This is a genomic window from Paraferrimonas sp. SM1919 (assembly GCF_010993985.1).
GTDB lineage: Bacteria > Pseudomonadota > Gammaproteobacteria > Enterobacterales > Shewanellaceae > SM1919.
The window spans coordinates 1-57,671 of record NZ_WINH01000011.1 but is presented as its reverse complement, the minus strand read 5'-3'; the positions used below and the strand labels follow the sequence as shown (position 1 = coordinate 57,671).

Sequence of the window (57,671 nt, the reverse complement as noted above, 5' to 3'; positions counted from 1 at the left end):
GGCAAGATAAGAAAAAATCTAACACCCTTTTATGGCGCTTACTTTGTTTAGTGGCAATAAAAAATTCGGCTGTTACTTGTAATTGCTCGGGTAAAAGTGCTCTCATTTCACCTTGTTGTACCCATCTCTTAGCATAATGTTCAGGTAAGAACCCAATATATTCATTGGTTAAAATTAAAAACGCAATACCATCACGGTTATTAGAAGTGGCACAGGCATTGAGTTGATTGAAGCAGCTTGGCAGGCTGATTCGATCAGAATAGGCAGGCAGAACCACACTGTGCTCAGTAATACATTGTAAACTTTCCTGCTGGTTAAATAGCGGGTGATCTTTAGCGCAATAAAGTTTAGATGTTTCATGATATAAAGGCATCAGTTTGAGGCCATCAATCGAGGCTAAACTTGGCATGACGCCGACATCGATTTCACCTTCAAGCAATCCCAAAGTGATCTCAGAGGGGTTACTCATCTTAATATTCACCTTAACCTCATCACTGCTGCGTTTTAATTGGGCTAGCGCATTGGTGATATCTTGGTTTGGGAGTGACACTAAGTTATCAATAATCCCAATATTCAAATCCCCTTTCAGCACAGAGTAGGTATTATTGACTTCATCTTGAAAAAGTTCAGTAGCAGCCATTAATCTTAATGCTGCATCATAAACCGTTTGCCCTTCAAGGGTTAGGCTAAAGCCACCACGGCCCCGGCTACAAAGAATCATACCCAGACGTTTTTCTAGATCAGAGACATATATAGAAATAGCGGAACGACTGAGATTGAGGACACCCTCTGCACCAGTAATGCTGCCAGCTTGTACCACGGCAATGAAGGTTTTTAATAGTTTTAAATCTAGGTTACTGACTTGTCTTAGCTTACGCTGGTTTAGCATACTGCTTCACTAAATAGTTAACATAATTACAAACTAAACTGTATCAGTTTCCTATTTAATGGCCAATTTATTTCGCATAACTTGAATACTAATTTAGTGAGTAGTAGTAGGTCAGATTATGGAAAATAAAACGATGTGCCATCATTGGCATGCCTTTACCAGCAATAGACGCTTTCATGAGAAGCCCAAAATGGTAACCGCAGCCGATGGTATTTTTTATGAAACGGATGACAATCGCAAAATTTACGACAGCTTATCTGGATTGTGGTGTACTCCGCTGGGACATAACAATGCTAAGATTAATCACGCGATAAGCCAACAGTTAAACCAATTAGATTATGCCCCTGCATTTAATGTTAGTCATGATTCTGCATTTGAGTTATCAACTAAGCTTGCCCAGTTAGCCCCTGGTGATTTGAATCATGTCTTGTATTGTGGTTCTGGTTCAGAAGCAGCAGACACTTCATTAAAGCTGGCTAGAGCCTATTGGCGTCTGAAAGGTAAGCCAGAAAAAACCAAATTGATCGGACGCACCAAGGGCTATCATGGTGTTAATTTTGGCGGTATTTCAGTGGGGGGAATTGCCCCTAATCGTAAAATGTTCGGTCAAACCCTAGACAGTTATCACCTAAGTCACACTTGTTTACCTGAAAATGCTTTTACTAAGGGCTTACCTGATTATGGGGATCATCTAGCGGATGATTTACTCAAAATATTGGAAGTACAAGATGCCAGCAATATTGCTGCAGTGATTGTAGAGCCGATGGCGGGCTCTGGTGGCGTTATTGTGCCTTCTAAAGGTTATTTGAAGCGTTTGCGAGCGCTGTGTGATCAGCATGAAATTCTATTGATTTTCGATGAGGTTATTACCGGTTTTGGCCGTCTAGGGACCATGTTTGCGGCAGAATATTTTGATGTCGAACCAGATATGCTTAATTGTGCCAAAGCCTTAACCAACGGCATTATTCCTATGGGGGCGGTAATCACAAGCAGTGAGATTTATGACACCCTGATGCAACAGCCGGGTGATGAGTACACTATTGAGTTTCCACATGGTTACACCTATTCGGCACACCCAGTAGCTTGTGCGGCAGCGTTAGCAAGCTTAGAGCAGTTAACTCATCCAGAACTATTGCCCAAAGTCCGTCATTTAAGCGAAGTGTTTGAGGCTGAAATCCATAAGCTTAAAGGGCTACCTTTGATCGAAGACATTCGCAATATCGGTTTAGCGGGTGCCATTCAAATTACCATGGATCCGGCAAAGCCTTTAAAAAGAGCGAGTGATATCAGTCATATATGCTGGCAAAAGGGCATTTATGTACGTTATGCAGGCAACAATTTAAGTTTTGCCCCGCCATTCACTTGTACCCCACAAGATATTGAAAATATGTTTAAACTTGTCGCACAAGCCATTTCAGAATATGCGGCACAACAAGGAGTAGTTTAATGCAACTTTCACACTGGATTGATGGCAAAGCCTATCAAAATAGTCAAACCATTGAAGATGTAAATCCAGCTAATGGTCAAGTTATTGCAACCGTCCCAGTGGCCGATCAGGCCATGGTAGAACAGGCCGTTGCTGCGGCAAAAGTCGCACAAAAACAATGGGCCAAACAAGCCGTTCATAAGCGTGCACAGGTGATGTTTAATTTACGCAACCTTATCGTAGAGCACTTTGATGAGATAGTCGGTATTATCAGTCTAGATAATGGTAAAACGATTGCTGATGCAAAAGGTGAACTGCAACGTGGATTAGAAGTCGTCGAATACGCCTGTGGTGCCCCAGAATTACTAAAAGGTGAGCATAGTCGCCTTGTTGGCAGTGATATTGACTCATGGTCAGAGTTCCATTCTCTTGGTGTGGTGTTAGGGATTACGCCATTTAATTTCCCAGCTATGGTACCTCTGTGGATGATACCTATGGCGCTTATCTGTGGTAATGCATTTATCCTAAAGCCATCTGAAAAAGTGCCGATGGCAGCCAATAAACTTGCACAACTATTACAGGCTGCGGGACTACCAGATGGGCTATTTAGCGTGGTTCATGGAGGTCGTGAAACGGCAGAAATGTTGATTGACCATCAAGACATCAAGGCGGTCAGCTTTGTAGGCTCAACCCCAGCAGCGAAAGCAATTTACCAACGTGCATCTGCAGCCGGTAAGCGAGTACAAGCATTAGGCGGGGCCAAAAACCATGCACTATTGATGCCGGATGCAGATATTGAAAATGCCGCAGATACCCTTATAGGGGCAGCCTTCGGTGGTACCGGACAACGTTGTATGGCGATCAGTGTGGCTGTATGTGTTGGCGATGACACAGCGGATAAGTTGATTGCTAGCATTGTCCCTAAAATGGATAAATTGTTAGTGGCGGAAGGTAACCAAGCTGATGCTGATATGGGGCCTTTAATTGATGGGATTGCTCTGGATAGAGTGGGTAATATTATTTCAGAGGCAACGGCACAAGGTGCCACTGTGGTAAAGGATGGTCGTCAAATTCAAGCCAACAACAGCGGTTATTTTTGCGGCCCAACCCTGATCGATCATGTTAAAGCTGATATGAGCTGTTACCAAACAGAAATATTTGGGCCAGTTTTAGCGGTAGTGCGGGTTGCCGATTTAGAGCAGGCAATTGAGTTAACCAATCAGCATCAATACGGCAATGGAACCTGTATTTTCACCCAAAACGGTGCCGCAGCTCATAAATTTGCCAATGAAATAGAAGTGGGTATGGTTGGTATCAATGTGCCGCTCCCTGTGCCAATGGCATTTCACAGTTTTGGTGGCTGGAAGCAGTCGCTGTTTGGTGATTTGCACGCTTACGGTCCAGACAGTGTACGTTTTTACACTCGTCGTAAGACCATCACTCAGCGTTGGTTAAAGCAGGCGGCGGGCCAAGGTACGGCATTTGGCCAACTATAATTCAGCGCTTAAAGGCTAAGTCTATGATTAGGCTTAGCCTTGTTGGCGTTTGATATTATCTAATATTATCCCAGTAGCCATCGCTACGTTTAACGATTCAGCACCCCCAAAAGCAGGAATAGTGATCTTATCTGTCACGTATTTTGATGCTTCGGGTCTCACCCCGTGGGATTCACTGCCCATTAATAAAATAGCTTGTGATTGAAATTCCGTAGTGTGCACGTTTTCACCCTCTAAATAGGCGCCATACACAGGTATAGTCACATTACTTAAGTAGCTTGCCAGGTCTAACAAAGTCACTTGCACCCTTGCAAAGCTGCCCATAGTGGCACGAATGGTTTTAGGGTTATATGGGTCAGCACAGTCAGTACTGGCAACAATATGTTTAATACCATACCAGTCAGCTATTCGGATAATGGTGCCTAGGTTGCCAGGATCGGAAACCCCATCTAAAGCAATGATTAAGCCTTCTGTTACGGGGGCATCAGTACTTGGCATTTCCACTACCGCAACAGCGGCATTATTACTGACTAAGGTGCTGGCTTTGGTGAGGTCATTTAAGCTGGCCTCAATGCAGGTGTATTGACTTAACGCTTTGCTATGTTCTGCTAAAAATTCAGCGGTACCGAATACCTGCTGCACTTTAAGTTGGGTGCCAGCCAATTCAAGAACGTTTTTTTCGCCTTCAACCAAAAATAAGCCTTCAGCTTTACGTTGCTTTTTTTGGCCCAGAGCCCGCAGTAATTTGATTTGGTTTTTAGTGATCATAGCTAACTCTATCGTTTTGATAGGGCAATTATAAATTATTAGACAGATTTCTACATTAAAAATAAAAATAGTACAAAAAACAGTCATATAGTTTATTATTAGGCAAGGAGTCAGTCCAAACCAAGGAAAGGTAATTGCAAAAAACTGCCATAAAGTATCAGTTAAACCACTTCTTAGTGGATACTGAATCTAATCAAATTAGCGTTCAAAATAAATGCACTCACATCGAACCAAAAATGATGAAGGTGCTTACCTTTTTGTGCCGAAACCACGCTGAAGTGGTCACAGTTGAGCAGCTCCTGATTGAGTTTTGGTCTGGGACTTTTTATGGTGATGCTCCTGTCCATAAATGCATAGCCATGCTCCGCAAAGCTTTAGGTGATAATGCCAAAGCGCCAACATTCATAGAAACTATTCCTCAAAAAGGCTACCGACTCATTGCAGAAGTTAAGTGGCTAACAACCGAACCTATTTGGCAGCAAAGCACTAATCGAAAAATAAAAAAATGGCGACAAGGCAGCCCATTTATTGGCTTAAATGCCTTTACTGAGCAACATGCTGATATCTACTTTGGCAGAGAGCATGCCATTGCTGATATGTTATCCACCATTAAACAAGGGATTGTTGAAAACAAATCAGTACTGTTATTGGGCAAAAGCGGCAGTGGCAAAACTTCCCTATTAAGGGCCGGTGTTTTGCCCTATTTAACAAGGGATGGTGGCTTTAACGATAACCAGATAGCGGGTTATCAATTTATTAGACCAAAGACAGGTAATATTGAAAATTATTTAGTGCAAATATTAGAAGCACTTGAGCAGTTAACGTTACTTTCCCCTGATTTGCATAATGCGCAACGAGCCTGTCAGCTGCTTGCCCAGCCAGATTTAATTAATCAATGGTTGCTTAATATTGAACTGCCGCAATTATTAATTCTTGATCAGTTTGAGCAATTACTGAATGTAGATGCCAGTGAGCAGCTTAGTGCTTTAGGAAAGTTATTAACTTACTTACAAAGCTACCCCAAATTATTGCTCATCGTTTCAATGAGAAATGATTTTTATGCCGCATTAAGTGATCACTCAGACTTTAGAGGCATTAAATATAAATCGATACAGTACGATGTCGCACCTTTAACCATGAGTGAATTGGCGCAAGTCATCAATTACTCTGCCGAGGCAGCAGGCTTAAGTTATGAGGTGGATGAGCAGCGGCAGCTTGATTTGGTGCAGCAATTATTACAAGACGCCATTCATCAGCGGGAACCCCTGCCGTTATTGCAGTTTGCGTTAACTCAGTTGTACCAACATAAGCGTGCAGATGGCGTGATGTTACTTGATGCCTATGAAAAAATGGGTGGGCTTGAAGGGGCAATCGCAAAACAAGCTGAGCAGACCTTTAGCTCACTCAATTCAATGCAGCAACAATGCTTTGCAGCAGTGATGACCAAATTAGTTAGGCATTCGTTATTTGACGACAAACTATTAATCAGTAAGCCAGCAACAGAAACCAGTTTTGAAACCGAAGCGCAGCAACAATTTATTCAAGCATTTGTTGAGGCAAGATTATTTGTTCGCTTAGCCAATGAAACAGTAAATGACAGTGAATATAGCCAAAGCCCAACAATGGTGGCCATTTCCCATGAAGCCCTACTAAGGCAGTGGCAGCGTGTCGTTGATTGGAGTAAATCGCAAAGTCAGTTACTGGACCATATGGCTCAGCTAGAAGCTGATTGTAACCTGTGGCAACAGTCAAATAACAATAAAGACTTACTGATGCACTCTGCAAAAAAAATTAACGATGCTCATTTACTGTTAAAGCAGCCGAATATCAGATTGAGCAAAGCACAATCTGAATTTATTGAGCTCAGTACGATTAAACAGCAACGGCGAACCAATATTAAGCAGGGGGCGGTTGCAGGGTTAATTAGCCTAACGTTAGTGAGTACATCGCTAACCGCCTATTCCTATTATCAACAAAAAAGCCTACAAACTCTGCAAAGTAAAGGCGATCAACTTATTAGTTATATGCTGGGGGACTTAAAGAGTCAGCTAGAACCCATAGGCAAGTTAGACTTATTACAAGGGGTTGGTCACAGAGCCATGGATTATTACCAAGGTCAACAGGGGCAAGGGCGATTTTTGCAAGTACAGTCGTTAATGTTGTTGGCCGAAATTGCTATCTCTAAAAGTGAATATGAACAGGCAAATCGTTGGCTTAATCAGAGTTCAAGTTTGTTGGAACAAGAGACGGAGCAATCATTCCGAGCTACTTTTTGGCAGGCACAACTTGCTTATTGGCAAGGAACGGTTCACTACTATTCAGGGGATAAAACGCAAACTCAGGATTACTGGCTACAGTACGCACAATACGCAAAATTACTGGAGTCCTTCGAGGGTGAACAAACAACAGCATTAAAAGAACAGAGCTATGCATTCCATAATTTAGGGGCGTTGGCAGTAGGGCAGGCAAAGCCCAATCAAGCGGTTGAGTATTTGGAGCAATCTTTAGCACTTAAACGTCAGCTTTTACAAAACCACCCAAATGATCAAGAGTTAACTCTTTCTGTTATTAACTCTTCAATTGCATTGGCTAGGCTCGCGATCCGCTACCAGCATCTTGATAAAGCTTACGCATTGGCAAAAGACACAGTGCAACAAGCGGTAACATATGCCAATCAGAGAATAACTGACAATACCGCACAAAAATTGCAATTAATGGCCATAAATCAATGGCTCAATATTATGGTGATGGTTAATCAGTTTCAGGATGCCAGCTTACCCCTGAAATTAGGTACAGAGGTGACCGAGCAACTGTTGCAAAAAGAAGGTTCCAACGCAAGTTGGAATGCGACATTTTTGCGCAATCTATTGGCCACTCTAGATGTTATGGGAGCGAACCCTCATGCCGATTTACAGAGCTTAGCCAATCAACCACTGCTTAAGCGAGAGCAGATCAACAAGATCGTAAAAGAAGCAAAGCCAGGCAAAGTAAATTGGTATATAGGCAGAATGTTAATCTTAGTCTTATCGCGCTTACAAGGGCTACCAGCTGAAGTCGTCCCGTTAGACATCAATGCACTGACGTTTAATAAAGAGTTTACCCCCAGGCTATTAGTCGAAGAAGTGCTGGCAAACAACATGACTCGTCAGCAGGCACTGCAATATTTAAATAATCAAAATTTAGAGGATGCCCATAGCATCAGAAATCTTGAACATCAGGCTTTTGTTGCGTTGTTAGCGGCTAACCAACAACAGTTTTCTGCAGTAGAAACCAAGCTTATGTTTCGGGGATATCAATCAAACTTACTCAAAACATACCAAGCTTTATTAAATTAATTGCCATAACGACGATAAAAAGGAAACACTATGAAAAGTAGAACAATGATACTTGCTGTTTGGGGGCCTATCTTAGATGAATGTGGAAGGCTAATCGTTAATCCCGCAGCGCCTAAGGTGACCACACCAGGTGTACCTGACCAACCGCAACTAGCCAAACAATATGACGCCCCACAATCCCTGGCCGCAGCAGAAGGTGTCGCCGTGTTTAATGGTTTGTATGTGTACCAGTACCTTAATCAGGTGGTGAATTTAAGTAAGCATGATGGCAAAGCCAGTGATACCATTTGGCTTGAACTTGATCATGATGACAATGACAACTACATCACTGCTAATCATTTCAATCTCGTATGGATAAATGAGACCCCATGCAAGGTACATAAAGATATCCAAGTATCTGAAAACCGTATGGAAATTGTAAAGTGGCAGCAAGATAAGGTTGAGCTGAGAGTAGATAAGTCATTGATTTACATTGATAAGGATAAGCGTGCCAGTGGCCAGCGAAAGTATACTCAAGCGACGATTAAATTAGCGGTATGGGTCAGTGATACACGCAGAAATATCCCTCAACTCGGCTCGGTGGATCAAATTAATCCTCTTTATGGCTATAAGGTTATGTGTGATCCAGAAATTCACATTAACGAAAAAGAACCCGATTAATTTTACGGCGCTAACTGCCGCTGATATTGAAGTAATACCCAAGATCACACCAAAGTAAATAAGATTAACATTAGTGGTAGCATAAATATTGATATCAGTAATGGAAGTCGAGTGAGTGCGGCATTACTTGACATGAGCGGCTTGAATTAATGAGCAACCGTTAAATAGTGATAACTCACCATTTAACGGTTGCTCTACATAGGCTTCAAGGATTGCGGCGAATGACCCAGACGACTGGTTATTGCTTACTGACGCGGTAGCGGTCAAAATGAGTCGCGACTAAATCGGAGTGATTTAGAGAGTGAAGAGTTAAATAAGCCACTGGAGAAGCAAAGTGAGAGACACTGCGGCCACAGCTTGCTAAATAGAAGCTATGGTTGTTTTTTGATACTAAGCACCTGTTGCTGCTGATATTTTTAATCTTACCATTGCTCAATGCTAACCATTTACTACTATCACTTTGACAATGTAAGCCATAGCTAACTTGAGTTGATTTGGTGCGGCTGATAGGCGCTAAGCACTGGTCGTTATGCTGGCTCACAATTTTAAAACTACCATCAGTATGATTAACCATAACATTAAGTTTTGCAGCCGAAACGTCAGTGTCAAAGTTTACAGTGCTTTCAGCTTTTGTTGTGAAGAATGACAAGAAACTGATGGTTATCGGTATCACAAAAAACAGTGGCAGGATGATCAATTTATACATTTTTCATTCCCTCGAGTGTGCTGATGTCCGTATTAATGCGGCGCTGGGGCAGCAGCTACGGACATATTCATCAAAGTATATTTACGCAGCAACCAACTTCTGCAAAGAAGCTTACCGCGCCCTTTATGGTTAGTCCTTTGCTTTGGCTACAGCGAGCGCCATTACCGACTCAAGCTGCATGGGTTTCAAGGCGATATATGACGATTCATTACTCAGGTGAGAGGCATTGGTGTTGCAGCTGCCTAAGTAATAGCGATTGATGCCTTTTTCTACTAGACAACGGCCGCTTTGATAGTGCTGGATGCGATCATTACCATATCTTGTCCAATTACTAGAGAGTGACTGGCAGTCGGCCTGTAATGCTACCCTTGAAAATGCACTACCAGAAATGGGTTGTAAGCATTGACTAAAAGTAGAGTTAGATATCAAAAACAGCTGCGAATGATGGCTAATCACCTCTATTTGTAATTGAGTCTCATTAAAGTCTTTTTGGTTTGCGGCACAATCTTGGCTAAATGCTAAAGTGGTCATTGCTAAAGCGATACCCATAGTGCTGGTAATATTTTTGAATGTGTTCATGGTGCAGTCCTTTGTCCTGCTTTTAGGATTTAGAGCAGGACACAGATAAATAGAGTGATGGTTATTTGCTCGCTACCACATCGTTATGGGGAGGCAGAGGAGCAAGGCTAAGCATCAATATTTCCGAGGTTAATTGACTCGCATTACGGCCGCAGCGACTCAATATATATTGATCTTGTTTTTGGGCTAAGCAGTACTGGGAGCCTTGATGCTTAATTAAACCATTCTCTAGTCGAGTCCAGTCGCTGTTGTTGCTACCACAGTTATCACTGACCACCACTTTGCTTCCATTGTGATAGCTGTTAGGGCTTAAACAGCGTTCTGCCTCATTACTATAAATTTTAAATGTGTTATCAGAGCTTTGGGTTAACTTCATGGCAACCGTCTGTGACTTAGCGCTCACCTCATGGGAAGCGGCTTTAGCGTTAAAGCTAGAAATAACTAAGCTACCTAATACAACAGGGATAAGAGCACAGGTGATTTCGATTTTGCTGATACGTTTCATTGTATGTTCCTTAAGTTTTACTATTCCTGTTCACGCTCAAACTGGCTATGAGTGAAGTTTGTAAACAGTGATTAATGTAATGGTTTGCGTTGAATGCTATTGCAGTATGGAAAATTACTTGTAAAACAAACTTACTGATGACTTACGGTATGGTATGAGCACGGAACAATATTCTTACGAAATATAATATTAATAGTGATATCAGTACCTTAGCGTTCGACTTTCTTTTAAAAAACTTTTTCTTCAGGGAAGTTTTTTTATTATTTGGTGATCACAAGCTGGGCTTTTTGGCTGTTGAAAAAGGCTAATTTATAAATTACAACAGCCACTTATGGATAAAAATAACTGAGCTGCTATGACGCTAAGCGTTGAGAATGTGGCTAATCTTGTTAGTCACCAGGATGATTCAAATTAATTTAGCCCATCGTTGCTTGTTTAGATGGCGCGAGTGCATGATGTCATAAGGGACAACGGCATCGTCTTATGCCAGCGTAAATCACTCTCACTGAGTGAATTTGAACACTAGGCCTATGGGGTAACGGCGTAAGCATGATGCGCTAGTGTGATCGTTAGGCGATTAACACGGGTGATTGTCAGAGCGTATATGGCGGGACTTTTTTAACTAAAATAATAATAATAGCGCCCTTAAAACAGGGTGTTAAGGGCGAATTGACAGTCGTTATTGACGAGGTAATTGGAGCTGTTCAGTGGCAACAACACTATTAATCGCAGGTTCTTGTTGGCTTTCTTTATTATCGCAGCTACCCAGAACATAATGACTATCGTCATTTAGCGTCAGGCAACGGTACTTGGCTAAATTACGTATTTTATTGTTGGAGGTACGATTCCACAAACTTGATTTGCTATGGCAATCTTGAGTAAAGCTTACCTTAACGTTATCTGCTGCAGTTAAGCACAAGCTTCTGCTTTGGTTATAGATCACAAACCCTTTTGGATTATGCTGCTTGGCTAACATTAATGGCTCCATAGCTAAAGTTGTCATAGTTGCAGTTAAAATGAACATATTGACCAAAATAAATAGCAGGCATTTCATGATAAAACCCTCTATTTACCTGTAATGATTTGCATAATCGATATGGCTTGGCTAATAGGCTTTTTGAGAACAACAAAAGCAATATTGGGCTGGATCTTATTATCACCTTTGCAATCAAATAAGAAATAGGAGTAATTCATCTGCACCAGGCATTGACCAGATAACCGATGGGCGATCTTACCATCTGCTAACCGCAGCCAATCACTGCTAAGGTTGCCACACGAATGACTTACGCTGACCTTGGAGGGCTTAGTTAACACAGGGGCTAGACATAAAGTTAGACCTGGGGTTAACAGTTTAAAGTAAGTACTTTCATGAGCGTTCAGGCCTAAGTGAAATGATTGATTTAGCTCTATATAAGGTGTGGTTGCAGCCAAAGTCGCAGCTAAGAACAACATCATGCTAAAAACCACCAGAGCGCATAACCAAAAACGTAATGTTTTGTTTTTTAGGGGTATCATCATTAAGCCCACCTTTTAGTTGAGAGTGAGTTCACCAACATTCAATATTCGTTTCAGTTGGACACTCGAAAGATTTATTTCCAATGCTAGAAGTGTGACAAAAAACCAGAGGAATAAACTTACCAAGCCCTAACCATAAAAATGGACGTCTTGAAGTTATCCTTACGAAACCCTTTAAACCATTGTATGAATGGTATATTTAAAAAGTTTGGGGTTGGCTTTTTGTAAAATTTGGAAGGTAAAATAAAATTAAACAGTTAACAAAACCACAGTAAAATTCAAGCCAATATTGAAGCTCAGTCGATTATCTTATACCGTTAAATCTATGCTGTTGAAGTAATTATTGCAGTATTTTTCATTTATTAAAATAAAAATGCAGAGTATTAGGTGGCTACACAAAAAGTTACAATGACAGAGGTACCCGATTTCAGATGTAGTGGTCAACTAAAATTAGCCACAGTTTATAAGTTTCTTTGTATCGCCTTTTCGATTCATTCGGAGTCAGCCCACCATTATAATGATGCGGCCTCAACTGGCTGTAATAACCAGTAATGTATTCAAGGATATGTTTCCAAGCTTGTGCAAAGTTTTGGTAACCACTAACTGGCATCCACTCCGTTTTTAAGCTTCTAAAAAAGCGTTCCATAGGCGCATTATCCCAGCAGTTACCCCGACGAGATAAGCTTTGCTTTATCTGATAACGCCATAATGTTTGCCTGAACTTACGGCTAGTGTAATGGCTGCCTTAGTCGCTATGGAACATAACACCTTCCGGTTTCCCCCGTGACTCATAAGCCATCTTTAATGCTTTGCATGTTAACACCGTATCTGGTGAATGAGACATCGCCCAGCCAACTGGTTTTCTAGCAAATAAGTCGATAACAACAGCCAAATAAGCCCAACGATTACCCGCCCATATATAGGTAACATCACCAACCCAAACCTGATTAGGAGCGGTTACCGCAAATTGCCTATCTAAATGATTAGGGATTTCAATATGCTCATTCGATGCCTTTTATACTTGTGATTAGGCACCTGGCAGCTTACTAACCCTAAATTTTTCATTAACTTAGAAGCACGATAACGACTTAATGGTGTATCCATACTATTCGTTAAGATATCAGCCACAGTTCGAACGCCTGCGGAACCCTGACTGGCTCTATGTGCTGCTTTGATTTTCGCTCGCAGGTCAACTTCAGCAGCGTCGATCTTTTTCGCTCTCGAGCGCCAATACTTATAACTGCTACGATGCACGCCGAACACTTTACACAGTCGTTTTACGGTATAGCTCTGTTTGAGTTTCTCGATTATTGAGAATTGTTCAGCGAGTCCGACATCAACAGAGCGGTAGCCTTTTTTAATATTTCATTATGCTCTTCTAGGTCTGCAATACGCTTTCTTAGCTTACGAAGCACAATTTGTACTGAAGTTAGAGGTGAGGCTTTCGGTGTATGCTCATTCTTTAATTGTCTAACCCATTTATCCATGGTGGATTTACCCACTCCCATGGCTTCTGCAGCATCTCTAATCGAGTAATCTTGCTCAGTAACAAGCTGAGCTGCTTCAAGCTTAAATTCAGCACTAAATGTACGTCTGGTACGTTCGTTCATAGTGTCACCTGTCATGCTATGAGGTGTATTCTATCACCTCTAATCAAGTGGCCAAATTAACTATGCCACTACAAAATAATAAGTGCGAGATTCATGGACAGATGTAGAAGAGGTAGCCAACTGCTGAAGGTGGAATGCTCTTCTCGCAAAAGAAACAAGCAGTACGACCATGAATTATTTGCAGTTGACCGAGGGCAGAAGATACAAAATTTCTGCTCTTTTGGAACAGGGAATTTCAGTTTCCAATATAGCTAAGACAGTTAAATGCCACCGTTCCACTATTTACTGTAAATTAAAACGTAGCCCTAAGGGAAAACACTATTGCCCTAAAGAAGACCAGGTATTGTCAGTGAGCAAGCGAGCTTCGGCGCATAAATATCGGATCCCTCAAGAGCGAGAGGATTTCATACGCATTATATTGGAAACAGATTGGAGCCCTGAGCAGATTTCCAACGTGTTCACTCAGCTCGATCAAGCTGTCAGTCATGAATGGATATATCGGTTTGTTGCCCAAGATAAACGTTCTGGTGGCAAGTTATACCGCCACTTAACGCAAGGACATAAACGCCACAGGCTTGGTAAAAAAGATAAAGCACCAGCGATTAAGAATGCAGTATCTATAAACGATAGACCAAGCGTTGTCGATGACCGAGAGCGGTTTGGGAAATTGACACTGTGTTAGGGAAACATGGCACAGGTGCAATGGTGACGATTTTAGAGCATAAGACAAGGTTCTACGTGGTGAAGAAAGTGGCGTCTAATTCAGCTGAGGACGTCACCAAAGCAACGATAGAGCTGCTTATGCCTTACAAAGCGCATGTGCATACAATTAGAACGGATAATGGTCGAGAGTTTGCAGGTCATGAGGCCATTGCAGAAGCATTAGAGACTGACGTTTACTTTGAACATCCATACAGTTCTTGGGAACTTGACGCTAATGAAAATGCTAATGGTCTTTTTAGGCAGTATGTAAAGAAGGGAACCGACCTAACAACGGTACCGACAGTGATATAGGATTTGCTCAATCACGGATAAATTATCGATCAAGAAAGTGTTTAGGCTTCAAACAGCCAGTCATTGTATTTAAAGAAATGATGCTGGCTGATTGATTTAGGGGAGTGTCACACTTCGGACTTGAATTCGGGTGCTTTTTAAATGGTTTCATGAATACCCAGAGAATACCAAAATCCATTGCTACAACTATGTGAGCGAATTACTCGGTTGGTCAGCGGTGGATTGCATTACCTGCTTATCCAAATTGCGAAAAAATTTAAGGATACGCAAACTCAGCAACGCCAATTTATGGGATGCCTGCAGCACCATTAATAATCTTCCCCGAAAAGTCCCCGATGAAAATGATGTGGTTAAACCCTTTAATGCCATTATTCGCTGGCGAGAAGAAAGCCTTTACCGTTTCGGCCATATTCTATGGCTCGGCCGCAACCAGCCCGGCAAAGGGTTTGAATGCCCGTATCCACAGCCGAGGCTTAAGGGGGTGGAATGAAGATTCAATTACCGAATACAGAGTACCGAGAGACGAGGGCGGACTTCGTCCTGCGAGATTTGAGACTCAATGCCCGCTTAGCTGAAAGAGGGATAAAATATTTTTTATAATGATAATGGCGTTAGCTTGTTGTTTATTAAGCAAATTACTTGAAGTCTGACTAAGCATTGATATATAAATTATTGTACATAATTGATATATCAATATAAGGAAATATATTAGTGTTTAGTGTGGAATCAATGATGGAACAATGTGCTTTTGAGCTTAGTGAAATGGAACCATCGTTTTTGTTCGATAATCAGGGCTCTAAATTTGAGAGAGTCTTGTACGATACAGCGATTAAGGTTAGGGATAAGTTTTATCAAGGTTTTTCTATTCAAATAGAGTTGGTATCTGGTCAAAAGTTTCCAGATATAGTAATTAACTGTCAAGATCAGAAAATAGGTATTGAGGTAAAAACATCTAAAAGTGGCTGGAAAACTTTAGGAGGAAGTATTTTTGAATCAACACGAGTAGACGGTGTCGAAGATGTGTATGTATTTTTCGCAAACTTCGAGGACAAGAAAAATCCACAGTTTAAATATTTAAATATGGAAGAGTGTATTTCCGATGTAGTCATCACACATAAGCCAAGATATGCAATAGATATGGAAGTCGAAAATACCTTATTTGACAAAGCATCTATTAAATATGACGCTATGAGAAAATCTGAAGCCCCGTTTAAGTTGGTTCGGCAGTACTTACTTGATAAACATGAAGGTTCTGTTGATCTGTGGTGGACTGATAATGACCCTAATGATAAAGATTATGGTCAAGGCCCACAGGTGATTAAGCTATTAAATAACCTGCCTAAGAAAACTCAAGAGCTTGTGAAAATTGAAGCTTATGCGCTTTTCCCAGAGTTACTTTCTAATAAAACCACCAAGTATCAAAACTTAGTAGTATATTTGGCCAAACAAAAAGGTATTGTGGATGCATCTTTGAGAGATAGATTCTCAGCTGGTGGAAGAGTATTGATTGGGGGTATTAAATCTCCGAAGTACCTAGAGTTTATTTTTAGCAAAGATAATTTAGAAGCGATAAGAAGCTTTGTAGAATTATCTGACACAAGTTTCTTGCAAAAGATTTGGGGGGTTAGCTTTCCAGAAGGTAAAAAATTTGAGACTTGGAAAAAGTTAGCGCTTGCTGAACTATTTGGAAACAATCAGGTAGACGATAATATAGTTCGAGAAATGGAAAAAGAATATAACATTTCGTAAAAGCACGCGACATTAATGTAAAAAGTTGTTAGTATGCACTGAATATTTATTTGGGATTGTAGCTGTATGAAAAAAGTGCTGTCATTGTTTAGTGGGTGTGGTGGGATGGATCTTGGTTTTGAAGGGGGATTTGATATACCTACTTCGAGCACTAATCCAGCTATGCATCCTTCTGGCTGGTATTCTGATTCTGTACGCGAAGGTTGGACATACTTATTACCAACCTCATTCAAAACTGTTTTTGCTAATGATATTCTTGATTATGCTGAGTCTGCATGGAAAAATTACTTTAATACTCGTGATGTGGATGTTGAATCAACTTTCCATAAAGGAAGCATAGTTGATTTGGTAAAGCTATCTCGAAACGGGCAATATGTCTTTCCAGCTAATATCGATGTCGTAACAGGGGGGTTTCCTTGCCAAGATTTTAGTGTGGCAGGTAACAGAGGTGGATTTAGTTCCCATAAAAATCATCAAAATAAATATGTAGAAAATAACCCTACAGAAGAAACTAGAGGAAAACTTTATCTTTGGATGCGTGAAGTAATAGAAATTACACAACCTAAAGTTTTTATTGCTGAAAATGTGAAGGGTTTAATTTCCTTGGGGAGTGCAAAGGAAATCATTGAAAATGACTTCAGAAATATTGGTGATGGATATGTCGTTGTTCCAGCAAGAATTTTAATGGCTGGTAATTATGGAGTTGCACAAAGGCGGGAAAGGGTAATTTTTATAGGGCTGTCCAAAAAAGCACTTAATCCTAGTGTTTTACCAAATATTCTTGAAGGGACTTTAGATATCTACCCTCCTTCTACTCATGCTGAAGTACCTGTAGGTATGCAGAAACCATTTGTAACTGTTAAGGATGTCTTTACCGGGCTTGATGAGCCGGAATTTAGTTCCGATAAATCACAGCAGACCTATTCAAAGGCTAAGCACTTAAAGAAAGGGCAAGGGCAGACAGAAGTGAACTTAAATGGACTCGGTCCGACAATACGCTCTGAGCATCATGGTAATATCGAGTTTAGAAGACTCTCACAAGAAAACAAAGGGCGATGGCATTCTGAATTATTAAGTGGAAAGCTACAAAGAAGATTAACCGTTAGGGAGTGCGCAAGGATACAAAGCTTCCCAGATGATTATCCGTTTGTGTTTACTTCCAAAGAAAGTAGTGGGTATAAGTTATCCGGTTCGGGTGGCTATAAAGTTATAGGTAACGCTGTACCACCTCTTATGGCCTACAATATTGCTAAGCACCTCGAGAGCTTATGGGATACGCTGTTTTCTTAATCATCTGAGATTAAGTTCTTATTATGCAATAAGGTGCTTTAGGTATCTTGATAACATTTTTTTCATTGTATAAAAATCACTAGTTTAAACTACAGGGTGCTGCAAGCGCCCTTGTTATCACAGTTTATTAGTATAAAGCTTGAATGCTTCATCCTATCTGCAATGAATTCCTGAAACAAGCTCCTTAGATTTTGTAGTGCAGTAAGTTCAAAATACTTGCTGTAGATACTATGCATCGTGAGCTAATTAGCTCATAGCTAATTCTTTTTTCAGCAAGCGTTATTTGCGAGCCTGACACCTTCCTTTTTTAACCTTGCCCCACACCTTAAAAACTCTCCGCCAACGCTACCCTTGCTTGGGCGAGGGTGCATTCGGTTTGTTGCATCAGTTTTGCGACAGTAATGGCGCAATCCTTGGCAATCAGTTTGGCCAGCTTGGTTTCTATCGGTTCAAGCTCTGCGGCGTGTTTGCTTAATACTGCTTCACACTTTCCAATTAGGTATTGCCAGTGATCATCTTGGCTTTTTAGGTGCTGGCTAAAAGCATCAAGTTGACCGAGTTCACCGATAAGTTGCCAATTGCGGGAGCGGCGTACGCGTTTTAGCTGACAGCTAAAATTAGCGGCAGTGCTACGGGCAGTCTCCACCTTGGCTTTGCCAATACGGTGAATAAGTGAAGGGAGTGGGACGCTGAGCATATTAAAAAATAGTCAATTGAGCTTGTTGTGTGCAATGGGCATAGTGGAATGACCGATACTTATTGTCAAGGATACCCAATGTTAGATCTTACCCCAGACTTATGTGATTTATATGCGGATAAACTGCAACTACTGCCACTTCCGTTTAATAGCTATGGTGGAAAAAGAGTGTTCTATGGCGAAGTGGTGACCGTGCAGTGCTTCCATGATAATTCAATGGTGCGCCAAGTATTAGCGCAAGACGGTACCGGCAAAGTGCTGTTTATTGATGGCCACGGTTTATGTGATAAAGCCTTATTAGGTGATCAGCTGGCCATACTGGCGATGCAGAATAATTGGCAGGGGATTATCGTACACGGGGCAATACGTGATGCGGGTGCCATTAGTAACATGGATATTGGCGTGCAGGCGTTGGGGACATGCCCCTTTAAAACTGAGAAAAAAGGGTTAGGTCAGATAAATGCGACAGTGAATATAGGTCAAAATCAAATAAAGCCCGGACAAAGCATTTATGCCGATGTTAATGCCGTGCTGACAAGTGAAACCCCCTTAGATGTCGACAAATTGACCGCTAACTGAGGGCTAGAGAACGGAATTAGCCTTAGTGGCTTGTTTACTTGGGCTGCCGAGTTTACTGACAAACTCACCATTAAAACTGAGCTCAACTTTATCGGCTACTGGTCCAAGGTAAGCATCAATACCAAAGTCAGAACGGCTTATTTCTGCAACTAAGCTAAATCCCATGGTATGTTTAAAAGTTAATGGGTTGATTCCTGCGCCAACCATAATGCCATTAAAGGTAATGGTACGGCTAACGCCTTTTAGTGTTAATTGGCCCCTCACCGATAATTGTTGACCACTAAAAGTGACTTTGTCGCTGACAAAGGTAGCGAAGGCGAATTGGTTAGCATCAAACCAGCCGGGACCAAGTAATTTCTTTTGAAATTCAGGATGGTTTACATCCAATGACGCCATGTTAACTTTTGCTTGTAACTTTGAAAGTTGGGGCTGCTTTGGGTTGAACGTTAAGCTGGCTTGTAAATCTTTAAAGCGTCCCTGATACCAACTAAAACCAAGGTGATTTACTGAAAAGTTGAGTGAAGCATGGCTGTTGTCTAGAGTATAGTTGCCCTGTTCTAACTCGATGATGTTAGTGGTGACATTAGGGGTAAATAAGGCCGCACATGCAGTGAGTGTCATACTCATTATTATTATTAGGTATTGATTAGCTTTCATCATGCACCTTTATTTGTAGTTGATGTTAATCAATGTACGTCAAATCTAGATAAATTGCTTAGATTTGGTGGAGATAACTTCAACACTAAGGTAAATTTGCAATGAACATAAGCGAATTCTGGAGCAACCATGCTAACTTTATCGGATGCAGAATTAAGAGTATTAGGGGTGTTACTTGAGAAAGAAATGACGACCCCAGATCAATACCCCCTTACATTAAACGCAATTATGTTGGGGTGTAATCAAAAAAGCAGTCGCGAACCTGTTGTCAATTATACCGCCTCCCAAGTTGAAACCATTGTTGAATCATTAGTCGGTAAAAACTTGTTGATGGAAGCTGGTGGTGGTGGCCGTGTCGCCAAGTATAAACAGCGCTTTTGTGGCACTGCCATGAGCCAGTTTGATATGAATTCGGCCCAGCGTGCCTGCCTAACCATTATGTTCCTGCGTGGTGCCCAAGCCCCAGGTGAAATAAAAACCCGAGCTAATCGACTCCATCAATTCGCAAGCTTTGATGAGGCCGAGCAAGCCCTAGAAAGTCTAGTCGCCAAAGCGCCAAGCCCATGGGCGGTTAAGTTAGATAAACAGCCAGGTCAGCGTGACCACAGATACCAGCATCTGTTTCAAGCTGGCGGCGCTGATGCGGCCATGAGCATTGAACTATCCGCCGAAGATAAGCATAAAAAGATTCAATCCCTAAAGGCTCAAATTGCCACTTTGCAGGCAGAAGTTGAAGAACTCGAAGCGGATTTAGCCAAGCAACTTGCCGGTTAATTCGCGACGTTAAGGCATATAAATAGCCCCGCGTTACACAGGTAGCGCGGGGCTTAATTTATTCAGCTAGCCAAACTCTTAGGGATTATTCTAAGTTTTGGATCTGAATGTAGAGTGCTTGAATTAAGGTGTTTAAAATCAATTTCTTGCAACTGATTTTGCGCTTTATGTTTGGATTTAGTAACCCATTTAGTAACCATTTTTCTTGGTAATGGGAACAATTTACATGTTAAGTGAATCATACATCTTGACACTTTTTTATACAGTTTTTCTTGATTGGTGTATAGTTTAGTGTATGGTTGAACTGTATGAAAAAGGAATTGATACAAAAAAATGAATAAAGCAATTGAATTTAAGTACGCCCCTCTGATCATGACGCTAACTAAAATTAGCTTTTCTAATATTCCCGATTTTAAGAATGAGTCATTGTTAGCAGAGTTGGAGAAAGTGCTTCGTGAACTTGGATATGTAGAGAAAATCACAGAGACGGAGCAGGAAATTGGATTTGAATTTAATAGTAATGAATCTGATTTTTCTCAGCCAATTCCCAAGATAAACAAACCTGAAAAGGTTAGGTATATTTTCAGGAACCTAGAGCGAAACACTTCTATATACCTATCTTCTGGTGAGATTTTCTTCAAGACGACAGCTTATACTACCCATGTTGATTTTGTTAAGCTTATTGGGAAAGCAATCAAAGCTTTAATAAATGTTTATCCATCTGTACAGGACGGTGCGTTTACTGCAATAGGTACAAGGTATGTTAACCTCATTGTGCCTAAAGGAGATTCAGATTTAAGTGAGTATGTTAAACCTGAATGGTATCCAAGTATTCTTCTAGATGTACCTACTCTGGAGGATGAAGGTGCACATACTCAGATTATGATGAATTATATTACTGGAGAAGGTGGTTTAACCATCCAGTCGCTTAAATTTTCACCCAAAATGACAGATAAGAATTTACCGATTATTCTTCCGGAGTTAGCTGACTCGAAAGAAACATCCTTGATAATTCGCTCACAAGCTTGGTGGGATGAGAAACTAAACGCAAAATCAGATTATCTTATTTTAGATTTTGACTTGGTAAAAAAGGAACGAAAACTGTTTAATCTGGATGATATTATTGAGTCTCTTAACAATATGAGAAAAGTGACTAAGGCAGCGTTTGTTAACTGTATTACTGAGAAAGCACAGATAGACTGGGAGGTAGTAAAATGACATTTTTTACAACTATACTCGATACTGAGGCTGTACCTTGTGATGCGGAATTTACTTCTACTGGCATTGATTTAAGCAGCGAAGACGAACTTTTTCTTTTGTTACCTAGAGTATATAAGCAACCATATAAAGGCATCAAAATTGCTCAGGGCTTAGAAAAATCTATTCCTGAAATGGTGGAGCACATAATCTCTAGCTTTGGGATCCCAGTGAAAGATTTCGAAGTGATTTTAGGGGTGAAAAGAGCCTCCATCTATAGCTGGAAGAATGGTGTTCATGAGCCACAGGGTAATGTTTATTATAAGCTATATAAGCTATATAACTTATCCAAAAGCCATGGATTTGATGGCACTAGGCTCGGCCGTGCTGCAAAAACTATAAAGATGGATGGAACTACATTTATTGAAAAATTGAGCAAAGAGATGTTGAATTTCCATTCGATTGATAGGCATTATCAGAGCTTGAGAGAGCTGGCGATAAAAAGAGCAAAATTTATAAATGGTGCATCTGAGTACCCTGAAGATAATACAATAGTATTGGGTAGTGCTGGTTAATTATGGCGCAAAATGAAAGGAAGCAGATTTTAAACAATGGCTGGCGACAGGGTGCAACTTGCGAATATCATGATTTTGATGAGAACGACTTCCAGCTAAACCACTCATCTAAAGAAAGAGGAAGTGATGCGAAGTTAATGCTAATCACACAGGGATGTGACTTACTTAACTCGAATGAGCCGTTTGTAGAGTGTTTACTGCTTAGATCAAGGAAGGGCAAAAATAAGAATTTAAGGCAAAGACATGGCTTCAATCCCAGAGAAATTGAATTTCAAGACACTAATGGCAAACTATGGGTTGCTCGAGCGTACGATCACCATCTAGTAAAGCGTTCAGCAATAATCAAAAAGAGCTATAATGAAGCTATAGCGGTATCTTCTGATACTCTAGCGGCGATAAAACATTGGAAAGCAAACCGATATATAAGAGAGGGGCTTCCAGAAGAATTCGATAGTGCTACAAAGAGTGTATTTAGTTCTGTTGGTGAAAAGGGCTTACTGAATACATTTGGCCATGTAATTCACTCCATTAGAATATATGTCAAAAAAGACTCAGATAAGTATCAATGTGCGGTGATCATCTTACATAGACCTAATATTGACCAGCAATCATTTTTAGACCTAGAACATGATTTTGAGACTGAATTCTTAAGTGCTTTAGATAAGCTGACTGAAATTGAACTACTAAACCGTACTGATTTCCTTGATGTTTATGGACTCTCAGACGTGATGGATGTAAATGATTTTCCTTTAGGTTTCACTACTAAGTTTCCTAAATACTTTTATGATCCGAAATCTGCTGAACAAGGTGAGACTGAAGAGCTCAATGAGACATGATGAAAAGCCCGATTGGGCTTTTTTATTATCGTGATATTAATTAGCAATTAGATGCTCGACTAATATATAACCCGTCGCTTACTGCTTTACGGCCCAATTCCTTACTGCGGATAAAAGCTTTTATTTGTTTGTCGTTCATCGTATGGATTCAAGTGGTTACTAAATATTTTTGTTTATGATTGCTCTCGATGGTAGTAACCACTTTAGTAACCAAACAATAGCAAACAAATAGATACCTGTGAAAAAAAAAGCCGTAATAACTTGTGTTATAAAGACTTTCTTATCAATCTGAAACAGTCTTAAACACTATTCTAGATTTTGGATCTGTTCTCTCATTTGCTCAATCAGGACCTTCAGCTCTACCGCGGCTTGGGTCACTTCAGCGTTGATTGACTTAGAGGCGAGGGTGTTCGATTCGCGGTTGAACTCTTGCATCATAAAGTCTAAACGACGGCCACAGGCGCCCCCTTTTTTAAGGATACGCTTGGTTTCAACAATATGAGCATCTAAACGGTCTAGTTCTTCGGCCACGTCCATCTTTTGCGCCATTAGCACCATTTCTTGTTCGATACGGGCTGGGTCTAGCTCGCCGTTGATTTCATCAAACTTGGCTTGTAGCTTGTCACGCTGCCATTGAATGACTTCTGGCATGTGCTTACGTACGATAGCGGCTTGTTCGCTAATGGCATCTAGGCGGCTATCAATCATGGTGTAAATGGCTTCACCTTCACGACCGCGGGCAGCAACAAATTGATCTACAGCAGCATCAAACTGGGCCAAGATTTCCGCTTTTACGGTGTCTAGGTCTTGCTCTTCGCTACTCATTACCCCTGGCCAACGCATCAGGTCTACCAGGTTGAGTTGAGCGTTGTCACCGGCTTGTTGTTGTAGCCATTTTGCTGACTCAATTAACTGGCCTGCTAATTTTTGGTTGAGTTGCAGTTCGGTATTTTCTTGCTGGTTTAAATCAAATCTAAGGTTTACTTCCACTTTACCGCGGCTTAAACGTTTTCTTAGGCGTTCACGCAAAATGGGCTCTAGCGAACGGAATTGCTCAGGCAAACGTAGGTAGGTTTCTAAGTAACGTTGGTTAACACTGCGGATCTCCCACGACGCATTGCCCCAATCTGCTTTGTGTTCAATGCGCGCAAAGGCGGTCATACTGTGGATCATTTAAAAGCCCTTATTTAATGTTGAGGCTAAATTATACGCTCTAGTTATACCTTGGCAATGGTTTATTAATCCTTGTTTGATATCGATAACGTGGCATAGATGGCGCATCAGACGTATAATGCAGCCAAATATTTCAAATTTAGGAATCCTTGCCATGCGTCCAAGCGGAAGAACGGCTTCACAAACTCGCCCTGTTACTATTACCCGTGGTTTTACCGAACATGCTGAAGGCTCAGTATTAGTCGAGTTTGGTAATACTAAAGTATTGTGTACCGCAAGTTTTGACTCTTCAGTTCCACGTTTTTTAAAAGGCCAAGGTAAGGGCTGGATTACCGCAGAATATGGTATGTTGCCACGCTCAACCCATTCGCGTATGCAACGTGAAGCGGCTAAGGGCAAGCAAAGCGGTCGCACTCAAGAAATTCAACGCTTGATTGGTCGTTCATTGCGTGCTGCGGTAGATTTAACGTTACTGGGTGAAAACACTATTACTATCGATTGTGATGTGATTCAGGCTGACGGTGGCACCCGAACGGCTTCAATTACTGGTGCCTGCGTGGCATTGGTGGATGCCCTAAACTGGGCCCGGGAACAAGGGATCATTAAAACTAACCCACTGAAACACTTAATTGCTGCGGTCTCTGTGGGTATTTATAACGGTGAGCCTGTATGCGATCTTGATTACCCTGAAGACAGTGCAGCTGAAACCGATATGAATGTTGTTATGAGTGAAAATGGTACATTTATCGAAGTACAAGGTACTGCAGAAGAGGCGCCGTTCACTCATGAAGAACTGTTAGCAATGCTGGAGCAAGCCAAGCATGGTATTCGTGAAATTATTGCTGTGCAGAAAGCGGCATTAAGCTAATTTTTAATAGCGCCCAGCTGGGGCGCTATTTTTATGTGTAAAGTAAAATAGAAGAACCATAGATTAGAGATCAATATGAAAGCGTATCAAAAAGAGTTTATTGAATTTGCCATCAGTAAGGGTGTACTAAAGTTTGGCGAATTTACCCTGAAATCAGGCCGAACTAGTCCTTACTTTTTCAATGCTGGTCTGTTTAATTCTGGTGGTGATTTAGCTAAGCTGGGACGTTTCTATGCTGCAGCATTAGCTGAGTCGGCAATTGATTATGATGTCCTGTTTGGTCCAGCTTATAAAGGCATTCCGATTGCAACAACCACGGCAGTGGCTCTGTATGATCACCACAACCAAGATGTACCATACTGCTTTAACCGTAAAGAAGCGAAAACCCATGGTGAGGGCGGCAACCTAGTGGGTAGTGCGCTAGAAGGCAAAATCATGCTGGTGGACGACGTGATCACTGCGGGTACCGCAATCCGCGAATCTATGACGCTCATTCAAGCCAACGGTGCTGAACTTGCGGGGGTACTGATTGCCCTAGACCGTCAAGAGAAAGGTCAAGGAGAGTTGTCAGCTATTCAAGAAGTTGAGCGGGACTTTGGTTGCCAAGTCGTAGCGATTGTGACGCTAAATGACGTGATTAACTACCTATCTGAGACAGATGCCTTAGCCCAACACTTAGATGCTGTTAAGGCCTATCGTGCCCAATACGGGATTGCATAAGAGATTAGAGACCGCTTCGCAATGACAATGTCGCTTGGCGGTTGCAAGACAATACTGAAGACGGATGAGCAATTTTTTGATCTGTTTTCAGTAATTAATATTCCCACTAAAAAGGGTTGCTTGTTGTCAGCAACCCTTTTTACTATCTGATCATAAGCCTGTGCTTTAACGAGTGTGATTTTTTATAATAATTGGCTTTGAATTAATTGCCATTGTTGTGCAAGGTTCTGACTGGGTTTGACTTTAAATTCGCTGCGTACAAATTGACTGATTTTACCTTCAGCAAAAGCGACCAGTAAGTTGGCAATAATGCCTTCATCAACACTGAAACTTTTATCTTCACGCAGGCTGCGTTCCCGCAGAATCTGTTTTAGTGTGGTTTCAATTTTGGCGAACAGATGATTAATTTGAGTACGCAAACGTTCGTTTTCACCTAGTAATGCATCGCCACTTAAAATTCGGGAAATGCCAGGGTTTCGTTCCGCAAAGATCAACACCAGTTGTAAAACCGCATGAATACGCGGCAGGGTTTCTTTTTCTTCCTGCATAATTAGGTTTAAGCGAGAAAGAATCGATTCTTCAATAAAATCAATAAGTCCTTCAAACATACGCGCTTTGCTTGGGAAGTGTCGGTATAGCGCGGCCTCGGAAACACCTACTTCCGATGCTAACTTTGCCGTGGTTATTTTCTGACCAGGGTTAACTTCAAGCATATGAGCTAATGCCTGTAGGATATGTTCGCGACGATTAATTTTATTATTGTTAGCCATAGCTCGACTTCTTCCCAGCTTAGAGTGGTATCTTGGGCCTCAACCCATTTGTGCTTAATATTTATATTTTTTGTGCAATAAAACTGATCATTTGTTTAGCTAAATCAGTTTTACTACCGTGCTTTAGTTCAAGTTTGCCATCAGCCCAATATAGAGTGATTTCATTATCATTGCTATTAAATCCTTGACCCGCCTTAGCAACATCATTGGCAGCGATCAGATCTAAGTTTTTACGTTCAAGTTTTCCACGAGCATAATGTTCGACATCTTGAGTCTCAGCGGCAAAACCCACAGTAAACGGCCGTAGACTATGGCTCGCAACATCTGCCAAAATATCCGGATTTTTGGTTAACTGCAGCACCATTTCGTGGTTATCTTTCTTGATTTTTTGCAATGCTATATCTGCAGGGCGGTAATCTGCTACTGCAGCACAACCTATAAAAGCGTCCATTTCTGCAATTAAATTAAGAGTTTGTTGATGCATTTGTGCTGCGCTAACCACATTAATTCGCTTAACTCCGATTGGCGTCGCTAAATTCACTGGGCCAGCAATCAGAGTCACGTCGGCGCCCGCTTGCTGTGCTGCCGCAGCCAGCGCAAACCCCATCTTGCCGGAACTATGGTTACTAATGTAGCGCACAGGATCGATGGCTTCTTGAGTTGGACCCGCAGTGATAACTACAGACTTACCGCGTAATGGCTTAGGGCCCTGTAACTCTAAAATTTTTGTGACAATGTCATGGGGCTCAAGCATTCTTCCTGAGCCAATATCACCGCATGCTTGCTCTCCAGTAGCGGGTCCCCATATGTGGATGCCACGTTGTGCTAAGCTTGATAAATTAACTTGGGTGGTGGCATTGGCGTACATCTGCTGATTCATTGCTGGGCAAACAATCATGGTTGCTGGAGTGGCTAGAGCAATAGTAGTGATAAGCTCATCAGCCATGCCAGCATTAAAACGGGCTAGGATATTGGCTGAGGCGGGCGCAACAATAAAGTAATCGGCCCATTTAGCTAATTCAATATGGCCCATGCCTGCTTCTGCTGATTCGTCCAGTAATTCAGTTGCAACAGGATTACCTGAGAGTGCCTGCAAAGTGAGTGGCGTAATGAAGGCCTGAGCGCCTTTAGACATGACGATACGTACATTAGCGCCATATTCTTTCAGACGACGAGTTAGTTCGGCACATTTATATGCAGCAATGCCGCCTGAGATACCTAATAAGATGTTTTTATTAGCTAATGTCATTTAATACACCCTCGAATTTAATGGTCGTTACCTTACCATAAAGCGGTAACAAAAATCACAGCTTTGCTGATTTACATCAATAGAAATATTGAAAGGAGGTTAAATGAGCATCAAGGATTGGCCAAATGGTGAAGGCCCAAGGGAAAAATGCTTAAAAACAGGTGCGCATGTTTTATCCGATGCTGAGTTACTGGCTATCATTTTAAGGCAAGGCAACAGCAAGTTGTCAGCGGTGGATTTAGGTAGAGCATTATTGGATTATTTTGGTTCGTTATCGGCCGTATTTAATGCCTCAAAAAAGCAGTTAGCAAGATTCGATGGTATTGGTCCAGTTAAAATCGCGGAACTTTATAGTGTCTTACAGTTATCAGTTCGCCTTAGCGCGGAAAAAGTAATAGATAAACATCCATTAAATAACCCTGAACAAACTCGTGATTACCTAAAAAAGTTACTTGGAGGTAAGCAAAGGGAAACTTTTGGGTTACTTTTGTTGGATTCTCAGCATCAAGTGATAGAATTTTGTGAGCTATTCCACGGAACGATTAATAGTGCAGCAGTATATCCGCGAGAAGTTGTTAAAATAGTGCTGGAAAAAGGTGCAGCGGCAGTGATTCTAGTGCATAATCACCCCTCTGGCGTAGCTGAGCCAAGCCAAGCGGATAGAAATATTACCGAAAAGTTAGTGCAAGCACTTAATTTTATTGATGTTTCCGTACTTGATCACATGATTGTTGGTCAAAATTTGGTAACCTCTTTTGCACAAAGAGGATGGCTTTAAACAAACTATGCTTGACCTTTGTGGCGCATTCCTGTATAAAATGCGCCCTCTTTGTGTGCCTCGGGCGACGGCCACACGAGGCACATTAATGCTCGAGCGTTAGATAGATTTTTTGGAGAGACAGATATGTCTAAAGTATGCCAAGTAACTGGCAAGCGTCCTGTGACTGGAAACAACCGTTCACACGCGCGTAATGCAACTAAGCGTCGCTTTTTGCCTAACCTTCACACACACCGTTTTTGGGTTGAAGCCGAGAAGCGTTTTGTGAAACTACGTGTATCTACTAAAGGTATGCGTATTATTGATAAAAACGGTATTGATGCAGTTCTTGCTGACATCCGTAACCGTGGCGAAAAGGTTTAAGGAGATAGTCGATGGCTAAGTCTGGAGTTCGTGAGAAGATCAAATTAGTATCAACTGCTAAAACTGGTCACTTCTACACCACTACTAAAAACAAGCGCACTATGCCTGAAAAAATGGAGATCAAAAAGTTTGATCCTGTTGTTCGTCAGCACGTAGTGTACAAAGAAGCAAAAATTAAGTAATTAGTTTTTCATTCTTTAGAAAGCTCCCTTTTGGGAGCTTTTTTTTTGCCCTCTGTGAAAGGATTGATGCCCAAATTTTGGCGGTAAAAGGGGGGAACAATAAGGTCGGCGATTAGCCGCAAACCTTATTAATTAATGGGGGAGTTACGAGCGTATTCTTTTTTTATAAATATCAAATGAAAATACCCCTAGGGCTAACCACAACAGAGCAAAGGTTATTCCTTGTTCTTCTTTGAAGGGTTCACCAAATACAAATACCGCCAGTAACAGCATTAAGCTGGGCCCAACATATTGGAAAAAGCCTAAAATGAAAAGTGGGATGCGAACAGCGGCGGCGGCAAAAGCCAATAGCGGTAATGTCGTCACAATGCCAGCACTTAATAGTAATAGATTTAGATCCCAGTGGTTTTTCATTAGATTGCTGCTACTTGAACCATCAAGCGTAATCCAATAAACAATGGCAAAGGGCAGCAATAAACAGGTCTCAATAAACAAACCGCTGCTTGAATCTACGTTGACTTTTTTTCGAAGTAAGCCATAAGCGCCAAAAGTGCTGGCTAGGGCTATCGAAACCCAAGGGATTGCGCCATACATCAATAACGGAATACTCACTGCGAGTACAGCAATCATAACAGCAACTAATTGCAGCCGAGATAACCGTTCTCCTAAAAATACGACCCCCAGTAAAACATTTAAAATAGGATTGATGTAATAGCCTAGGCTCGCTTCGAGTAATTTTTCCTGAGCAATTGCCCAAATGAAAATAAGCCAATTAGCGGCTATGATCACTGAAGTAGATAATAAAATGATGATACTTTTAGGCTGGCTGATAATCGCTTTTACTTTGTCCAGCTTGCCTGAAGCAGCAATAATGATGCTGACGACGACAAATGACCAAATAATGCGGTGCATTAAAATTTCATCACTATTAACACCATCAAGGGCTTTAAAATAGAGTGGCGCTAACCCCCACATAAAGTAAGCCGCAAGGGCGAAGATCATCCCCTGTTTGAATGTATTTTGCTCCATCAGTTCTCTTATGCTTGAAATGGTTTCGAGTTATTTTAACCGATACCTGACAGGATAACCCAAGACAAATTCCCTCGTTTTCGATTAAAATGATGGGCCTTATCAATTTAGGATGATTTTCTTTTGTCACCACAACAAGTATTACAGCAAATCTTTGGCTATCGAGATTTTAGACCAGGACAGCAGCAGGTCATTGAAACTGCCATAGCTGGTTATGATTCGTTAGTGATTATGCCAACGGGTGGCGGTAAAAGTTTGTGCTATCAAGTTCCTGCGCTGGCTACACAGGGCTTAACCGTTGTGGTGTCACCTCTATTGAGTCTGATGAAAGACCAGGTCGATTCCTTGGTACAACTCGGGGTGAATGCGGCTTATTTAAATTCAAGCGTAGCAAACGATGAACAAGCGGCCATTATGGAACAGGTAAATAACGGTCAACTAAAGTTGTTGTATGTTTCTCCTGAGCGGTTAGGGCGAGGGCATCTAATGCAAAGGCTTAGCTACTGTAATGTGGCTTTGTTTGCCATTGATGAAGCCCATTGTATTTCCCAGTGGGGACATGAATTTAGACCAGACTATCAAGCTTTGGGCCGAATTAAGGTTAATTTTCCAAGAACGCCAATCATGGCACTTACCGCCACCGCTGATCAGGCCACCCGTGATGATATTTTAAGGTGTTTAGGGTTAACTAATCCTAATGTGCACCTATCAAGCTTTGACCGACCCAATATTCGTTATGAAGTGGTAGAGAAACTTAATGCCTTTGAACAATTAAAAAGCTTTTTAATTAGCCAGAAGGGTAACAGCGGGATTATTTATTGTGGCTCTCGTCGCAAAGTGGATGATTTAACAGAGCGCTTACTCAGAGCGGGCTATAAGGTTGCAGGCTATCACGCTGGGCTGGATTCGCAGCAGCGTGCTTGGGCCCATGAGAGTTTCATCAAAGACCGAGTCGAAATTGTGGTCGCAACGGTTGCTTTTGGGATGGGTATTGATAAACCCAACGTGCGCTTTGTGGTGCATTATGATATTCCCAAAAGTATCGAGTCTTATTATCAAGAAACCGGCAGGGCTGGACGTGATGGTAGTGCTTCTGAAGCGTTAATGCTGTATGACCCGAGTGATATTGCTAGGGTGCGCCAGTTTATTTCTGAAAATGACAGCGCACAAGCAAGGGTTGAGCTGCATAAGCTTAATTCCATGCAGGCCTTTGCAGAGGCGCAAACTTGCCGTCGCCAGGTGTTATTGAATTATTTTGATGAGCCAAGCCATAAGCCCTGTGGTAACTGTGATGTGTGTTTAGACCCTCCACAAAAATTTGATGGCACCGAAGTCGCACAAAAGGCTTTGTCTTGCATTTATCGTCTGCAGCAAAGCTTCGGTATTGGTTATGTGATTGAAGTGCTCATGGGTTCTAAAAACCAACGCATTATTGAACGTGGCCATGAAAAGCTTTCTACTTGGGGCTTAGGTAAAGATAAGTCGAATGAATTTTGGCTAAGTATTATTAGACAATTAATTCATCATGGCTTGGTGACGCAAAATATTACCCGTTCGTCAGTACTGACACTGAATGTGGCGGCCCGTGCGGTGCTAAAAGGGGATATGCCATTAGAGTTGGCTAAACCAAGATTACAGTTTACTAAAAAAGCATTTAAATCGAGTGTAGGTAATCTTAATTACGATAAGAAGCTTTACAGTACGTTGAAACATTTGCGTCGTGAGCTGGCGGCCGAAAAGAACTTGGCACCCTATTTAATATTTAATGATGCCACATTAATGGAAATGGCAGCGATAATCCCGACGACACCAGATCAAATGTTAACCGTAAACGGAGTTGGCCAGACTAAGTTGCAACGATATGGGCATCATTTTTTGCAAGAAATTGAAACCTATCTAAGTAAGAATTAAAGAAGTTCATTTTTTATCTGGCGATTAATTTTACGACTCAGTCTATCTTTATTGGCTTTTTTAACCAATTCAATCAGACTATCTATGGAGGCTAATCTTGCCGCCCCAAACTCAATCAAGTCATCGCTGAAGTGCTCACCTAGCTTGGCTTGAAAAAGGGTTATCAATTCGTCACATTGTTGCAAAGTGATATCTGGCAAAATAATAAAAGCATGGTGTTTATCTAACCTATGGTGAATAGCATTAGAGGGGGCGTTAAAAGCAAATAAGTGGTTTAATTGTGCTTCTAGCTTTCTCTCGATGTGATTTGCTTTAATAAATATTAAGCACAATGGTGACTGCTGTGCTTTGGCAATTTCAATTGCACTCTCTGCACCACTGACTAAGTCAAAGTTAGAAATAATTCCCTGCTTACGCTTAAAAAGGGACCAAATTAATAACAGCAACAGCGTCACACACACCAACAGCAAAGCTAATGTCACCAGTGCATAGTGTCGTTCGATTTGTGATTGTTGACCAGTTAAGGCGGTAAGGTTTTGTTGATGTATCGATTGCATCACAGCAAACCGTGTTTGAAATTGTTCGCCAAGTTTGCCCCTTGTGTTGGTAAGTTGTTGTTTATGATATTGGTGGTGCAGCTCCATTGCCGCCATAGCAGATTTAAAGTCCTGTTGTTTTATCAATAATTGACTTTTAAGCAGTTGTACTTGGCTAAGATGCGCCTCTTCTGATGACAATTGCTCGATAGTCGTTAAACGATTTAACGCTGATTCATATTCCGTTAATTGAATATCAGCCTCGGCAAACAAAAGATAAAGCGGTATTTGTGTGTCGGCCAAATCTTGGCGCGCCATTAATCTTGTTAATAACGCCTTTGCCTTATGAGGTTGAGCCAATTGCAAATAAGTAGCACTTAGATTAATTAGAGTCTCAGGAGGTAACTCATTGCCATGGAGTAAATCAGGCTCGGATTCTAATTGTGTTAATAGGTTTTGAGTGGAATCGCTTAAGCCTAACTGGATATACATGTAACTAAAATTGGCTAACAGTAACGCTTTTAATCTTGAGTCTTGTGGTAAGGGGTAAAGTGCCTGTGGGGCGAACTCTTTAAATTTAACCACATCACCTAACTGACTATAGATGTCGCTTAAAAACATGTAAATATAGCGTTTAGGGATAAGATACCAGTTGTTCTGAGGAGGGGATTGATTATAGATGTCTAAGGCAATAAATAAATCTTGGGTAGCGCCTAGGTGATGTTCTAAAGAGGATTCGAACAACCCTCGGGATACAAGCGCATAAACACTTAATTCTACATTTTGCAGCTTCATTGCAATATCGACGGCTTTATCTAAGTTTAGATAGGCTTGTTGGTAATTATTTAAAAAAGAATAAGCAGTACCTTGGCAGGCGGTTAAAAAGCCCTCTACTACCGCTGGGGTCGAGTCATCGATTTGGGCGATAACCGCTTTGGCATGATTTAATGCAGGTTGTGGTAAGAAATTCTCAAGTAAAGCCTCACAATACAAAATTTGGCTGCGCCAATAGTTATGGTCAATGTCTTTGTTAGGACGACTGATGATTTGGCTAAGTCGTTGTTGAGCTTGTTTGGGGTGGTGCTTAAGTTGTTGTGCAATTTCATCAAGTTGAGAAGCCGCTGCTGGCAATGTAAACCCCAGTAACATACAAAACAGTAGCAATCTGATGTTTACTGCTCTTTTGTGCAAACGCGCCATCGCCTATCCTTGCAAATATATGTATTTATTAAGGTTATAAAGGTTTATTGATTAAATATAGTCACAATCCAAATAGATATAGGGTTAATATTAAAAAAACTCAACATTTCTTTGGTTGTGAACCTTGACAGCAATGGGTTGTTGCAACCAATATAAGGGCACAAACTTAGAGCGTTTAACCAGTTAATGAATATGAATAATGTTGCACTATCACTACGCCTCCTTATCCTGACATAATGTCGCGGGAGAGCAAATGGTGCATAAAATCATATAAAAACCCGCGAACTTAATATCGCGGGTTTTTTTATAAATTAAGCAAGGCAAGCAAGGAGAACCTTATGTCAGATAGAGTCTTTATTTTTGATACCACATTACGCGATGGCGAACAGGCGCTATCGGCATCTCTGTCTGTACATAAAAAGCTGCAAATCGCCAAACAACTAGAGCGTTTAGGTGTGGATATTATGGAAGTGGGCTTTCCCATTTCTTCACCGGGTGATTTTGAATCGGTGCAAACCATTGCCCGAGAAATCAAAGACTCTCGTGTTTGTGCGTTAGCTCGAGCGGTAAAAAAAGACATTGATGCCGCTGCTCAGTCGTTATCTGTGGCCGACCAGTTCCGTATCCATACGTTTATTTCTACCTCGACCATTCACGTTGAAAACAAGCTAAAACGCAGTTTTGAAGACGTGTTAGAAATGGCTGTGTCGTCAGTCAAGCACGCGCGTAATTACACCGATGATGTGGAATTTTCCTGTGAAGATGCGGGCCGTACGCCAATTGATAATCTTTGCCGTACCGTAGAAGCGGCGATTAACGCCGGTGCAACTACGATTAATATTCCAGATACTGTAGGCTACACCATTCCTAATGAATACGGCGGCATTATCCAAACCCTATTTAACCGTGTACCAAACATTGATAAGGCGATTATCTCGGTCCACTGTCATGATGATTTAGGTTTATCAGTAGCGAATTCGATAGCGGCTGTGCAAAATGGGGCTCGCCAGATTGAATGTACTATCAACGGGATTGGTGAACGTGCGGGTAATTGTTCGTTAGAAGAAATCGCCATGATTATGGCCACCCGTGCGGAATTCTTAGGGGTACATACCAATATTAATGCCAAAGAAATTCATCGCACTTCTCAGCTTGTTAGTAACCTATGCAACAGCCCAATCCAAGCCAACAAAGCTATAGTTGGCTCTAATGCTTTTACTCACTCATCGGGTATTCATCAAGATGGTATGCTTAAATCTGGCAATACCTATGAAATCATGACCCCTGAAAGTATTGGTTTACCGCGTAATCATTTAAATATGACATCGCGCTCAGGTCGCCATGTGATCAAGCACCGTATGGATGAAATGGGCTATAAAGAGCAAGACTTCGATCTAGACGTGCTATACAACAAGTTCCTAGAACTGGCAGATAAAAAAGGTCAGGTATTTGATTATGACCTAGAGGCGTTAGCCTTTATGGAAAAACAAAGCGACGGTGCTGAGCAAGTTAAGATGATTAGCGCGGTATCTCATTCTGATTCTAAGGGCAATGCCAACGCGACCATCTGTCTAGAGATCGGCGGTGAGCAGCATACCCGCACCGCCGAAGGTAACGGTCCGGTTGATGCAGCCTACCATGCGATCATGGATATGACTGAACAAAAAGTCGACATTACCCGTTATGAATTAAGTGCCGCTGGCTCTGGTCAAGATGCTTTGGGGCAGGTGGATATTGTGGCGCATTATAAAGGTCAAAACTTCCATGGTATGGGCTTAGAAACCGATGTTATTGCCGCATCTGCGCAAGCTTTGATAAATGTAATTAACTTAATTATCCGTGCTGATATGGTGGCGGACAAAAAACAACAAATGATAAATAAGCAGGAATTGGGAACAGTATGAGTTATCAAGTAGCCGTTTTAGCTGGGGACGGGATTGGCCCAGAGGTAATGAGCGCGGCTCGTGAGGTTTTAAGCGCAGTAGAAAAACGCTTTAACCTTGCGATCGAATATAAAGAATACGATGTTGGCGGGATTGCCATTGATAATCATGGTTGCCCACTTCCAGCAGCAACGCTTGCGGGCTGTGAAGCGGCAGATGCTATCTTATTTGGTAGCGTAGGTGGCCCAAAATGGGAAGGCCTACCACCAGACTCTCAGCCTGAGCGTGGTGCATTATTACCGTTACGTGGCCACTTTGAGTTATTTTGTAACCTACGCCCAGCAACTGTTCACCATGGGTTAAACCATTTGTCACCACTTCGTGCTGATATCTCCGACAAAGGCTTTGATATTGCGGTCGTTCGCGAGCTGACTGGCGGTATTTACTTTGGCAAACCAAAGGGTCGAGAAGGAGAAGGTGAAGATGAGACAGGTTTTGATACGATGCGCTATTCTCGTCGTGAGATCCGTCGAATTGCACGCATTGCATTTGAAACGGCTCGAGGCCGACGTAAAAAAGTGACTTCGGTAGACAAAGCCAACGTATTAGCAACCTCAGTATTATGGCGTGAAGTGGTTGAAGAAGTCGCTAAAGAATACCCAGATGTAGAGCTTGAGCATATTTATATTGATAACGCGACTATGCAGCTACTAAAACGTCCAAATGAATTTGATGTAATGCTGTGTTCAAACCTATTTGGCGATATTATTTCTGATGAGTGTGCAATGCTGACGGGTTCTATGGGACTACTGCCTTCTGCCAGTGTTAATGAATCTGGTTTTGGTATGTATGAGCCTGCTGGTGGCAGTGCGCCAGATATTGCTGGCAAGGGTATTGCAAACCCTGTGGCACAAATTTTATCGGCAGCAATGATGCTGCGCCATAGCTTGAAGCAACCTGAAGCCGCAGATGCGATAGAGCGTGCAGTAGCAAAGACGCTAGCCCAAGGCAACTTAACCGGAGAGCTGATTTCAGCAGAGCGTCGAAGTGAGGCCAAAAGTACGGCAGAAATGGGTAATATTATTGCCAAGTTTGTGGAACAAGGAGTGTAACCATGGCACAAACATTATATGAAAAGGTGTGGCAACAGCACCAAATTGAAGTGAAGTCAGGGGCGCCATTAATCTACATTGACCGCCACTTAGTTCATGAAGTGACATCACCTCAGGCTTTTTCTGGTTTGCGCACTGCTGGCCGGCCAATGGCGCAAGTTGGCAAAACCTTTGCCACAATGGACCACAATACCTCAACGAAGTCTGCCAGCTATGAGGCTTTGAGCCCTATGGCGTACACTCAGGTGACAACATTAGAAAAAAACTGTAATGAATTTGGCGTTACCTTATTTGATATTCATCATCCTAATCAAGGCATTGTGCATGTCATGGGGCCTGAGCTCGGCTTGACGTTGCCAGGGACCACCATTGTATGTGGTGATTCCCATACCGCAACCCACGGTGCTTTTGGTGCCTTAGCGTTCGGTATTGGTACCTCAGAGGTTGAGCATGTATTGGCGACGCAAACTTTGCGTCAGCAAAAAGCCAAGACCATGAAGATTGAAGTTCGCGGCAAGCTAGCAGACGGTATTACCGCTAAAGACGTTGTCTTAGCTATTATCGGTAAAGTCGGCGCGGCTGGTGGTACCGGTTATGTGGTTGAGTTCTGTGGCGAAGGCATTACTGGCTTAACAATGGAAGGTCGTATGACGGTATGTAACATGGCCATTGAAATGGGCGCTAAAGCCGGCATGATCGCCCCAGATCAAACCACCTTTGATTACATTGAAGGCCGCCGTTATGCCCCTAAAGGGGAGCAGTGGACCCAAGCTATTGCCGACTGGAAAGCATTAAAAACTGACGAAGGTGCAGCGTTTGACCGTGAAGTGGTACTTGAAGCAAAAGATATCGCACCGCAAGTCACTTGGGGAACGAACCCAGGGCAAGTGGTCGCAGTTACTTCTGAAGTACCAAATCCTCGCGATGTTATCGATGAGTCGGTGCGCACTAGCATGAATAAAGCGCTAGCCTATATGAATCTGCAAGCTGGTCAAAAGATCACCGACATTACCATTAATAAGGTCTTTATCGGCTCTTGTACTAACTCGCGTATTGAAGATATGCGCGCTGCGGCTGCTCAGGCAAAAGGTAAAAAAGTTGCCGACGGTGTAACGGCGCTTGTGGTACCGGGCTCTGGTCAGGTTAAGCAACAAGCCGAAGCAGAAGGCCTAGATAAGATCTTTATCGATGCAGGGTTTGAGTGGCGTTTACCTGGCTGTTCTATGTGTCTTGCAATGAACGATGACGTGTTAGAAGAGGGCGATCGTTGTGCTTCAACGTCTAACCGTAACTTTGAAGGTCGCCAAGGTCGTGGTTCTCGTACCCACTTGGTAAGCCCAGCAATGGCCGCCGCTGCCGCGATTGCGGGTCGTTTTGTTGATATTCGTGACACTGAGGAAGCCTAATCATGCAACCATTTATTAAGCATCAAGGCGTGACCGCAACCTTGTTACACGCCAACATTGATACCGACCAAATTATTCCTAAGCAATTTCTATCTAAGGTAGACCGTGAAGGCTTTGGTGTGCACCTGTTCCATGACTGGCGCTACCTAGATGAAGCCGGCGAGCAGCCAAACCCAGAGTTTGCCTTGAATCAACCTGAAGTCAAAGGCGCCAGTATCTTGTTGGCGGGTGAGAATTTCGGTTGTGGTTCAAGCCGTGAGCACGCGCCGTGGGCACTCAATGATTTTGGCTTCAAAGCCATTATTGCCCCTAGCTTTGCTGATATCTTCTACAACAATTCAATCAACATTGGCATGGTGCCAGTGAAGTTGAGCATTGAAGATATCAATGCCATTGCAGCAGAAGTGGCTGCTGACCCACAAGCTCAGCAAGTTATCGTTGATCTAGAAGCGATGACAGTGACCTCGCCATCGGGCAAGCAATACAGCTTCCCATTAGCACAGGAAGCGCGTCATAACTTATTAAACGGTTTAGATGCGATTGGCCTAACCCTAGAAAACCGTGAAGCCATTGACGCCTATGAAGCCAGCATTCCAGCGTGGCGCGGTGCGCCTCAAGGGTAAACTTATCGCTTATTAAAAAAAGGCTGCATGATGCAGTCTTTTTTGTATCTATAATAATATCTATTCATTAACCATTGAATGATCAGGTAAGTTATTGTTTAGCATGGCACCCAGGTGCATTAACTTATGCTGGGTCGCGCAACATGGCTTGCGTGGCAATTAACCGCTGTTTATTAATGCTTGGTAGGTGCACAAATTAAGGCTATCAACATGACCAATTTTTTGGCTATTGGGTTGATCGAGCAATAAGCTTGAACAATGGGGTTCAGATGCAACCGTTAGGAGCAAGGGCAATTGTTATTAATCACCGGATTATACGCGGCAATTACTGCCATTTTTGCAATTTTATTGGGGCTATGGGTAGCGAATATAAGAGGAAAGCAAAAAATTGGGGTAGGTGATAAAGGCACCCTTGATATGATTGTTCCTATGCGAACCCATGCTAATTTAATTGAAAATACTTCTTTGCTTTTTATTTTGTTTGCTTGTGCTGAATTATCTGGTTTGGGAGTAGTTTGGCTACACTTAGTTGGCGTTATTTGGTTAATTGCGAGACCTTTACACGCTTGGGGGATGCTCAAGGGGCGGGGTAGATTCCACATAGGGCGTTTTGCTGGCACTATTTTTAGTTGGGGGTGTATTATTGCCTTAGCCATTGCAAATATTTATTTATTTTTAAAATAGGGGGAAATTATGAATTCGCAATCTTGCATTAGAGTAGCCAATCAAGAGGACTTATGTCGGATTGTGGAAATATATAATGCCTCTATCAATGATGGCATGGCGACAGCAGACACCAGTGCAGTGTCAGTTGAGTCACGTCAAGCTTGGTATGATGCCCATCATTCAAGGCGACCACTGTGGGTGTATCAATGCCCCACCTCATATGATGTCCTTGGCTGGCTATCATTTCGCGATTTTTATGGGCGTCCGGCGTACGCTCAAACTGTCGAGGTGGCTTTATATGTGTGCCCTAATGCTCAAGGTAAAGGTATTGCAGCTGAATTGCTCACTAATGCCATCAGGCAAGCGCCTAAACTTAATATTGAAACCATTTTAGCTTTTATTTTTGCTCATAATAGACCAAGTGTAAGACTGTTTACCAAATACCATTTTCAGCAGTGGGGGCGCTACCCAGAAGTCGCCAACATGCCACAGGGTAAAAGGGACCTATGCGTATACGGTTTAGCAGTGAAAGCGCATTAGCGCTCAAAAAATAACCTTGGTGCTTCCATCTCGCGGTATGGCTGTTATAATCCGCGCTCCAATATGCAGCAGGTACACCTATGACCGTCACCACCAAACTTTTTGATTATCCTAAATACTGGGCCGAATGTTATGGCACTGCGCCATATTTGCCAACCACTCGTAAAGAGATGGATGCCCTAGGTTGGGATAGCTGTGATGTAATTTTAGTAGTTGGTGACGCTTACGTTGATCACCCAAGCTTTGGTATGGCCGTCATTGGTCGTATGCTGGAATCACAAGGCTTCCGTGTAGGTATCATCTCGCAACCGGATTGGTCTTCAAAAGACGGCTTTATGAAGCTAGGCAAACCAAACCTATTCTTTGGTGTGTCTGCCGGCAACATGGATTCGATGATCAACCGCTATACCGCGGATCGCAAACTGCGTCATGATGATGCTTATACCCCAGGTAATGTTGGCGGTAAGCGTCCAGACCGTGCGGTGAACGTGTATACCCAACGTTGTAAAGAAGCCTATAAAGAAGTGCCTGTAGTGATTGGTGGTATTGAGGCGAGTTTACGCCGTATTGCTCATTATGATTACTGGCAAGATAAGGTACGTCGTAGTGTTCTGTTTGATTCTAAAGCTGACATTCTTATTTACGGGAACGCTGAGCGTCCATTAGTGGAAATTGCCCACCGTATTGCGGCTGGCGAACATCCAAAAGAAATGACCGATGTTCGTGGCACTGCCATTTTCCGTAAAGAAGCCGTGCCTGGCTGGAAGGGCGTCGATTCACGCAAAATTGACCAATTACATAAAATTGATCCAATTCCAAATCCTTATGGTGCCGATGACGTGGGTTGTGAAAAGCTGTCAGGCCCACAAGACAAGCCGAAGGAAGTGGAAGCGAAACCAATTAGTGTTCAGCCTGCGCGTCCAAAACCATGGGAAAAAACCTATGTGTTGCTGCCTTCTTTTGAAAAGGTAAAAGACGATAAGTATCTGTATGCCCATGCTTCGCGGGTAATGCACCAAGAAACCAACCCTGGTTGTGCACGAGCCTTAATGCAAGGCCATGGTGACCGTTTTGTGTGGGTCAACCCACCGGCGTACCCGTTATCTACTGAAGAGATTGATGGTGTCTTTGATTTACCCTATCAGCGTTTGCCACACCCAAGCTATAAAGAGAATATTCCAGCGTTTGATATGATCAAAACGTCGGTCAATATCATGCGTGGATGCTTTGGCGGTTGTTCTTTCTGTTCGATTACCGAACACGAAGGCCGTATTATTCAAAGCCGATCCCAAGAGTCAATTGTCCGTGAAGTCGAAGCTATCCGTGATACCGTACCCGGCTTTACTGGCGTGATTTCCGACCTTGGTGGGCCAACAGCCAACATGTACCAGTTAGGCTGTACTAGTGAAAAAGCAGAGAAGACTTGTCGTCGTTTATCCTGTGTGCACCCAACCATTTGTGGTCACTTAGGTACCGACCATGGGCCAACGATTGAGCTATACCGTAAGGCGCGTGACATTCCGGGCATCAAAAAGATTTTGATTGCCTCTGGTGTACGTTACGACTTAGCGATTGAAGATCCCCGTTACATTAAAGAGTTAGCCAAATACCATGTGGGCGGCTACCTAAAAATTGCCCCTGAGCACACTGAAGAAGGCCCACTGTCTATTATGATGAAGCCGGGGATGGGCACTTACCATAAGTTTAAAGAACTGTTTGATAAGTATTCGGCCGAGGCTGGTAAGAAACAATACCTTATCCCGTACTTTATTGCGGCGCACCCAGGAACCACCAACATGGATATGGTTAACCTAGCGTTATGGCTTAAGAAAGAGCGCTTTAAGCTGGATCAGGTGCAGAACTTCTATCCATCACCAATGGCCAATGCGACATCGGTATATCATACCGAGCTAAACTCGCTGCGTAATGTGAAGCATGATAGTGAACAGATCTACGTGCCTAAGGCCGGTCGTCAGCGTCGCTTACATAAAGCATTGCTGCGTTACCATGATGAGGCGGGTTGGCCAATTATTCGTGAAGCGCTAACCGAAATGAAATTGACTCATCTCATTGGTCATGGTGCTGATTGTTTGGTGCCGCCAGAGGGCCGCGGTGGAAGTAAGCAGCATGGCAACTATAAAGGGCCACATAAGAAAGCATTAACTCGGTTTAGCGCTAATCAGCGAGATGACTCTAACAAAAGCCAAGGTACTGGTAACGGCCGTAAACCGCAGGGGGCTAAATCAGGCAGCCGTCAGGGGAATAAAGCAACGGCAAATGGCGCTAATCGTTCTCGTCCAAATAAGGCTGGTGGCAGTAGAAGCCGCAGCCAAGCAAGATAAGTTAAAGGCCAGTTAGAGCCTAATAAAAAGACCGCTTAACTGAGCGGTCTTTTGCGAATTAACCTTTTAAAAGTCCTACATGCTAATAGCAATATTAGCCATGTAGCGGCGATCATCATAATCACCAATATTGGGGCCTAACTGCTCCATGTAGGTGGCGACTCCAACACGGAATATAGATAAACGTAAGTGTATACCACCGGTAATATTGCCTTGGTAATAGCCAGCACCAAGCTCAAGATCGCTGAAGGTATTTTTCCATAAATATGTTTTAATTCCTGCTCTGAACCTCTTACTAACGTTGGTATCACTAACATCGGTGTAATGAATGATGTTAGTCGGTCCTGCCATATGGTAGTAACGTTGATTATTCGCATTTAATAAATCAATATAATCGAGAGCAATTTCGGTGTGACTTAAAATATCTGGATAGAAAGCCGCACCAAGATTAACAGTCATTGGTTGAGTGCCATATCTATTATTGAAGTCCAGTTTACCAATATTCAGTACAGAAGCACCAAAAGTAGGCTTTAACCAATAATTATCAAGGCTATAGCGTGCACCAATATCAAAGCTAAACGCTGAACCATTTTCATTTAATTTATCATCGAGGGTTTTAATTACATCATTACTCTTGATGAGGTCAATAGCAGTAACGGTACCTTCATAGCCCTTTTGCTGGAAAAACTTAGCAGAAGCACCAATAGATAAATTAGAGTTAACAAAGCTAAATTTACGAGCCAGGGTACCAATGGCGCCACCATAAGCGCGAGATTGTGTTTCTAGAAAGCCTTTACTGGCACCATTGGCATGGGGGGTGATATTGCCATCACCAACCGCTAATAAGCCTAATGACCAGGCCCACTTACCATGGTTATAGCTCAATGATGAGAAATTAGATATGTCACCATGGAAGCGTTCGCCAGAGTAGGCAGCAAAAACATCCACTAAAATATCAGTGGCATCATCTAATTCAGAAGCTTCGTTAATGTCATTAACCACATCCTGAACACCTTTAGATGCGATCAGTTGGGCACCAATGAGCTCTAAATGGAGGTCATTTTCCTTCAAACTGGTAATGCCTGCTGGGTTACTAAAAACAGAGGAGCTAAGACCGCCATTAGCAATATTGGCGCCGCCCATGGCCATTACCCGTGAGTCTTTATATAAATAACTTAACTCAGAGGCATGGGTGTGAAAAGCTGAAAATACTATCGCGCCAATAGGCAAAAGAGTTCTAAAATTCATGACTTATTTCCTATTGATTATTCAAGTATGTGATGATGTCTTCAACTGTGATGTCACTACCGTCAGGGCTAATTTCATCCTTAAATTGCTGTAAAGTAGCTAAAATCTCTTGGTTATCACCTGTTAATTCAGTCAATTGCTCGAGGCCATTATTGAGGGCAGTAACAATGACATCAGCAACAGCAAGATTAGTCGGTTGTGGGTTGGCTTCAGTAACCGGAGCTGGGCAAGCAAAACAGGCATCTGAATCTTTACTACATTGTTCAAAAGTTGCAGTGCAGTAACCTTCAGTGAAGAGGCTACTTGGAATGCTTGGGTCAATCAAAAAGCTATCACTGCCAGTTGCACTGCTGATTTTAATTGCCGTGAAGCTGTCTAAATAGCCCTCAAAGTTAACCACACTGCTGTTATCAACGACAGCGCCAGATTGGCAAATATAGCCTGCGCCTTGTGAATTAGCGGTCGTGGCATATTCAAGCGCACATGTTGCTAAATCCATTTGTTGTTGTGCGTCAAACTCTTGGTTAACCCAGGCGTCAACTTGACCAGCGGTCATAGTATCGATTGCAATTGCTGTTTGAAGAACACCAACGAAACCTTGATAGAAGCAAGCTTGATCTTCTGCAGAGGTCTTAAATTTAATTGCTGCACATTGTCGACCTAGAAATTTGCCAAAATAGTTGTTTGCTTTATCCAAAATGGTAAGCGCATTGTCTTTGGCATAAGTATTCAGACTGACGATATAGTCAGTATAATTATTGGTATTTTCAGCAAGTAGGGAATCGATAATATTTTCAAGTGTCAATCCAGCAAAGCCCATATAAGCAACACCTAAATCAAAAAAGTGCTCATTATTGGGGTAGCTATCGGTACATTGTTTATCGTTTTCTAAAGTGTCGATAACCTTGGCAAAGTTACCTTTATCCAGGTCCTGTTGAACGTAGAACTGACAGTGCTGAATTTGCTCATTTTCACAGGCACTAAGGAATAATGCCCCGATAACAATGATGATCTGTGTCATCTTTAAATTTAAAAGTTTCATTTTGGGGTCCTACCGCATATTTGTTATCAAAAATAAACGGCAGAACAGTTTGAAACTTGAGCAAAAAGCCCCTTTTATTAGCAAAATTCATCAAAGGGCATCAGTAACGCTGCAATGAAGTGCTTACTCAATGGCCTCTTTTTCAATACTTTGTAAAAAAGCATTGATGGTGGCTTGGTTCACTTTTTTCTTTGAGGCGCATAAGCCTAATTTAAATGGTTCTATGGTAGCACCAGTTTGATAGCTTTTAACTCGGTCTTTTACAGGGCTGTTTTCAACCACCACGGAAGGCGCAATGCCAACACCACAGCCCAAAGCGACCATGCTAACCAAGGCTTCGTGGCCATTTACTTTGGCATAAATATTAGGTTGGATATTCATTTGTTGGAACCATGCATCAATTCGCGCACGAGCAGCGCCATGTTCTGGCAAAATGAAGGGTAATTCATGCCAAGGAGTAGGACTTTGCTGTAATTTTTCTTGTACAGAGCATGGCATAGCGGGACCGATGATGCTTAGGGGGATGGTATCGATATCAACAAATTCCATTCCTTCTGGTAAAACCCCAGGTCTAGCTGTAATAGCAATATCTGATTGACCACGTTGGATATGCGCTAAAGCGGAATCAGGGTCACCTGTTGTTAGTTGGATTTCAATCTTAGGATGCTGCTGTTTAAAACGCTCTAAAATACCAGGTAGGTGAGAATAAACGGCTGTCACTGAACAAAACAGTTTAATTTCACCGGTCAGTTGGCCACTGGTATCAGCCATGTCTTGGCGAAGACTTTGCCATGCATCTACGGTCTGTCTTGCAAAGCGTAAAAATTGAATACCCGCTTTAGTTAACTTTACACTGCGGTTATCACGCTCAAGGACAGGCTGACCCACTTGATCTTCTAAGCGTTGAATACAACGACTAAGGGTTGATGGGCTGACATGCATTTGTTGCGCAGTACGGGCAAAGTGGAGGGTTTCACTTAGATGTAAAAATAATTTTAAGGAACGGATATCCATGTTTTTACTCAAATTTCACTACTTGAAATGTTATATGGCGAATATATCATTTTTCGCAACCCAGTGACTAGGTTATATTGACCGAAAAGTTTACAAGCGCACTGATTTTTCTTTACAAGCGCATGGATGATAGGGTTAATCATGTCAAATTACTTCAATACTTTAAGTTTACGCGAGCAGCTAGCTCAATTAGGTCAATGTCGTTTTATGGACCGCAGTGAATTCGAAAACGGCTGTGAATTCATCAAGGGCTGGAAAGTGGTTATTCTTGGTTGTGGTGCACAGGGCCTTAACCAAGGTTTGAACATGCGTGACTCTGGTCTTGATGTTTCTTTCGCTTTGCGCCAAGTTGCCATTGACGAGAAGCGTGCTTCTTTCGTTAACGCTTCAGAAAACGGTTTCAACGTTGGTACCATTGAAGAGTTAATTCCTTCTGCGGACCTAGTATTAAACCTAACTCCAGATAAACAGCATACTGCGGCGGTTAGCTCAGTAATGCCACTAATGAAGCAAGATTCTGTTTTAGCTTATTCACACGGCTTCAACATCGTTGAAGAGGGTATGAAAGTTCGTGATGACATCACCGTAATCATGGTGGCTCCTAAGTGTCCTGGTACGGAAGTACGTGAAGAGTACAAGCGTGGCTTTGGTGTACCAACACTTATCGCCGTTCACCCTGAAAACGATCCACGTAACATTGGTTGGGATGTTGCAAAAGCATACGCATCAGCAACCGGTGGTGACCGTGCGGGTGTTCTACAAAGCTCTTTCATCGCAGAAGTTAAGTCTGACCTAATGGGTGAACAAACCATTTTGTGTGGTATGTTACAAACGGGTGCTATTTTAGCGCACGAGAAAATGCTTGCTGATGGTATGGAGTCTGGTTATGCGGCCAAACTAATCCAACAAGGTTTTGAAGTGATCACCGAAGCACTTAAGCACGGTGGCGTAACCAACATGATGGATCGTCTATCAAACCCAGCCAAAATCAAGGCGTTTGAAATTGGTGAGCAGCTTAAAGAAATTCTAAATCCATTATTCTTAAAGCATATGGATGATATTATCTCTGGTGAGTTCTCATCAACGATGATGGCTGATTGGGCAAATGATGACAAAAACCTATTAGCATGGCGTGAAGCAACAAACGAAACCACTTTTGAGCAAGCGCCACAAAGTGATGAGTACATCGACGAGCAAGACTACTTTGACAAGTGTATTTTACTCGTGGCTATGGTGAAAGCTGGTGTTGAAATGGCGTTTGATGCCATGGTTGCAGCGGGAATTATTGAAGAGTCTGCTTACTACGAGTCACTACACGAAACGCCACTCATTGCCAACACTATTGCGCGTAAGCGTCTGTACGAAATGAACGTAGTAATTTCTGATACTGCAGAATACGGTTGTTACTTGTTCTCTCACGCAGCTGTGCCTATGCTTAAAGACTACGTTAACAATATTTCTTCTGAATTTGTTGGCCAAGGTATGAACGTTAGCACTAATTCTGTTGATAACGTGCAGTTAATTGAAGTAAATGAAGCTATCCGTAACCACCCAGTAGAGGCAGTAGGTGCCAAGCTACGTGGTTACATGACAGCGATGAAGAAGATTGTTGAAGCTTAAGGTTTAAAATGAATCCAGTGTTTAGCCGTATCATTATTATTCTACTTACCGTGGTGATTATTTCACCTTGTCGGGGGTAGCGGCTACACGCTATAAGTTTCTATAAAACACCCCCGACCCAAATCGGGGGTGTTTTTTTTTAAACAAATTTAAAGGAATAAAGGTAGATAAATGATTTCAGGTGCTCAGGCTGTTGTACAAACCATTCATCGTCATGGTGTAAATTGTGTTTTTGGCTACCCTGGTGGGGCAATTATGCCTGTATATGATGCTTTGTATGAATCACCTGTTAAGCATGTGTTATGCCGCCATGAGCAAGGAGCAGGGTTCGCAGCATTAGGCTTTGCCAGAGCAAGTGGTAAGGTCGGGGTTTGTATTGCCACCTCAGGTCCGGGGGCAACCAACTTAATTACTGCATTAGCTGATGCCATGATGGATTCGGTGCCTATGGTTGCTGTTACTGGGCAAGTGCCGCAGGTTATGATTGGTACTGATGGCTTCCAAGAAATCGATGTACTGGGATTGTCACTGGCGTGCACCAAGCACAGCTTTTTAGTGCGCTCAATCGACGAGCTTATCCCAACCCTTTATGAAGCTTTTGAACTGGCGCAATCAGGCCGTCCGGGTCCGGTACTGGTTGATATTCCTAAAAACTTACAACAGCAAATGTTTGAGCCACAATGGCTAACCATAGAATGCATGCCCCCAAGCATCCCAACCTTAGGCTGTGAACAACAGGCTATGGCGTTAATGCAAGCCAGCCAAAAGCCCATTTGCTATGTGGGCGGTGGGGTATCCTTAGCTGATGCGGTAACAGAACTGCGCCAGTTTTTAGCCACAACAGGGATGCCTGCGGTGACCACTTTAAAAGGCATTGGCAGCTGTGACCCAGATTCACCACACTTTTTAGGCATGCTAGGCATGCATGGATTAAAAGCGGCGAACCTTGCAGTGCAAGAGTGTGATTTGCTGGTAGTGATTGGCGCCCGCTTTGACGACCGCGTAACGGGTAAGTTAGATGAATTTGCCGTTAACGCGAAAGTCATTCATATCGATATTGACCCAAGTGAAATGAACAAAGTGCGCCCAGCTGACGTATCGATTCTAGGGGATTTAAAGTACATTTTGCCAGCTATGGGCTGTGCGCTTGATATTGCCCCTTGGAAGCAGCAAACCACAGGCATGAAAGCCCTATCAAAATGGGATTACAACGCCCCAATTGAAGGCATTTACGCACCTAAAATGTTGAACCAACTGGCCGATGCTCTGCCAGCAAATTCAGTGGTAACCTGTGATGTTGGCCAGCACCAAATGTGGGTGGCTCAGCACATGTACTTTAATAGTCCAAAAGATCATTTATCGAGTTCGGGGTTAGGCACCATGGGCTTTGGTTTACCTGCAGCCATTGGCGCCCAAGTGGCCCGTCCGCACGATACCGTAGTGGTGGTTAGTGGAGATGGTTCATTTATGATGAACGTGCAAGAGCTCACTACCATTAAGCGTCTGCAAATTCCGGTCAAGATTCTACTGATTGATAATCAGAAGCTGGGCATGGTGAAGCAGTGGCAGCAACTATTCTTTGATGGACGTTATTCTGAAACAGATTTAAGTGACAACCCTGATTTTGTGGCGATGGCAGCAGCTTTTGATATTAAAGGTATGCACATTAATAGACCCGATCAAGTGGCCGATGGAATTGCAAACCTAATCAATAGTAAAGGCCCGTTTATTTTGCATGTGTCAATTAACGAAACCGAAAATGTTTGGCCACTGGTACCACCTGGAGCCAATAATTCACAAATGATGGAGCAAGTATCATGACTTTTGCCTTAGAAATAATTGCCAATAACAAACCAGAAGTCTTAGAGCGCATTTTTCGAACTATCCGTCATCGTGGTTTTAACGTTACAAAAGTAAGTGCTCACTTATTGAGCAGGAGTGAGCTGCAGGTAAATGTCGATTTGTATGGTGAACGTGAAATACATTTGATTACTCAGCAGTTAGAAAAATTATATGATGTTAACCATTGTCAGTTGACACAAGATTTAGCCAAAGCCGCTAACAATTAATTTATAAGGGAATTATTATGCCTAAGTTACGATCAGCAACCTCAACCCAAGGACGCAACATGGCCGGTGCTCGTGCACTTTGGCGTGCCACGGGTGTAAAAGAACAAGATTTTGGTAAGCCAATCATTGCGGTAGTAAACTCGTTTACTCAATTTGTACCAGGCCATGTTCATTTAAAAGATATGGGTCAGTTAGTGGCGGGTGCCATCGAACAAGCAGGCGGGATAGCTAAAGAATTTAATACTATTGCCGTAGATGACGGTATTGCCATGGGTCATGATGGTATGCTTTATAGCTTACCATCCCGTGACATCATCGCTGACTCGGTAGAATACATGGTTAATGCCCACTGTGCGGATGCCATGGTGTGTATTTCTAATTGTGACAAGATTACTCCGGGAATGCTTAACGCTGCAATGCGTTTGAATATCCCTGTGATCTTTGTATCAGGTGGCCCGATGGAAGCGGGTAAAACTAAACTCGCTGATAATATCATTAAGCTAGATTTAGTGGATGCCATGATTGCCGGTGCTGACCCTAAAGTGTCAGACGAAGATTCAAAGCAAATTGAGCGTAGTGCTTGCCCTACTTGTGGCTCATGTTCAGGAATGTTCACTGCCAACTCGATGAACTGCTTAACCGAAGCCCTAGGTTTATCGCTACCGGGTAACGGTTCAATGCTGGCTACCCACAGCGACCGTGAGCAACTGTTCTTAAAAGCAGGCAAGATCATTATGGATCTTTGCGAACAATATTATAAGAATGATGACGATTCAGTCTTACCGCGCAATATCGCGAACTTCCAAGCGTTTGAAAACGCCATGAACCTAGACATAGCCATGGGGGGCTCATCAAACACGGTACTGCATTTACTAGCAGCAGCCCAAGAAGCGGGTATTGATTTTGATATGGCTGATATTGACCGCTTGTCGCGTCAGGTACCACAGCTATGTAAAGTCGCGCCATCTACCCCTAAATATCATATGGAAGACGTTCATCGTGCCGGTGGCGTGATGGGTATCCTTGGTGAGCTTGCCCGTGGTGGGCACTTGCACACTCAAGTAAATCACGTTGCTGGTGGAACATTGGAAGAAGTGCTTGCCAAGTACGACATTAAGCAAACGACTGATGAAGCCGTTAAAGAATTTTATCGCGCTGGCCCTGCAGGCATACCAACCACTAAGGCGTTCAGTCAGTCTACTCGCTGGGATAGCTTAGACGATGATCGTGAAAATGGTTGTATTCGTTCAAAGGACAATGCTTTCTCATTAGAAGGTGGTCTGGCAGTACTAAGCGGTAACATTGCGGTTGATGGCTGTATTGTAAAAACCGCCGGTGTAGATGATGATAACTTAATCTTTAACGGCACTGCGATTGTATTTGAAAGCCAAGACTCAGCGGTAGCTGGCATTCTTGATGGCACTGTAAAAGCTGGTCATGTCGTGGTGATTCGTTACGAAGGCCCTAAAGGTGGCCCAGGCATGCAAGAAATGTTGTACCCAACCAGCTACCTAAAGTCGATGGGCTTAGGTAAAGAGTGTGCGCTTATTACTGATGGTCGTTTCTCTGGTGGCACTTCAGGTCTGTCTATCGGTCATATCTCCCCTGAAGCAGCATCTGGTGGTGAAATTGCATTAATTGAAAATGGTGATGCAATTAGTATTGATATTCCAACCCGGACAATTAATTTGCAAGTATCGATTCCCGAGCTTGAAGCCCGTCGTGCAGCGATGCTAGCCAAGGGTAAAGATGCCTGGAAGCCGGCGGAAAAGCGTGAACGCCGAGTATCTGCAGCCCTTAAGGCATACGCCATGCTAGCGACCAGTGCCGACAAAGGTGCGGTACGTGATCTGTCGAGATTGGAGCAAGAATAATGACCAGCCAAGCACTGCCGACAAGTTCTCTTGCGCAGCAGTATATGCAGCAAACTTTGCTGTGTAATGTGTATGAGGTAGCGGTGAAAACACCGCTATCGAACATGGAAAAACTGTCTAAGCGATTAGGGGTAGAAGTCCTTCTTAAACGTGAAGACAGGCAACCTGTGCATTCATTTAAATTGCGTGGTGCTTACCACCGCATGGCGCAATTAACCGATACCGAAAAACAAAAAGGTGTGGTGACAGCATCGGCAGGTAATCATGCTCAAGGTGTTGCCTTATCATCCCACGCTATGGGCGTGGATGCGGTCATTGTTATGCCGGTCACCACTCCAGATATTAAGGTTGATGCGGTTAAAGCCCGTGGCGGCAATGTTTGTCTGTTTGGGGAAAACTTTAACGTCGCCAATGACTATGCTAAGCAAATGGCGATCGAAGAAGGTCGAGTATTTATTCCACCGTTTGATGATAGTGATGTCATTGCCGGTCAAGGTACTGTCGCCATGGAAATGCTGCAGCAAGACAGAAATATCCAAGCGGTATTTATTCCGGTAGGTGGCGGTGGCTTGGCGGCAGGAATGGCAGCTTATTACAAAGCAGTTTTACCCCAAGTAAAAATTATCGCGGTCGAGCCCGATGATGCCGCCTGCTTGAAGGCTGCAATGGAAGCGGGTGAGCCGGTTAACTTAGATTCAGTTGGAATTTTTGCCGAAGGTGTGGCGGTTAAACGTATTGGTGATGAAACCTTTAGGGTATGTCAGCAGTATGTGGATGAAGTTATTACGGTAACCAGTGACGAAATCTGCGCTGCCGTTAAAGATGTATTTGAAGATACCCGCGCCATTGCTGAGCCTGCCGGTGCATTGTCGTTAGCCGGCCTTAAAAAGTATATGGTTAACTCGAATGAAGGCTTTAGTAAAGTAGCTGCGGTATTAAGCGGTGCTAATGTTAACTTTCATTCGCTGCGTTATGTCAGTGAGCGTTGTGAACTAGGTGAAGCCAAAGAAGCGGTATTAGCCGTAACAGTGGCAGAAAAGCCGGGCAGTTTCTTAGCCTTCTGTAAGGAAATTGGCCAACGCCAAATTACTGAATTTAACTATCGTTTTTCTGGCCGTGATAGTGCTGTGGTATTTGCAGGGTTACAGCTGAGGAACGGCAAACAAGAACTGGATGAGCTGGTAGCGCAATTACAGCAAGCTGGCCATCAAGTAGAAGATTTATCCCAAGACGAAACGGCAAAATTGCATGTTCGTTACATGGTCGGCGGTAAGCCACCGGTACCATTACAAGAAAGTCTGTTTAGATTCCGCTTTCCAGAGCACCCTGGGGCGCTGATGAATTTCTTACAGGGATTACAAAGCCGTTGGAATATCTCATTGTTCCATTACCGCAATCATGGTGCTGCCTTGGGTGAGGCCTTGGTGGGTTTTGAATTACCGACTGAAGATAAGCAAGAGTTCGAGGGATTCTTAGATGCGTCGCAGCTGGAGTGGCAAGAAGTGACTGACTCACCAGCTTATAAGATGTTTTTAACTCGCTAGCGTAACCATAAAACAAAACGCCCTCGACTGAGGGCGTTTTACTTCCTAGATGTAATCTAAGCTAAGGCTTGTGCCTTAGTGCTGGCCAATAATAACTGCCATTTGCTGAGCTGCTGTTTATATGCAAACATTAACTCTTGGTATTGGCGTTTGGCCTGTTTGTCCCATTTGTGTTTACTGACGCTAAGTAAACGTTTCTTCTCTAAATAGATCTGATTTAGGGAATCTGACATGGCTTCGTATTCGTGGGTCAACTTATCTAAAAGCTCAATAGCATTATGCTTGGTCAGAAACTTATCCGCCGCTTGCAGCTGCATTTTGGCTTTGGCAGCTAAAATTTTCTCTTCAGAAATCTTTTTCAAATTAGAAGCGAGTCCACATAAAGATAACCCTTTGATTAACCATTTGGTTGGGTCGTAGTGCCACCAGGCAATACCGTTACGATAATCAAACTGAAACGTATGGTGGAAGTTATGATAGCCCTCACCAAAGGTCAGCAGTGCTAAAAAGCCATTATCTTTAGCACTATGGAGATCAGAGTATTTTTGCTTACCAAACTTATGGGCAAAGGAATTAATGGCAAAGGTACTGTGTTGTACCAGTACTAGTCTTAAAGCCCCTAATACCAATAAGCCAGCAATCGCATCACCCAGTAGTGCACCTATGGCCAGTGGCAATGCCACATTCATAAGTATCACCAGTGCTAAATAGTGTTTGTGTTGCCAAGCGACAATCGAGTCCTTTTGTAAATCTTTGGCATTTGAGTAGTCATGGTAGTTACTGGCTTGGTATTCCCTTAGCATCCAGCCGATATGACTAAAGAAAAGGCCATTAGCAGCGCTGTAAGGATCTGGCTCTCTGTCCACATGTTTGTGGTGTTGGCGGTGATCGCTACTCCAATGCAGAATGGAATTTTGCAGCGCTAGGGCGCCACCAAGGGCATAGACTAAACGCACTGACCAGTGGGCATTGTAGGCTTTGTGGGACCATAATCTGTGGTAGCCGCCAGTAATAGACATACCGCTATAAAACACCAAAATAACAAAGCCAATCCATATGCTGGCATCAACACTGTTATAGGCGAGCCATAGCGGCGCTAATATCAGTGCGGCGATGGTGGTGCTAATAAAGAATATGATATTGACCCAAAGCAAGGGTGGCTTGCTGCTTACTTCTTTTACTTCCATTATACTATTACCTAAATTCAGTCGCTTAGCTAACTAACATAGAGCTTAAGCTGACAAGACTCAAATTATTTTCGGTCATAATGTATACGCAATTGACATAGCGACTGATCAATAACATAACTTTTATTGGACACAAAGCATGGGCGTCAGGGCAGAACAAAAAGAAAAAACCAGAAGAGCGTTAATTGATGCTTGTTTTAATCAGCTATCAGCAGAAAAAAGCTTTTCAACTTTAAGCCTGAGGGAAGTATCGCGTGAAGCTGGAATCGCGCCAACTTCATTTTATCGCCACTTTAAAGATATGGATGAGCTTGGATTGACGCTGGTGGATGAAGGTGGCTTATTGTTACGTCAGCTGATGCGTAAGGGTAGACAACGTGCAGAAGCAGGCGGTGGGATTATCCAAGCCTCAATTGAGACCTTTATTGAGGTATTAGAACGCTATCCAAATATTTTCCGCATATTATTGCATGAGCGGTCAGGGACCTCAGCCCAATTTAGATCGGCCGTAGCCCGTGAAATCGAGCATTTCACTTTGGAGCTGGCCCATGATATTGAAGAGCGGGGTAAATTTAATTTCGATTTTGCCTATGTGCAGGCTGATGCCATGGTGACGTTAGTCTTTACTTACGGTGCTAAAGTGCTGGACATGAAAAAACCACAGCGCATGGACATGGTGAAAAACCTAGTGATGCAACTGCGCATGGTGTCTTTTGGCGCTGATACCCTATACAAAAAAACGAGCGCTGATTAACGCTCGTTTTTATTTGAGGAAGCCATCATTTCGCTTCTAAAATCACACCCGCTTCCATATGGTGGGTGTATGGGAATTGGTCGAATAACGCAAAACGAGTCACCTTATGGGTAGAACTTAAGGATTCTAAGTTTTCCTTTAGGGTATCTGGGTTACAAGAGATATATACAATCTTATTGTACTTGCGTACTAGCTCAACGGTATCTGGGTCTAAACCTGCGCGCGGCGGATCAACCAAAATGGTATTACAGTTGTAACCCTTAAGGTCGATGCCTTTTAAGCGGTTGAATTCACGCTTACCTTCCATTGCTTCGGTAAAGTCTTCTGCACTCATACGAATAATAGTGACATTATCAATATTGTTCGCTTCAATATTATATTGGGCGGCATGAACTGAAGGCTTAGCGAGTTCCGTCGCTAATACGCGGTCGAAGTTTTTGGCTAGTGCCAATGAGAAGTTACCGTTACCACAGTAAAGCTCTAATAAGTCACCAGTGCTATTACGAGTTGCATCAATGGCCCATTCAAGCATATGGGTAGCCACCTTAGCATTAGGTTGGGTAAAGCTATTTTCAATCTGTTGATAAATTAGCTTTTGACCATCTACTTCTAACTCTTCAACGACCCAATCTTTATCAAGCAGGTGTTTTTGCTTACGAGCACGACCGATAATATCTAGCTTAAAGTCATTGTTTAGTAGCTCTTTAAGTTCTTTTGCTTCGGTTAACCATTGCTCATCAAGCTGGCGGTGGTAAAGCATACTTACTAGAATCTCACCGCTAAGGGTGGAGAGGAAATCTACTTGGAACAGTTTAAAGCGAAGGGTTGGTTTATCTTTGATCGCTGCAATCAATGCAGGCATCACTTGGTTAATGAGCTTGCTCGCAGGTAAGAACTGATCAGTACGAACTCGCTCATTCAATTCTTTATCAAACATGATGTAAAACAAGTCATCACCCTCATGCCATACGCGAAACTCGGCACGCATACGGTAATGTTCAGGGTCAGATGCAAAAGTCTCTAACTCTGGCATATCAAAATCATTGAAGATATGACGCATCTCTTGCTGCTTCTGTTCAAGCTGTTGCTGATAATTGCTTGGGTTTATCGCATTTAAATTCATGTTTGACTCAGTTGAGATTAAGTTGGGGCGAAATAGTATACTAGTTAGTGCTATTGTCTAGGGTCTCTAGCGCTTTTCTGTTTGTTTCAGCAGCAATTTGCTAAGCTTTTAAACAGAACTAAGCGATTACGACAGATTACACTAAGCTAATCAGCGGCAACGCACTGTAACAACGATCAAAATAAGCTTCAGAGCGCTATCGTTGATAATAATTCCCAAAACTTATTTGTAATTTCGAAACACTATGGGAACATTAACAAAAATTTTAGTATGTATTTATTGTGTATTCATCTATTTTAGTCTTTGATTCAGGTGTTGGTGGTCTATCTATTGTTGAGCACTTGCAAGATAGTTATAAAGTTAGCTATTTAGCTGATGATGCGCGCTTACCATATGGTGAGTTAGCAGATGATGAGCTTGTTGAGGGGGCGGTAAAACTCATCAAACAAGTTATCGCAAAACAACCAATTGATGCAGTAATTGTCGCTTGCAATAGTGCTAGTACCTTAATACTACCGCATTTAAGAATGGCAATAACACAACCGGTTGTGGGAGTTGTCCCGGCAATTAAACCTGCAGCTGCTTGTACAAAGAACAATAAAATTACACTATTGGCTACCCCAGGTACTGTAAGACGTCAATACACTAAAGACTTGATCAATGAATTCGCCAAGGATAAACAAGTTCAACTTTTAGGCTGCTCTCAACTTGTCCATCTGGCTGAAGCTAAGTTATCAAAAAACACTATCGATGTGAGCCAATTACAGCAGCAACTATTACCAGTCATACAATATGGCAGTGATGTAGTGGTATTAGGTTGTACCCACTTTCCATTATTGGCTGAAGAAATTCAGGATTATTTAGGCGAGCAAGTCAAATTGATTGATTCAAGTGATGCCATCAGACGCAGGGTAGAACAGTTGCTTCCAATGACTAATCAGGCTGAGCTTCTGCAGGCTTGGTTTACTTCTGGCAAGGTAACAATGGGGAAAGCGCTAAAAGACTTCGGCTTTAAACAAACCGAAGTCCTAAACAGTGATTGAATTTAATCTTTACGTTCTTGGCTTTTTGCTTCACGCACTTTCAAAGTACGCTCTTGAAACTCATTATCATTCAGTTTCTTCATGGCTTTGATAGCACCTGAGCTAGACATTTCAACAAAACCAAAGCCCTTACGTTTATTAGTCTTACGGTCACGGACCAAACGTACAGAATTAACAAGACCATATTGGGCAAATAAGTCTCGCACATCACCCTCATGAACACGATAAGGTAAATTGCCTACATATAAGGTAGTAAACTCTTCATCATCGCTCGATGAAACTGAAGGGCTAGGTATACAGGCAATCACAACAGCAGTAACAATAGCTGCTACAGCAAAAGTAATGCCTGGGGGAGGAGAAATCATGGCTGCAACATCGAGAACATCGAGAACAAGGAAACCAATAACAGCAACAACGATACCCACTAAAACAGATTTAAACATAGTTGGATCTCAAAATAGTATAGAAAACGAAAACTTAACAGATATTTAACGCAGTACAGATAATAATGAAACTTTGCCAATAGCTCTAGTGTTTAGGGTAAAAAAAATACAAAAAAAGAGGAAATTTAGTGCAAATGTAGAGCTAGGCAACATAAAACAGTAAGGTTGGTGCTTTTTTGGTCAGTTGAACTTGAGTTTTGTAAAAAGGGGTTGCGTAAATAAATCCGCTCCCTATAATGCGCATCCACTGACACGGGGCAAGGCACTAAAGCGCCAGCAACGTTGGAGCTACCAGGTAGCTCAGTCAGGGTTGAGGTTAAAACTTAAACGGTTGAAAAACTTTTTAAAAATAACCCTTGACCACGGGCTCAAAATCATTAAGATACGCAGCCCTGACCGACACGGTCAAACGTTCTTTAACAATGTAATCAAGTAATCTGTGTGGGCACTCACAGGCATTTGAAAATCAACAAAACGATTTTCTCAATGTACTTTAGTGTTC

The 57,671-nt window shown here is 42.5% G+C and carries 52 protein-coding genes and 2 pseudogenes (1 of these 54 running past the window's edge); 33 read left to right on the top strand and 21 right to left on the bottom strand.

What is annotated here, in order from left to right:
* Positions 1–889, bottom strand: partial view of a LysR family transcriptional regulator gene (locus GFB48_RS08370; protein WP_163933883.1) — the 5' portion only. It extends 11 nt beyond the left edge of the window; 889 of the gene's 900 nt are visible here — the first part of the coding sequence; its start codon is at positions 887–889; its stop codon lies off the left edge, out of view.
* Between the two features lie 118 nt (positions 890–1,007).
* On the opposite strand from GFB48_RS08370, the gene GFB48_RS08365 reads away from it, so the two are divergent.
* Together GFB48_RS08365 and GFB48_RS08360 are read left to right on the top strand one after the other, a co-directional pair.
* Positions 1,008–2,336 (top strand): aminotransferase class III-fold pyridoxal phosphate-dependent enzyme, encoded by a 1,329-nt coding sequence (locus GFB48_RS08365; protein ID WP_163933880.1) that lies wholly within the window; start codon positions 1,008–1,010, stop codon positions 2,334–2,336.
* Entirely contained in the window at positions 2,336–3,811 is a 1,476-nt protein-coding gene (locus GFB48_RS08360; protein WP_163933877.1) for a CoA-acylating methylmalonate-semialdehyde dehydrogenase, read from the top strand. The genes GFB48_RS08365 and GFB48_RS08360 overlap by 1 nt, the downstream gene beginning before the upstream one ends.
* A 33-nt stretch (positions 3,812–3,844) precedes the next feature.
* Here GFB48_RS08360 and GFB48_RS08355 read toward each other — a convergent pair whose 3' ends face one another.
* Positions 3,845–4,579, bottom strand: a complete 735-nt coding sequence (locus GFB48_RS08355; RefSeq protein WP_163933874.1) for an RNA methyltransferase — start codon at positions 4,577–4,579, stop codon at positions 3,845–3,847.
* Between the two features lie 134 nt (positions 4,580–4,713).
* On the opposite strand from GFB48_RS08355, the gene GFB48_RS08350 reads away from it, so the two are divergent.
* Positions 4,714–7,914: a winged helix-turn-helix domain-containing protein gene (locus tag GFB48_RS08350; RefSeq protein ID WP_163933871.1), complete on the top strand. Its 3,201-nt coding sequence runs from the start codon at positions 4,714–4,716 to the stop codon at positions 7,912–7,914.
* Between the two features lie 30 nt (positions 7,915–7,944).
* A complete protein-coding gene (locus GFB48_RS08345) occupies positions 7,945–8,574 on the top strand; it encodes a hypothetical protein (RefSeq protein WP_163933868.1) in 630 nt (209 codons plus the stop codon).
* Positions 8,575–8,812: 238 nt separating this feature from the next.
* Here the strand turns inward: GFB48_RS08345 and GFB48_RS08340 are convergent, their stop codons facing one another.
* From GFB48_RS08340 to GFB48_RS08315, 6 genes and pseudogenes are all read right to left on the bottom strand, one after another.
* Positions 8,813–9,280 carry a hypothetical protein gene (locus GFB48_RS08340; RefSeq protein WP_163933865.1) on the bottom strand — a complete coding sequence of 156 codons (468 nt, stop codon included), beginning with the start codon at positions 9,278–9,280 and terminating at the stop codon, positions 8,813–8,815.
* A 129-nt stretch (positions 9,281–9,409) separates the two neighbouring features.
* Entirely contained in the window at positions 9,410–9,859 is a 450-nt protein-coding gene (locus GFB48_RS08335) for a hypothetical protein (RefSeq protein WP_163933863.1), read from the bottom strand.
* A gap of 61 nt (positions 9,860–9,920) precedes the next feature.
* Positions 9,921–10,364 carry an RICIN domain-containing protein gene (locus GFB48_RS08330; RefSeq protein ID WP_163933860.1) on the bottom strand — a complete coding sequence of 148 codons (444 nt, stop codon included), beginning with the start codon at positions 10,362–10,364 and terminating at the stop codon, positions 9,921–9,923.
* Between the two features lie 679 nt (positions 10,365–11,043).
* Entirely contained in the window at positions 11,044–11,418 is a 375-nt protein-coding gene (locus GFB48_RS08325) for an RICIN domain-containing protein (protein ID WP_163933857.1), read from the bottom strand.
* A gap of 11 nt (positions 11,419–11,429) precedes the next feature.
* A complete protein-coding gene (locus GFB48_RS08320; RefSeq protein ID WP_163933854.1) occupies positions 11,430–11,882 on the bottom strand; it encodes a hypothetical protein in 453 nt (150 codons plus the stop codon).
* A 458-nt stretch (positions 11,883–12,340) separates the two neighbouring features.
* A pseudogene (locus GFB48_RS08315) lies at positions 12,341–13,489 on the bottom strand (IS3 family transposase).
* Positions 13,490–13,658: 169 nt separating this feature from the next.
* On the opposite strand from GFB48_RS08315, the pseudogene GFB48_RS08310 reads away from it, so the two are divergent.
* The 4 genes and pseudogenes from GFB48_RS08310 (at position 13,659) to GFB48_RS08295 (ending at position 17,542) form a co-directional block, all read left to right on the top strand.
* A pseudogene (locus GFB48_RS08310) lies at positions 13,659–14,598 on the top strand (IS30 family transposase).
* A gap of 35 nt (positions 14,599–14,633) precedes the next feature.
* On the top strand, positions 14,634–14,993 hold the full coding sequence (locus GFB48_RS08305; RefSeq protein ID WP_163933851.1) for a hypothetical protein: 360 nt from the start codon (positions 14,634–14,636) through the stop codon (positions 14,991–14,993).
* A gap of 221 nt (positions 14,994–15,214) precedes the next feature.
* Entirely contained in the window at positions 15,215–16,252 is a 1,038-nt protein-coding gene (locus GFB48_RS08300) for a hypothetical protein (RefSeq protein WP_163933848.1), read from the top strand.
* Positions 16,253–16,318: 66 nt separating this feature from the next.
* On the top strand, positions 16,319–17,542 hold the full coding sequence (locus tag GFB48_RS08295; protein ID WP_163933844.1) for a DNA cytosine methyltransferase: 1,224 nt from the start codon (positions 16,319–16,321) through the stop codon (positions 17,540–17,542).
* 325 nt (positions 17,543–17,867) lie between these two features.
* Here the strand turns inward: GFB48_RS08295 and GFB48_RS08290 are convergent, their stop codons facing one another.
* Positions 17,868–18,239: a ribosome recycling factor family protein gene (locus tag GFB48_RS08290; protein WP_163933842.1), complete on the bottom strand. Its 372-nt coding sequence runs from the start codon at positions 18,237–18,239 to the stop codon at positions 17,868–17,870.
* A 78-nt stretch (positions 18,240–18,317) separates the two neighbouring features.
* Between GFB48_RS08290 and GFB48_RS08285 the strand changes: the two genes are divergently transcribed.
* Positions 18,318–18,818 (top strand): putative 4-hydroxy-4-methyl-2-oxoglutarate aldolase, encoded by a 501-nt coding sequence (locus GFB48_RS08285; protein ID WP_163933840.1) that lies wholly within the window; start codon positions 18,318–18,320, stop codon positions 18,816–18,818.
* A gap of 3 nt (positions 18,819–18,821) precedes the next feature.
* On the opposite strand, the gene GFB48_RS08280 is transcribed toward GFB48_RS08285, so the two are convergent.
* Positions 18,822–19,475 carry a YceI family protein gene (locus GFB48_RS08280; RefSeq protein ID WP_163933838.1) on the bottom strand — a complete coding sequence of 218 codons (654 nt, stop codon included), beginning with the start codon at positions 19,473–19,475 and terminating at the stop codon, positions 18,822–18,824.
* A gap of 129 nt (positions 19,476–19,604) precedes the next feature.
* Between GFB48_RS08280 and GFB48_RS08275 the strand changes: the two genes are divergently transcribed.
* From GFB48_RS08275 to GFB48_RS08260, 4 genes are all read left to right on the top strand, one after another.
* On the top strand, positions 19,605–20,249 hold the full coding sequence (locus tag GFB48_RS08275) for a YceH family protein (protein ID WP_163933836.1): 645 nt from the start codon (positions 19,605–19,607) through the stop codon (positions 20,247–20,249).
* Positions 20,250–20,582: 333 nt separating this feature from the next.
* Positions 20,583–21,467, top strand: a complete 885-nt coding sequence (locus GFB48_RS08270) for a TIGR04255 family protein (protein WP_163933834.1) — start codon at positions 20,583–20,585, stop codon at positions 21,465–21,467.
* Positions 21,464–22,021, top strand: coding sequence for a hypothetical protein (locus GFB48_RS08265; protein ID WP_163933832.1), 558 nt, complete (start codon positions 21,464–21,466; stop codon positions 22,019–22,021). Before GFB48_RS08270 ends, GFB48_RS08265 begins: the two co-directional genes overlap by 4 nt.
* 2 nt (positions 22,022–22,023) lie before the next feature.
* Positions 22,024–22,857: a hypothetical protein gene (locus GFB48_RS08260; protein WP_205597702.1), complete on the top strand. Its 834-nt coding sequence runs from the start codon at positions 22,024–22,026 to the stop codon at positions 22,855–22,857.
* A gap of 306 nt (positions 22,858–23,163) precedes the next feature.
* On the opposite strand, the gene GFB48_RS08255 is transcribed toward GFB48_RS08260, so the two are convergent.
* Positions 23,164–24,030, bottom strand: coding sequence for a YicC/YloC family endoribonuclease (locus tag GFB48_RS08255; RefSeq protein WP_163933827.1), 867 nt, complete (start codon positions 24,028–24,030; stop codon positions 23,164–23,166).
* A 154-nt stretch (positions 24,031–24,184) separates the two neighbouring features.
* Here GFB48_RS08255 and rph point away from each other — a divergent pair, with 154 nt between their 5' ends.
* Positions 24,185–24,898 carry a ribonuclease PH gene (gene rph, locus GFB48_RS08250; protein WP_163933825.1) on the top strand — a complete coding sequence of 238 codons (714 nt, stop codon included), beginning with the start codon at positions 24,185–24,187 and terminating at the stop codon, positions 24,896–24,898.
* A gap of 75 nt (positions 24,899–24,973) precedes the next feature.
* Positions 24,974–25,618, top strand: a complete 645-nt coding sequence (gene pyrE, locus GFB48_RS08245) for an orotate phosphoribosyltransferase (RefSeq protein WP_163933823.1) — start codon at positions 24,974–24,976, stop codon at positions 25,616–25,618.
* Positions 25,619–25,800: 182 nt separating this feature from the next.
* On the opposite strand, the gene slmA is transcribed toward pyrE, so the two are convergent.
* Both slmA and coaBC read right to left on the bottom strand, forming a co-directional pair.
* A complete protein-coding gene (gene slmA / locus GFB48_RS08240) occupies positions 25,801–26,388 on the bottom strand; it encodes a nucleoid occlusion factor SlmA (protein WP_163933820.1) in 588 nt (195 codons plus the stop codon).
* A 61-nt stretch (positions 26,389–26,449) separates the two neighbouring features.
* A complete protein-coding gene (coaBC, locus tag GFB48_RS08235) occupies positions 26,450–27,637 on the bottom strand; it encodes a bifunctional phosphopantothenoylcysteine decarboxylase/phosphopantothenate--cysteine ligase CoaBC (protein WP_163933817.1) in 1,188 nt (395 codons plus the stop codon).
* 103 nt (positions 27,638–27,740) lie between these two features.
* Between coaBC and radC the strand changes: the two genes are divergently transcribed.
* From radC to rpmG, 3 genes are all read left to right on the top strand, one after another.
* Positions 27,741–28,415 (top strand): DNA repair protein RadC, encoded by a 675-nt coding sequence (gene radC / locus GFB48_RS08230; protein WP_163933814.1) that lies wholly within the window; start codon positions 27,741–27,743, stop codon positions 28,413–28,415.
* 126 nt (positions 28,416–28,541) lie between these two features.
* A complete protein-coding gene (gene rpmB / locus GFB48_RS08225; RefSeq protein ID WP_163933811.1) occupies positions 28,542–28,778 on the top strand; it encodes a 50S ribosomal protein L28 in 237 nt (78 codons plus the stop codon).
* Between the two features lie 11 nt (positions 28,779–28,789).
* On the top strand, positions 28,790–28,960 hold the full coding sequence (rpmG, locus tag GFB48_RS08220; RefSeq protein WP_163933808.1) for a 50S ribosomal protein L33: 171 nt from the start codon (positions 28,790–28,792) through the stop codon (positions 28,958–28,960).
* 144 nt (positions 28,961–29,104) lie between these two features.
* Here the strand turns inward: rpmG and rarD are convergent, their stop codons facing one another.
* Positions 29,105–29,989: an EamA family transporter RarD gene (rarD, locus tag GFB48_RS08215; RefSeq protein ID WP_163933805.1), complete on the bottom strand. Its 885-nt coding sequence runs from the start codon at positions 29,987–29,989 to the stop codon at positions 29,105–29,107.
* 123 nt (positions 29,990–30,112) lie between these two features.
* Between rarD and recQ the strand changes: the two genes are divergently transcribed.
* On the top strand, positions 30,113–31,900 hold the full coding sequence (recQ, locus tag GFB48_RS08210) for a DNA helicase RecQ (protein WP_163933802.1): 1,788 nt from the start codon (positions 30,113–30,115) through the stop codon (positions 31,898–31,900).
* On the opposite strand, the gene GFB48_RS08205 is transcribed toward recQ, so the two are convergent.
* Positions 31,897–33,636 (bottom strand): lipopolysaccharide assembly protein LapB, encoded by a 1,740-nt coding sequence (locus tag GFB48_RS08205; RefSeq protein WP_163933799.1) that lies wholly within the window; start codon positions 33,634–33,636, stop codon positions 31,897–31,899. The genes recQ and GFB48_RS08205 overlap by 4 nt on opposite strands.
* Before the next feature lie 338 nt (positions 33,637–33,974).
* Here GFB48_RS08205 and leuA point away from each other — a divergent pair, with 338 nt between their 5' ends.
* The 7 genes from leuA to GFB48_RS08170 all read left to right on the top strand — a co-directional run bounded on the left by leuA (position 33,975) and on the right by GFB48_RS08170 (position 42,208).
* Positions 33,975–35,540, top strand: coding sequence for a 2-isopropylmalate synthase (gene leuA, locus GFB48_RS08200; protein WP_163933796.1), 1,566 nt, complete (start codon positions 33,975–33,977; stop codon positions 35,538–35,540).
* Positions 35,537–36,631 carry a 3-isopropylmalate dehydrogenase gene (gene leuB, locus GFB48_RS08195; RefSeq protein ID WP_163933793.1) on the top strand — a complete coding sequence of 365 codons (1,095 nt, stop codon included), beginning with the start codon at positions 35,537–35,539 and terminating at the stop codon, positions 36,629–36,631. Before leuA ends, leuB begins: the two co-directional genes overlap by 4 nt.
* A 2-nt stretch (positions 36,632–36,633) precedes the next feature.
* Positions 36,634–38,037 carry a 3-isopropylmalate dehydratase large subunit gene (leuC, locus tag GFB48_RS08190; protein ID WP_163933791.1) on the top strand — a complete coding sequence of 468 codons (1,404 nt, stop codon included), beginning with the start codon at positions 36,634–36,636 and terminating at the stop codon, positions 38,035–38,037.
* A 2-nt stretch (positions 38,038–38,039) separates the two neighbouring features.
* A complete protein-coding gene (gene leuD / locus GFB48_RS08185; protein WP_163933787.1) occupies positions 38,040–38,660 on the top strand; it encodes a 3-isopropylmalate dehydratase small subunit in 621 nt (206 codons plus the stop codon).
* Positions 38,661–38,954: 294 nt separating this feature from the next.
* On the top strand, positions 38,955–39,344 hold the full coding sequence (locus tag GFB48_RS08180) for an MAPEG family protein (RefSeq protein WP_163933784.1): 390 nt from the start codon (positions 38,955–38,957) through the stop codon (positions 39,342–39,344).
* 9 nt (positions 39,345–39,353) lie between these two features.
* The gene (locus GFB48_RS08175) at positions 39,354–39,866 is read left to right on the top strand and encodes a GNAT family N-acetyltransferase (RefSeq protein WP_163933782.1); all 513 of its coding nucleotides are present in this window, start codon (positions 39,354–39,356) and stop codon (positions 39,864–39,866) included.
* Between the two features lie 80 nt (positions 39,867–39,946).
* Entirely contained in the window at positions 39,947–42,208 is a 2,262-nt protein-coding gene (locus GFB48_RS08170; RefSeq protein ID WP_163933779.1) for a YgiQ family radical SAM protein, read from the top strand.
* A gap of 75 nt (positions 42,209–42,283) precedes the next feature.
* Here GFB48_RS08170 and traF read toward each other — a convergent pair whose 3' ends face one another.
* From traF to ilvY, 3 genes are all read right to left on the bottom strand, one after another.
* Complete coding sequence (traF, locus tag GFB48_RS08165; protein ID WP_163933776.1) at positions 42,284–43,456, bottom strand: conjugal transfer protein TraF; 1,173 nt, start codon at positions 43,454–43,456, stop codon at positions 42,284–42,286.
* Positions 43,457–43,466: 10 nt separating this feature from the next.
* Positions 43,467–44,498, bottom strand: a complete 1,032-nt coding sequence (locus GFB48_RS08160) for a hypothetical protein (protein ID WP_163933773.1) — start codon at positions 44,496–44,498, stop codon at positions 43,467–43,469.
* Between the two features lie 123 nt (positions 44,499–44,621).
* A complete protein-coding gene (gene ilvY / locus GFB48_RS08155) occupies positions 44,622–45,512 on the bottom strand; it encodes an HTH-type transcriptional activator IlvY (RefSeq protein ID WP_163934038.1) in 891 nt (296 codons plus the stop codon).
* 141 nt (positions 45,513–45,653) lie between these two features.
* Between ilvY and ilvC the strand changes: the two genes are divergently transcribed.
* From ilvC to ilvA, 5 genes are all read left to right on the top strand, one after another.
* Positions 45,654–47,132, top strand: a complete 1,479-nt coding sequence (gene ilvC, locus GFB48_RS08150; RefSeq protein ID WP_163933770.1) for a ketol-acid reductoisomerase — start codon at positions 45,654–45,656, stop codon at positions 47,130–47,132.
* Positions 47,133–47,303: 171 nt separating this feature from the next.
* Positions 47,304–48,953: an acetolactate synthase 2 catalytic subunit gene (gene ilvG / locus GFB48_RS08145; RefSeq protein WP_205597701.1), complete on the top strand. Its 1,650-nt coding sequence runs from the start codon at positions 47,304–47,306 to the stop codon at positions 48,951–48,953.
* A complete protein-coding gene (ilvM, locus tag GFB48_RS08140; protein ID WP_163933767.1) occupies positions 48,950–49,201 on the top strand; it encodes an acetolactate synthase 2 small subunit in 252 nt (83 codons plus the stop codon). Before ilvG ends, ilvM begins: the two co-directional genes overlap by 4 nt.
* Positions 49,202–49,218: 17 nt before the next feature.
* Entirely contained in the window at positions 49,219–51,075 is a 1,857-nt protein-coding gene (ilvD, locus tag GFB48_RS08135; RefSeq protein WP_163933764.1) for a dihydroxy-acid dehydratase, read from the top strand.
* Positions 51,075–52,619 (top strand): threonine ammonia-lyase, biosynthetic, encoded by a 1,545-nt coding sequence (gene ilvA / locus GFB48_RS08130; RefSeq protein WP_163933761.1) that lies wholly within the window; start codon positions 51,075–51,077, stop codon positions 52,617–52,619. The genes ilvD and ilvA overlap by 1 nt, the downstream gene beginning before the upstream one ends.
* A gap of 56 nt (positions 52,620–52,675) precedes the next feature.
* On the opposite strand, the gene GFB48_RS08125 is transcribed toward ilvA, so the two are convergent.
* Complete coding sequence (locus GFB48_RS08125) at positions 52,676–53,806, bottom strand: fatty acid desaturase (protein WP_163933758.1); 1,131 nt, start codon at positions 53,804–53,806, stop codon at positions 52,676–52,678.
* 139 nt (positions 53,807–53,945) lie between these two features.
* On the opposite strand from GFB48_RS08125, the gene fabR reads away from it, so the two are divergent.
* Complete coding sequence (gene fabR / locus GFB48_RS08120) at positions 53,946–54,560, top strand: HTH-type transcriptional repressor FabR (protein ID WP_163933755.1); 615 nt, start codon at positions 53,946–53,948, stop codon at positions 54,558–54,560.
* Positions 54,561–54,585: 25 nt separating this feature from the next.
* Here the strand turns inward: fabR and trmA are convergent, their stop codons facing one another.
* Positions 54,586–55,683 carry a tRNA (uridine(54)-C5)-methyltransferase TrmA gene (gene trmA, locus GFB48_RS08115; protein ID WP_163933752.1) on the bottom strand — a complete coding sequence of 366 codons (1,098 nt, stop codon included), beginning with the start codon at positions 55,681–55,683 and terminating at the stop codon, positions 54,586–54,588.
* Between the two features lie 281 nt (positions 55,684–55,964).
* On the opposite strand from trmA, the gene murI reads away from it, so the two are divergent.
* On the top strand, positions 55,965–56,726 hold the full coding sequence (gene murI / locus GFB48_RS08110) for a glutamate racemase (protein ID WP_163933749.1): 762 nt from the start codon (positions 55,965–55,967) through the stop codon (positions 56,724–56,726).
* A gap of 2 nt (positions 56,727–56,728) precedes the next feature.
* Here murI and GFB48_RS08105 read toward each other — a convergent pair whose 3' ends face one another.
* Entirely contained in the window at positions 56,729–57,169 is a 441-nt protein-coding gene (locus GFB48_RS08105) for an RNA-binding protein (RefSeq protein WP_163933746.1), read from the bottom strand.
* Positions 57,170–57,671: the final 502 nt, after the last annotated feature.

Coding starts and splice junctions, on each gene's coding strand:
- GFB48_RS08125 (WP_163933758.1), bottom strand. CDS start 53,806: ATGGAAGTAAAAGAAGTAAGCAGCAAGCCACCCTTGCTTTGGGTCAAT.
- ilvA (WP_163933761.1), top strand. CDS start 51,075: ATGACCAGCCAAGCACTGCCGACAAGTTCTCTTGCGCAGCAGTATATG.
- coaBC (WP_163933817.1), bottom strand. CDS start 27,637: ATGACATTAGCTAATAAAAACATCTTATTAGGTATCTCAGGCGGCATT.
- GFB48_RS08330 (WP_163933860.1), bottom strand. CDS start 10,364: ATGAAACGTATCAGCAAAATCGAAATCACCTGTGCTCTTATCCCTGTT.
- GFB48_RS08265 (WP_163933832.1), top strand. CDS start 21,464: ATGACATTTTTTACAACTATACTCGATACTGAGGCTGTACCTTGTGAT.
- GFB48_RS08340 (WP_163933865.1), bottom strand. CDS start 9,280: ATGTATAAATTGATCATCCTGCCACTGTTTTTTGTGATACCGATAACC.
- GFB48_RS08175 (WP_163933782.1), top strand. CDS start 39,354: ATGAATTCGCAATCTTGCATTAGAGTAGCCAATCAAGAGGACTTATGT.
- rpmG (WP_163933808.1), top strand. CDS start 28,790: ATGGCTAAGTCTGGAGTTCGTGAGAAGATCAAATTAGTATCAACTGCT.
- GFB48_RS08365 (WP_163933880.1), top strand. CDS start 1,008: ATGGAAAATAAAACGATGTGCCATCATTGGCATGCCTTTACCAGCAAT.
- ilvY (WP_163934038.1), bottom strand. CDS start 45,512: ATGGATATCCGTTCCTTAAAATTATTTTTACATCTAAGTGAAACCCTC.
- GFB48_RS08355 (WP_163933874.1), bottom strand. CDS start 4,579: ATGATCACTAAAAACCAAATCAAATTACTGCGGGCTCTGGGCCAAAAA.
- rarD (WP_163933805.1), bottom strand. CDS start 29,989: ATGGAGCAAAATACATTCAAACAGGGGATGATCTTCGCCCTTGCGGCT.
- leuA (WP_163933796.1), top strand. CDS start 33,975: ATGTCAGATAGAGTCTTTATTTTTGATACCACATTACGCGATGGCGAA.
- GFB48_RS08260 (WP_205597702.1), top strand. CDS start 22,024: ATGGCGCAAAATGAAAGGAAGCAGATTTTAAACAATGGCTGGCGACAG.
- slmA (WP_163933820.1), bottom strand. CDS start 26,388: ATGGCTAACAATAATAAAATTAATCGTCGCGAACATATCCTACAGGCA.
- traF (WP_163933776.1), bottom strand. CDS start 43,456: ATGAATTTTAGAACTCTTTTGCCTATTGGCGCGATAGTATTTTCAGCT.
- GFB48_RS08285 (WP_163933840.1), top strand. CDS start 18,318: ATGTTAGATCTTACCCCAGACTTATGTGATTTATATGCGGATAAACTG.
- GFB48_RS08275 (WP_163933836.1), top strand. CDS start 19,605: ATGCTAACTTTATCGGATGCAGAATTAAGAGTATTAGGGGTGTTACTT.
- pyrE (WP_163933823.1), top strand. CDS start 24,974: ATGAAAGCGTATCAAAAAGAGTTTATTGAATTTGCCATCAGTAAGGGT.
- GFB48_RS08345 (WP_163933868.1), top strand. CDS start 7,945: ATGAAAAGTAGAACAATGATACTTGCTGTTTGGGGGCCTATCTTAGAT.
- radC (WP_163933814.1), top strand. CDS start 27,741: ATGAGCATCAAGGATTGGCCAAATGGTGAAGGCCCAAGGGAAAAATGC.
- rpmB (WP_163933811.1), top strand. CDS start 28,542: ATGTCTAAAGTATGCCAAGTAACTGGCAAGCGTCCTGTGACTGGAAAC.
- ilvC (WP_163933770.1), top strand. CDS start 45,654: ATGTCAAATTACTTCAATACTTTAAGTTTACGCGAGCAGCTAGCTCAA.
- GFB48_RS08325 (WP_163933857.1), bottom strand. CDS start 11,418: ATGAAATGCCTGCTATTTATTTTGGTCAATATGTTCATTTTAACTGCA.
- GFB48_RS08170 (WP_163933779.1), top strand. CDS start 39,947: ATGACCGTCACCACCAAACTTTTTGATTATCCTAAATACTGGGCCGAA.
- GFB48_RS08255 (WP_163933827.1), bottom strand. CDS start 24,030: ATGATCCACAGTATGACCGCCTTTGCGCGCATTGAACACAAAGCAGAT.
- GFB48_RS08320 (WP_163933854.1), bottom strand. CDS start 11,882: ATGATGATACCCCTAAAAAACAAAACATTACGTTTTTGGTTATGCGCT.
- GFB48_RS08295 (WP_163933844.1), top strand. CDS start 16,319: ATGAAAAAAGTGCTGTCATTGTTTAGTGGGTGTGGTGGGATGGATCTT.
- GFB48_RS08160 (WP_163933773.1), bottom strand. CDS start 44,498: ATGAAACTTTTAAATTTAAAGATGACACAGATCATCATTGTTATCGGG.
- GFB48_RS08290 (WP_163933842.1), bottom strand. CDS start 18,239: ATGCTCAGCGTCCCACTCCCTTCACTTATTCACCGTATTGGCAAAGCC.
- GFB48_RS08280 (WP_163933838.1), bottom strand. CDS start 19,475: ATGAAAGCTAATCAATACCTAATAATAATAATGAGTATGACACTCACT.
- GFB48_RS08105 (WP_163933746.1), bottom strand. CDS start 57,169: ATGTTTAAATCTGTTTTAGTGGGTATCGTTGTTGCTGTTATTGGTTTC.
- GFB48_RS08360 (WP_163933877.1), top strand. CDS start 2,336: ATGCAACTTTCACACTGGATTGATGGCAAAGCCTATCAAAATAGTCAA.
- leuB (WP_163933793.1), top strand. CDS start 35,537: ATGAGTTATCAAGTAGCCGTTTTAGCTGGGGACGGGATTGGCCCAGAG.
- ilvM (WP_163933767.1), top strand. CDS start 48,950: ATGACTTTTGCCTTAGAAATAATTGCCAATAACAAACCAGAAGTCTTA.
- fabR (WP_163933755.1), top strand. CDS start 53,946: ATGGGCGTCAGGGCAGAACAAAAAGAAAAAACCAGAAGAGCGTTAATT.
- leuC (WP_163933791.1), top strand. CDS start 36,634: ATGGCACAAACATTATATGAAAAGGTGTGGCAACAGCACCAAATTGAA.
- rph (WP_163933825.1), top strand. CDS start 24,185: ATGCGTCCAAGCGGAAGAACGGCTTCACAAACTCGCCCTGTTACTATT.
- trmA (WP_163933752.1), bottom strand. CDS start 55,683: ATGAATTTAAATGCGATAAACCCAAGCAATTATCAGCAACAGCTTGAA.
- leuD (WP_163933787.1), top strand. CDS start 38,040: ATGCAACCATTTATTAAGCATCAAGGCGTGACCGCAACCTTGTTACAC.
- GFB48_RS08270 (WP_163933834.1), top strand. CDS start 20,583: ATGAATAAAGCAATTGAATTTAAGTACGCCCCTCTGATCATGACGCTA.
- GFB48_RS08205 (WP_163933799.1), bottom strand. CDS start 33,636: ATGGCGCGTTTGCACAAAAGAGCAGTAAACATCAGATTGCTACTGTTT.
- ilvD (WP_163933764.1), top strand. CDS start 49,219: ATGCCTAAGTTACGATCAGCAACCTCAACCCAAGGACGCAACATGGCC.
- ilvG (WP_205597701.1), top strand. CDS start 47,304: ATGATTTCAGGTGCTCAGGCTGTTGTACAAACCATTCATCGTCATGGT.
- GFB48_RS08335 (WP_163933863.1), bottom strand. CDS start 9,859: ATGAACACATTCAAAAATATTACCAGCACTATGGGTATCGCTTTAGCA.